The sequence below is a fragment of the Capnocytophaga felis genome (assembly GCF_009684755.1).
Lineage (GTDB): Bacteria > Bacteroidota > Bacteroidia > Flavobacteriales > Flavobacteriaceae > Capnocytophaga > Capnocytophaga felis.
The window spans coordinates 173015-218732 of the sequence record NZ_BLBC01000008.1 but is presented as its reverse complement, the minus strand read 5'-3'; the positions used below and the strand labels follow the sequence as shown (position 1 = coordinate 218732).

The 45718-nt window shown below is 35.7% G+C and carries 26 protein-coding genes and 1 tRNA gene (1 of these 27 only partly in view); 18 read left to right on the top strand and 9 right to left on the bottom strand.

The window, feature by feature from the left end:
- Positions 1-199: 199 nt before the first annotated feature.
- The 16 genes from GN105_RS07740 to GN105_RS07665 all read left to right on the top strand — a co-directional run bounded on the left by GN105_RS07740 (position 200) and on the right by GN105_RS07665 (position 18946).
- Positions 200-745, top strand: coding sequence for an EndoU domain-containing protein (locus GN105_RS07740; RefSeq protein ID WP_155284831.1), 546 nt, complete (start codon positions 200-202; stop codon positions 743-745).
- A 5-nt stretch (positions 746-750) separates the two neighbouring features.
- The gene (locus GN105_RS07735; protein WP_155284830.1) at positions 751-1113 is read left to right on the top strand and encodes a hypothetical protein; all 363 of its coding nucleotides are present in this window, start codon (positions 751-753) and stop codon (positions 1111-1113) included.
- A 60-nt stretch (positions 1114-1173) separates the two neighbouring features.
- Positions 1174-2316 (top strand): hypothetical protein, encoded by a 1143-nt coding sequence (locus GN105_RS07730; RefSeq protein WP_155284829.1) that lies wholly within the window; start codon positions 1174-1176, stop codon positions 2314-2316.
- The gene (locus tag GN105_RS07725) at positions 2273-2779 is read left to right on the top strand and encodes a hypothetical protein (RefSeq protein ID WP_155284828.1); all 507 of its coding nucleotides are present in this window, start codon (positions 2273-2275) and stop codon (positions 2777-2779) included. The genes GN105_RS07730 and GN105_RS07725 overlap by 44 nt, the downstream gene beginning before the upstream one ends.
- Before the next feature lie 51 nt (positions 2780-2830).
- Entirely contained in the window at positions 2831-4024 is a 1194-nt protein-coding gene (locus tag GN105_RS07720; protein WP_155284827.1) for an endonuclease toxin domain-containing protein, read from the top strand.
- A 2-nt stretch (positions 4025-4026) separates the two neighbouring features.
- Positions 4027-4518, top strand: coding sequence for a contact-dependent growth inhibition system immunity protein (locus GN105_RS07715; RefSeq protein ID WP_155284826.1), 492 nt, complete (start codon positions 4027-4029; stop codon positions 4516-4518).
- A 309-nt stretch (positions 4519-4827) separates the two neighbouring features.
- Positions 4828-6069 (top strand): hypothetical protein, encoded by a 1242-nt coding sequence (locus tag GN105_RS07710; RefSeq protein WP_155284825.1) that lies wholly within the window; start codon positions 4828-4830, stop codon positions 6067-6069.
- Between the two features lie 7 nt (positions 6070-6076).
- Positions 6077-6841 (top strand): hypothetical protein, encoded by a 765-nt coding sequence (locus GN105_RS07705; RefSeq protein WP_155284824.1) that lies wholly within the window; start codon positions 6077-6079, stop codon positions 6839-6841.
- 173 nt (positions 6842-7014) lie between these two features.
- The gene (locus GN105_RS12975; RefSeq protein WP_227977387.1) at positions 7015-10164 is read left to right on the top strand and encodes a hypothetical protein; all 3150 of its coding nucleotides are present in this window, start codon (positions 7015-7017) and stop codon (positions 10162-10164) included.
- A 12-nt stretch (positions 10165-10176) separates the two neighbouring features.
- Positions 10177-11205 (top strand): hypothetical protein, encoded by a 1029-nt coding sequence (locus GN105_RS07695; RefSeq protein ID WP_155284823.1) that lies wholly within the window; start codon positions 10177-10179, stop codon positions 11203-11205.
- Positions 11144-11623, top strand: a complete 480-nt coding sequence (locus tag GN105_RS07690; protein WP_155284822.1) for a hypothetical protein — start codon at positions 11144-11146, stop codon at positions 11621-11623. The genes GN105_RS07695 and GN105_RS07690 overlap by 62 nt, the downstream gene beginning before the upstream one ends.
- Position 11624: 1 nt before the next feature.
- On the top strand, positions 11625-11978 hold the full coding sequence (locus GN105_RS07685) for a hypothetical protein (RefSeq protein ID WP_155284821.1): 354 nt from the start codon (positions 11625-11627) through the stop codon (positions 11976-11978).
- 187 nt (positions 11979-12165) lie between these two features.
- On the top strand, positions 12166-12648 hold the full coding sequence (locus GN105_RS07680; protein ID WP_155284820.1) for a hypothetical protein: 483 nt from the start codon (positions 12166-12168) through the stop codon (positions 12646-12648).
- Positions 12587-13126, top strand: a complete 540-nt coding sequence (locus GN105_RS07675; protein WP_227977386.1) for a hypothetical protein — start codon at positions 12587-12589, stop codon at positions 13124-13126. Before GN105_RS07680 ends, GN105_RS07675 begins: the two co-directional genes overlap by 62 nt.
- 158 nt (positions 13127-13284) lie before the next feature.
- Positions 13285-14118, top strand: a complete 834-nt coding sequence (locus GN105_RS07670; RefSeq protein ID WP_155284819.1) for a hypothetical protein — start codon at positions 13285-13287, stop codon at positions 14116-14118.
- Positions 14119-14410: 292 nt separating this feature from the next.
- On the top strand, positions 14411-18946 hold the full coding sequence (locus GN105_RS07665) for an Ig-like domain-containing domain (protein WP_155284818.1): 4536 nt from the start codon (positions 14411-14413) through the stop codon (positions 18944-18946).
- Positions 18947-19001: 55 nt separating this feature from the next.
- Here the strand turns inward: GN105_RS07665 and porV are convergent, their stop codons facing one another.
- The 3 genes from porV to GN105_RS07650 all read right to left on the bottom strand — a co-directional run bounded on the left by porV (position 19002) and on the right by GN105_RS07650 (position 21938).
- Positions 19002-20156, bottom strand: a complete 1155-nt coding sequence (gene porV / locus GN105_RS07660; RefSeq protein ID WP_155284817.1) for a type IX secretion system outer membrane channel protein PorV — start codon at positions 20154-20156, stop codon at positions 19002-19004.
- A gap of 328 nt (positions 20157-20484) precedes the next feature.
- Positions 20485-20558 (bottom strand) — tRNA-Asn (locus GN105_RS07655).
- 147 nt (positions 20559-20705) lie between these two features.
- Entirely contained in the window at positions 20706-21938 is a 1233-nt protein-coding gene (locus GN105_RS07650) for a 3-deoxy-D-manno-octulosonic acid transferase (protein ID WP_155284816.1), read from the bottom strand.
- A gap of 128 nt (positions 21939-22066) precedes the next feature.
- Here GN105_RS07650 and GN105_RS07645 point away from each other — a divergent pair, with 128 nt between their 5' ends.
- Together GN105_RS07645 and GN105_RS07640 are read left to right on the top strand one after the other, a co-directional pair.
- Complete coding sequence (locus GN105_RS07645) at positions 22067-23194, top strand: DegT/DnrJ/EryC1/StrS family aminotransferase (RefSeq protein ID WP_155284815.1); 1128 nt, start codon at positions 22067-22069, stop codon at positions 23192-23194.
- A 50-nt stretch (positions 23195-23244) separates the two neighbouring features.
- Complete coding sequence (locus GN105_RS07640; protein ID WP_155284814.1) at positions 23245-24216, top strand: glycoside hydrolase family 130 protein; 972 nt, start codon at positions 23245-23247, stop codon at positions 24214-24216.
- 49 nt (positions 24217-24265) lie between these two features.
- On the opposite strand, the gene GN105_RS07635 is transcribed toward GN105_RS07640, so the two are convergent.
- From GN105_RS07635 to GN105_RS07610, 6 genes are all read right to left on the bottom strand, one after another.
- Positions 24266-24988 carry an energy transducer TonB gene (locus GN105_RS07635; RefSeq protein WP_155284813.1) on the bottom strand — a complete coding sequence of 241 codons (723 nt, stop codon included), beginning with the start codon at positions 24986-24988 and terminating at the stop codon, positions 24266-24268.
- A 43-nt stretch (positions 24989-25031) separates the two neighbouring features.
- Positions 25032-25346, bottom strand: coding sequence for a VanZ family protein (locus tag GN105_RS07630; RefSeq protein WP_232748885.1), 315 nt, complete (start codon positions 25344-25346; stop codon positions 25032-25034).
- A 61-nt stretch (positions 25347-25407) separates the two neighbouring features.
- A complete protein-coding gene (gene gcvH, locus GN105_RS07625; RefSeq protein ID WP_155284812.1) occupies positions 25408-25788 on the bottom strand; it encodes a glycine cleavage system protein GcvH in 381 nt (126 codons plus the stop codon).
- 190 nt (positions 25789-25978) lie between these two features.
- A complete protein-coding gene (locus GN105_RS07620; RefSeq protein WP_155284811.1) occupies positions 25979-41257 on the bottom strand; it encodes a T9SS type B sorting domain-containing protein in 15279 nt (5092 codons plus the stop codon).
- A 72-nt stretch (positions 41258-41329) separates the two neighbouring features.
- Positions 41330-42769, bottom strand: coding sequence for a PorP/SprF family type IX secretion system membrane protein (locus GN105_RS07615; RefSeq protein WP_155284810.1), 1440 nt, complete (start codon positions 42767-42769; stop codon positions 41330-41332).
- Positions 42769-45718 carry the 3' portion of a T9SS type B sorting domain-containing protein gene (locus GN105_RS07610; protein ID WP_155284809.1) on the bottom strand. The gene runs 125 nt beyond the window's last position, so only the last 2950 of its 3075 coding nucleotides appear in the window; its start codon lies beyond the right edge, outside the window; the stop codon is at positions 42769-42771. The genes GN105_RS07615 and GN105_RS07610 overlap by 1 nt, the downstream gene beginning before the upstream one ends.

Below are 45718 nucleotides of genomic sequence, written 5' to 3'. Positions count from 1 at the left end.
TCAAAAAGTTTAAACAAGTTTGTTATTTCTGATGAAGAAAAGGAAAATATAGTTCTAAAATTTGTATCATTTTCTAAATGGTGGTAATAAAATAATTACTCTACAAAAAAGGGTAAGAATTGATACGCTATTAACGAGATTACCTAAGAGATTTTTATAAACAAAAGCAACCTGCCCGATGATTTTGTAAAAGAACAAGATTAGAATTTGGAAAGAGGCTGGGTTTGAGGCAAAATCAAATAAGGCAACACAATCTTTACTAAAACAACACGCTAATTGGATAAAAATAACCAATGTAAGAGAAAAAGTAACTGCTAAAATAAAACACGTTTTACGAATAGATATGAACTCTAACGGCAAAGGTTTTAAAGGGTGTCATAGTAAAATTGCGTTAGATGATTACACGAAAAACAACCCAACTGCTCGTTATGAATTAAAAAATAAAGTAATGGACAGCTCTGGCAATGGTGTATATGAAGCAGAACCTATTATAAAATTAGAAAATGGAACAGAACTTAGAAAAACCAACAACAGAGGAAAATCTACGTTTTTCCCTGATGATTGGGACGAAGCCAGAATATTAGAAGAAGTAGAACACGCAATTAACAATAATCACGGAAAATTTAATTTAAACAAGCCTAATAGTAATGAATATTTTGGTCTTTCAAGGGACGGAAAAATTGAAATACATTTTTTCTATAATCAAGATGGAACAATAGGCTCTTATTATCCAATAAAAAATTAAATAATATGAAATATAGTTTTAACATTCACAAATATTTAACTCCAACAGGGCTTAAAAAAGAAAGGCCAATTATTGATATTGATAATTCTTCCCAATATGGTTGGTATTTTTATGATGAAATAAATAACCTTTCATCAGATTTTGATTATGTTGAAGAAATCGTAGAAAAGATAGAAGATGTTTTATCAGGGAAAACCGATTTTTACGAAGGCTTTGGTTTTGAGCTTTATATGATAGAATGCGATAGAGAAAAAGCTGTTGTAAAAAATATTTTTGAAGATGACAAAGTAGAAGCAATTATCCCCATACAGGAAGTGTATGAGCTAATGCGTGATTGGCGAGATTATTTAAGGGATTTTTATAAATAAAAGCAACCTGCTTGATGATTTTGTAAAAGAACAAGATGCTACGTACAAGTGCCGTATTTGTTGGACACGAAAATCAAAGTCAAATTCGACGGCATCAAAATCAACACCGAACGGCAACTTTTTGAAGGAAAACTTGTTACTACCTATGATAAAACGGAGAGTAATGTAATAGCAATAAACGAAGAGTTAAAGAATATTAAAAATACAATTTTAAAAATAACAAATATCAGTGATGTTCAGTTTGATAAAAAAACAAAAGAAGTTGTTATAAAAAAAGGTAATGTAACCGAAACAATAAATCTTTCAAAACAAAAAAATGGCTCAATTGTTGTAAAAGATGAGAATAATAAAGAATATGAAATAACTTTAACAACAGACCAAAAAGAGATAGAAGTATATGCGTTGGACAGAGGAATTTTACCATCATCTAATGATACTATTAACAATGGAAAATTCACAGAAAAGGATATTGAATTTCAGCGAAAACTCATAGAAGAACTAAAAAAAGACATCAAGGAAAAGCTAAACCCTAATAATTTTACAAATGAAGAACGTCGTTATGTAGAGGGAGCCTTGAAATATCTGGATTTTTTAAAAGTTGACAATGTGGTATTTACAAAGAATATTGGAACACTTAGTACAGGACTTTATGATGGTAAATTAAATATTTCTTACCCAGAAAACTCACCAAAAGACGATATAAAAATAACTTTATTCCACGAGTATTTACATCACGTAAATTATATGGAGAAAATTTTTCCATATAGATATAAGGAAGAAAATAGGAGAATAATATTTAATGTGGTAGATGAATGCTATTTATTCAAAGAACCTGATATAGAAACCGTTTTTAATAATTATTTAACTATAAATCAAATAGATCCATTTGACGATAATTGGTTTAAACAAACTTTTAATGAATTGGATGAAGATAGAAAAAAAATAATTATGGAATATAGAGAAAAAAATAAAGATATATATCAGAAAAAATGTCACAAGGGGATACACAAACCTTCTAATTACTATAAAGATGAATTAACAGTATACTCCATTTGTATGAGTAATCACAACATTATATTTTATTTTTCTTCAGATAAAAGAAAAAATTATGATTATTGGATAAAAGAATATACTCAATTTTATAAAAATAGTTTGGATTATGAAAAAAGAGAAAATTATGATAGTAGGGGATTTAAAAAATAAAGTGTTATTAATATTATTTGTTTTGTTGGTTAAAATTTCTTTTGCACAAAAAGAAATAACGGTAAACAATGATTTTTTGAAGATAAAGTTAAAAAATGTAGGAAAAAATATTTCATTACAATTTAAAAATACAACTAATGATACCATATATTTCAGAAAGATATTTTTTTTAGAAGATGGAACTACAAATTCTCATATTTTAAGTTTTGAAAAAAAATATGATTCAATTATTAGAGACACTGTTTATGAACAAGGATTTTTTTTGTATTATAATGTAAATACAAAATATGTTTTGAATACTCCAGAGCCTATCGTAAAGATTCCTCCGAAAACGATACGAGAGTTTTTTTTAGTTCACCTTTTTAGAGAGGGAAAATATTTTTTAAAAATAAAAACTTTTTATATACATCGAAAAAAATATTATTATATTGATAATCAAACGAATGAAGTAAAAATAGAATAATTGAGATGTTCTTTGACATACTAATATAGAAGTAAAACCGAGAGTAATATATTGATTACCAGTGAAGAACTACGGAAAATTTCGGAAGATGTAAAAACGATTTTAGCACTGAGTGAGGAAGTTATTCAAACCATAGAAAAGGCAATAAAGCAAGGCTTCCTTTCAAAAGAGGAATACGAGACTCTGAAAGACAAAAATCGTAAAAACACCGAGCAAAGCAAGGCAATTTTAGCCGAAATGAAACTCCAAAACGTGCTTACAGAAGCCGAATATGCCGAAAAAATACAGGAATTAAATGAAAATCAATCGTGTTTGGAAAATAGCGATTGTATTAAACAGAGCAAATCAACTGCTTTTGTAAACAAAAGGCAGACAACTGGTTATGGAATGTCTTTTGAAAAACAGGCGCTTTTTGTTCTGGACGATGATTGCATTGAGAAGTTAAAAAAGTGTATGCACTCCATTGAGAAAAATGACAACGACATAGCGGTGCAATATCTTTCAAATGAAAAAGAATTAAAAGATAGCATTCCTGCTTATTATATGAATAACAGAGGTTTTTGGATAAATGGCAAAGAAAACTTTGGAGAGTATGTAGGAAACGTAACGCCCTCAACAGATAGATATTACGAATTGGTTGAAATAGAGGGAGTTTTATATCATAAAAATACAAACGCAATACATAAAAAGGCTATTAATACCGTTTTTGGGACAACTTGGATAGAGAAAAAAGAGTATGATACAAGCGAAGAAACCTTTAATGATGTTATAAAAATGGGAGCTGAGTTTGCCATTTTGGGAATGGTTATCAACAAACTCAGTGGAGTTGCTGCCGAATTGTTTAAAAATGCAGGTAATTCGTTATGGAAAGTAGCTCCCCTTGAAAGAGGTTTTGTTTATGAAAAAATGTTAAATTTAAAAGGAGCGTTTAATTTCCATAATTATCCTGTTATAGATGCTTTCTATCAAGGAGTTGCAACAAGTGTCAAAACATTAAATCTTAATGATAAATCTTATCAAGTAGGTAATGCTATTTTTAATACATTAAAAGGTTATATAAATAAATTGGCTAATTTTAAAGGTGTAAATCGTGGAGGAGTAAATACAATAAACCAAATAAATACAAAAGTATTAGAAGTTGGCATTCCAAGAGGTGCTACCGCTGAACAAATAAAACAAATAAATAAAGCCATACAATATGCTCAACAACAAGGTGTAAAAATGAATATTAGAGTAATAAAATAATTATGTGGAATATAATAAAAAAAACATTTAATTTTGAAAAAAAAATAAAATCTTGTGGAATTTACAAAACACAAGAATACTACAAAATAATAACAGAATCACAATCTGAAACAGGTTTGTTTTTATCTCAATCTCCGATTTTCATTTTGCCTATAAATTGTAGTATAAATGACTTTAAAAACAATATTTTTCAAGCTCTTAATAGTAGCAAAAATAATGTAAAAATGCCTTCTTCAAATGAAAAATTTAAATCAATGCAAAAAGAACTTTTAAAAGATTTGAAAGAAAAATCCTTTTTAAATTTATATAAAAATTCTACTCACTGTATTATAAGATTTGAAAAGAATTGTAAAATATTTCCAACAAAATTTTCAAATGAATATAAAGGAAATATAATAGTTGAAGAAGATATAATAGAAATGGAATATTCTCCTGAAAAAGAACTTGAAATAACTGAAAAAATAATTGAAGTTTTGGATAAGTCATATAAATAGAGCCATACAATATGGTAAAAATCAAGGAATACAAGTGAATATTAGAGTTGTAAAATTATCAAAAGCATTGAAAGTGCTATCAAAGCGATTGAAAAAATATTTAAAAATCAAAAAGATATTGCCCAAAAGCAGGAAAACCTTGACAAACAATTTGCTGATAATAAAATAGATAAAGAAAAATACGAGCAAGAAAATGAAAAAATAAAGGTAGAAATCGCTCAAAATGACAAAAGTTTAGATGCTGTAAGCCAGTATATTAAAGAAACCCCCACCCTGACCGAAGCCGACAAAGAAAACACTATAAATCAGGTGAATTTTTTTAAATCATCGGGGTCAAAACAATCGTTTGATGAGAGCAAAGCCGATAAACTTTTGGCTGTGTTTGAAGATTTTAAGAAGAAAGAAGCACAAGCCATTGCGGAGATTAAAAAAACGCTTCAAGATTTCATCTATAATGAAAATATTTGTGGAGACTGGAAAAAAGTAGACGGGAAGAATGATAAATTTGACGGCAAATTCGGAAGTTACAACTTGAATTATACTGAATATCAGGAGTGTACTAACGGGACGTTTTATAAAGTTAGCGAGGAATTTCGTTTTTATCATACCGCTTTCAATCTTTATGATGCCTACGACCAACCGGGTAGATTTTTTTACATTTACAACCCCGACACCCAAAAATGGGTTCGCTTTTTTCCTGATTTTAGGGAGTTTAAACGTGACCCAATGCCTGCCGAGATGCGTGAATTACTGCTCACCACGATGGACTATGTCATCCCTGTGGAGAGTGGTTATATTTTGGTAACAGGTAAAAATTTTGAAGGAGAAGAACGTAACAGACTCATAGCAGGCACATCCCTACTTGTTGAAGCAGGATTGAGTTTCACCGTTGTAGGGAAAGGGTTTTATAAGGCTGGAAAAGGGGCTTTAAAAACAGGGGTAAATGCAATTAAAAACTCAAAAGTAACTCAAAAAACTATTGAAGCAGCTTCTGAAATTTTTAAGAAAGAAAAAAATTTAATTAAGGGAGCTAAGATTAATAAGAAGTTGTTACAAAACTTAAATTCATTAAAAAACTCTGATACTGAAATTGCTGACTATGTAGCGGACAATATAGGAGAACTATCCCAAAATTACAACACTATTTGGGAGATGACCAGTGGCGTGACAAGAGGTAGAGTTTGGGAACACGTTAGAAAATTAACAGACTTAAAAAATTGGGAATTTATTGGCGGTCAAAATCAACGATTATTAGACTTTTTTTATAATAAAAGTGGAATAATAATGCAACAAAAAAGCGTTGGTTTATATGTTCAGGCAAGTACTTTAAAAACGTATAAAAATTCCTTTTCAAAAATCATAGACCAACTTGATAAAGTAGTACAAGCTAAAAAATATGTGGTACAAGGGGGTAAGGAGTTATCTGTAAAAAACGCAAGATTAGATATTGTTGTTCCAAAAGGATTGGATATTTCTGATTTAAAAAATCACCTTAGTGAACATATAATGGAAAATAATCTAAGAGTAGTATTAAATATTGTTGTTAAATAAGAGCTTTATGATAGAAAATAGTATTTATTATAGAGGGTATTACAAGGAGAAAAGTTTTAGTAGTAATACCATAAGCCTGATATTGTTGGAATTGTTAAAAAATGGTGTAACTTATCCAATGAATTATGACTTATCGAATCATAAAGAAATGAAAATTTATGATGGAAATAATTTATCAAATGAATGGTATGAATATATAAAGAACTTTGATATAGTTAACAAATCTTGTATGCTTAAAAATAAGAAAAAACAAGTTTTTGCTGTGGGAAGAAATCGATGGGGAAATGATCATATGAATTTTTATTTTACAAATATAGATGTTTTTCCAAACAATCAAATCATCATAAATGAAAATTTAAATATTTCATTTTTGATCAATTCTGAATATAATTTCTTGCAATCTACTGATAATCCGCAAACTTATGACTTTTACAAAATAAAGTATGATAAATCCAAGCTTTATTTTAATGAAAATATACAAATGGAGCTATTAGATATATCTAAAAATGTTGGTAGAGTTCGTCACTTGGAAAAGTTTGATTTTTATCCTGCCTATAAAATATGGTTTGGTAAGGAAGCTCAATACCTTTTTGGAAAAGAAAAAATATTGAATTTTACGGAAGCTATTTACGTTAAAGAACTTCCTAATGGAATTATTGAAATGCAACTTATGGATGATATTATGAAGCCTCATTTGCTTTATAATCAGGAGAAACAACGAAAAATAATTGAATATCTTGAAGTAGATAAATTGGAAATCAAAAGATATTAAATTCTTAAATATATTAAAAACGTTCTTTGACATAAAGTAAAAACGAGATTTTTGGCGATGCGGGAGTAAAAACCAACAAAATTGATTTTGAAATTGCCCAAGTCAAAAAAGACGAAAACGGACGTGTTGTTGTTATTGGTAAGCCTGACGAAAAAACAGGCGTCGCTCCGCAGGTGGTGTTGCCGGCAGGGTCGGACTACCAACTTTCCGATGCTTCGGGCAAAACGTGGACACTCGATGAAAAAGGCGAAGTAACTTCCGTAGGGGAAAAAGCAGATACCAAACTGGCTCAAAATCAAGGAAAAAATAATCTGCCAAAAGGACAACCCAAACCCGAAAATTTCGAAATACAATGGGATTTTTCGCAAAGTGAATTTGCTTTTGATGCTTCGGGCGAAATCCCTCACAAGGCATTGGTAAAAGGCAAAAACGATGTGTTTCAGGTAGTTATAAAACAGAAAGATGCCTTGCGATACAGCTTTCATTTTCAGACGGATAAAGGGCTAAAAATCGATTCGAAAAAAGAAAAAGACGGCGTTTTTGAAATCTCACGCAAAGGACTTTTTGATTTTGCCGATGAAGAACTCTGGGTGGTTGCCAAAAATACAAACACCGAAAAAGAAGAGGTTATCGGCAAGTATATTTTGGCACATCTTTCTGAAAAAGAGGTAAATGTAACCCTTATTCCCACTGCGGAAAACTTACCAATCGATACCGAAAAAATCAAAGCGATTTATGCCAAAGTAGGGATAAAACTCACGATTTCAACGGATAAGGTCTTTCCCGTTAAGAAAAAAATCGATACGGAAAATGCCTTTGGCGACCTTTCAACATACAGCCCTGAGCAACAAGCTATTATTGCTTGGTACAAATCGGAGCGAGAAGTAAAACCAGACACGTACTACGTTTTTGTAGGCAAACAGGAAAGCTCACAGGCGGGTTATATGCGGTTGGGTGGTCAGTTTGGCTTCGTGATGGACGCAAATGAGCGAACCATCGCTCACGAGCTGGGTCACGGTATTTTTAAGCTGGAACACCCCTTCAAAAAGGACGAAACCAAAAAGGGAACATTCAGAACCCTAATGGATTACGCCCAAGAAACTACTTTTGCTTATTCTGATTGGAAACAAATAAACGACCCAAAATTGAGGATAGGATTCTTTGAAGAGCAAAGTGATGGGGAGTATATCATTAAGAAATTAGAATATGTTGTTTGCATTCCTCGTGTTTTGATAGACAAAAATAGGGTTTATGAGGATTTGGACGGCAGAAAAATCTTATTTAAGAATGGTGCTTACCCTTTTGCCTTTGTGGCTCAAGATCCTAAGGAACATTCAGGGCAAGTGGCAGGAGTGTTCTATAAAGGAGAAATGTACCTACCTTATTATTATACACAAGATGAAAAACACGCTGAAAGTTACAGATTATATAAGGGTGGACTTAAACAAGATTCTTTACCAAAAGAAGCCTATGAAATCATTACAGAAGATGTTAAGCCACTTAAAATAGGTGTTGATAATAAGGAATATATCACCTTTAACGGCATATCTCAAAATATCAAAGGTAAACTTTGCTCAGGAATCCCTACTATCAGTAATGTATTAGCAATAGGAGAAGTAACTTCTGATGAAATAAGTCTGTACAACAGCCAAATAGCCAAAAGTAAAGAAAAAATAGGCGTTAATACATTTGTGTTAATGACTAAAGATGGCAAGAAGCAAAATGTCGTAGAAAAATTCTTATCCTCTCCTGAGGATGACGAAGTTTTTATTTGGGCTAATTATGAAGGTGGGCAATGGGTTGTAAAACGAATATCGTTTGCAGGTTGCGTTAATACACACCCTAATTTAGCGATTGTATGTAGTATGAAAGCTGCATTGAGCAAAGCTGGCTTTACCTCAAAAATGATGTTGGCAGATATCCTTGATGCCTTATCTGAAATGGTAGGATATTTAGAAATTCCTGAACATTACTATAATCCAGAATTGCCTAATTATAACCCAACTTTATATTACATCAGCCATATAGATGTTAATGCAATTGCCTTAAAAATAGCAGATTTTGCCCCTAACAAAAATATTCCTGAAACCTATTTTGCGATAAAATGCGGAATATGGAACGGACTTGTAGGTCAGGTAAAAGATCTTCCTGATTTTATGAGTGATTTATTGACAGGTGAAACAAGCTTTACTATGATAATGGAAGGCTTGAAGAAGATGGATTTTTTCTGTACGGAAAGTAAGGGCGATAACGTATGTCTCTGGTCGATGATAAAAGAGGCTCACCAAGGCAATCAATACCAAATAGCCCACCAAGTAGGAAAGGATATTTCGGAGGTGCTTACCATAGCACTTTCTTTTGCAAAGGTAGGAAAACTGGCTAAAATAGCAAAAGTAGCTGATGTTTTAGACCCTATTCATCATCTTGCCAAATACGCAGGAAAAGGAGTGACAGTCGTTTTTGATAAGTCAACCAAAGCGGTCAGATTTGTTTTTGACAACTTAAAGTTTATTGAGAAATACGAGTTAAAAATCAGGTTTGGCACAAACAAACTCTATGCAGGATTGCCCTTACCCGATATAAACCTCAAAAAGAAACTTGATGAGCTTTCGCAAAAGGATTTGGAAAACCTTATTTCTGACCAAAACGGAATAAAAATAATAGAAGTTGACGGAAATCTTATCCCTGTTGGCAATGAAGAGAATATAAATAAAATTATTGTTGCAACGGATAATTTTCTAAATTCTATTGATAAAAAAACATTAGAAAAACTTAAAAATGTACCTGGTTTTGACAAGGTGATAACCGATATGGCACAGCACTGGAAAAAATTTAAAGGTGGAAAATTTCAGTTAGAGTATGCCACCAAACTGCTTGAAGAGGGAGCCAGTATACGCTTTGAGGTAAGCAACCTCTCTGATGATATAAAACGAATTTATGATATTGAAATTAAAAAAAGAGTAAATGGCAGAACTGAAATTACAAATTTAGAGCTTAAAAACTGGAGTAATTTTTACCCAGAAACCATTAAAAACCAGTTTGTTAAAGACCTGCAAAAAATGGGAGAATTGGGTAATATACAATGGATTTTTAATAAAACGAATAATATTTCTGATATAAGTGTATTAAAAACCAATGTAATTAAAGCTCTCAAAAAAGCTGACGGCACTCCCATTGAGGAAATTAGTAAGTTGTTTAAAAATGACGGCTTCAAAGATAAAGTAATTTTATGGATGAACACAAATGAGGTATCTTCTAACTCCTTTTTAGATTGGTTAGATAAACCTGAGAATTTTAACAAGTTCTTTGAAATAGTGGAATAAATTAATAGTTATATGTATAGGTTAGCACAAAAAATTAGTGATTTATATGGTTATATGTGTATAGATAATCGTATATATGTTAATAGAAAAGGGATAGAATATTTACAAGAATTATCGTTAAATGGAGATATTCTCTGGCAATCTAAAGAGAAAGATATTGCTAATTATTATGTAAGTAAAGATGTTATTATATTTAATTTATATAATGATAGTGAAGACCAAATTTTTGATGATTTATTTATTTATGACAGAAATACAAAAGAGATTATTTCTAATAAAAAAATTTCACTAAACCTATATGCGAAAAGGTGTTATTATAAAAATATTTTCTATAATATTCGAGATAAAGAAATAATTATTTTTGATATTTCAAAAGGCAAAATTTTAGAAAAAAGAGCAACAGAAATAAAAGGCGTTACACTTTTTATAACCGAACATTTATTAATTTCTAAAAAAGATATATATATATATATATATATAAAAAATGACTTCTCCCTCCTCTGGCAAAAGAACATTCGTGATTTTTTTAACAAAGAAGACAGCAAAAACAACCAATTACGAATACAAGAAATTTATACTTATAAAGATAATTTTATTGTAGTATCTACTTTTGGTATTTTAAGTCTGAACCCACAAGATGGTTCACTTATCTGGAAAACAGAGTCTTACGCTCGTACTATGGAGGTCGTAGGTAACTTTGGCTATGTTTGTACAGGAGGTTCTCTTTACAGAGTCAATCTTGATAATGGCGAAATGTACGATTATGGCAGGGAATATGCTGATTTACCAGATTTTGAGTACGAGGGCAAAACTTATTGGGCAGCAGGGCATCGTGTGGTTTATAATGATGGTTTGCTGTGGTACTTGGTTTATGATGCAGGAGATTCCTTTGTTATTGCCATTGACCCAGAAACAGCTAATTATCAATGGATACACAAAATAGACACTTACGAAAAAGCCGATGAAATAGAATTTCACAATGACAAAATGTTTATTTTGGATACTGGTGGGGATTTGTTTATTTACCAGCGAGAAATTTGAATTAGATTTAGGCGATGGTATTACCAAGTTGCGTAAATACGATATTGAAATGCTAAGTGGCTCTAAATTAGAGTTTAAAGATTGGAGTACTTGGGCAAATTGGAGCAATAGCTCATTTAGAAAGCAATTTATACCCGACCTTGCCGATGTAAATTTTACAGAATTAGGACAGAAAAAATATATCTTTAAAGCCAATAAAAATATTGACGCAACAACTTTAAAAGAGAATGTAATTAAAGCTCTCAAAAAAGCCGACGGCACTCCCATTGAGGAAGTGGATAAATTGTTTGGTGAAGAAGATATATTTTCTAAAAAAGTATCAAAACTCTTTGGAGTAGATATAGATAACGCAAAAGATTTGATACAAGCATTGGATGATGAAAAAATATTTAATCAAATTTTTGAAATAGTTGAATAGTGTGTATAAACAAATAAAAAAAATAGAAAAGGTTTCTTTAAATAATAAAGGAAGTAAATTATATCTTTATTTAAAAGAAGAAAAGAAATTAGTAGAAATAGATAGTTTCGGAAATATCAAGAAAGAAATAACTTTTTTTGATATGGCACAAGTTTATCGTTTTAATATAACAAATACCAATTTTATTGTTTCTTTTAATGATGAAAAAACAATATTCTATTCTAATGAAGGGATAAAATTACTGACTTTTAAAAAGCAACTATATTTTTCATTTTTAGAAGAAAATGATATATATATATATATATATAAAATAAAGATTTTTTATATCGATTTAATAAAAAAAACTATAAATTAGACATTTTTCCTTTTTCAGAAAAAAAATTATTTAGCTATCTTTATAATGATTTTTTAATATTAGAAAAAGAAGGATATATATATATATAGATAAAAAAACGGAAATTATTCTTCTCTGGCAAAAAGATCTTAGTGATATTACCAGTTATGAGTATTGGGGTGAATTTCATCAAGGCAATGTAAAAAATGTGTATCTCTATGAAAATAAACTCATTGCAGTTGCAGGAAATTCTGTATTAGCTATGGATATTGAAAAAGGAGATATTATTTGGCAAATAAAATATAATGATTTTCAGCCATTTACTTTGCATATCAACAAAAACTTTGCTTACCTTTCCAGAGGGGCTTTTTATTCGGTAATAAATTTAGAAAAAGGCGAAAAAGTGTTAGAAACAATGCTTATTCGCCCTTTTGACCACGACCCAGAATATGAAAAAGCAAACTTAGCTATGGTGGGTAGTGATATGACTTTTTATGATAACTATTTGTATTTCAGCGATAAGCATAAAGGGAAATATTATTTGGCAAAGCTCAATCCGCATACAGCCCAAATCGAAGAACATCAGTTTTTAGAAGAAGTAAAATCAAATTTAGCACCCCCAAAATTTTATGATGACAAAATGTTTCTGTTGGATAGTAATAATAATTTATTCATTTACCAGCTGGAATAAGTTTCAGTTAGAGTATGCCACCAAACTGCTTGATGAGGGAGCCAGTATACGATTTGAAGTAAGCAACCTCTCTGATGATATAAAACGAATTTATGATATTGAAATTAAAAAAAGAGTAAATGGCAGAACTGAAATTACAAATTTAGAGCTTAAAAACTGGAGTAATTTTTACCCAGAAACCATTAAAAACCAGTTTGTTAAAGACCTGCAAAATATTGAAAAATTGGATGAGCTAAAATGGGTTTTTAATACTACCTCTGGGGTAAATAAAAGTAATTTAAAAGAAAAAATAATAAACACTCTCAAAAAAGCTGACGGCACTCCCAATGAGGAGTTGGAAATGATTAAATTAGAGCAAGTTAAAAAGTTATTTCCAAAAGAGGCAAGAATAATAACTAACAAAAATAGACTTGATTTTTTACTTAAAAAATTAGAAGAAGATAAGATTTTTAATCAAATATTTGAAATTGTAGAATGATGAATTTAATAAAAAAAGTAAAGGCATTTTACTTTAAAATCTGTAATAATTTTTTATTCATTTTAGAAAATAATAGTAGTCCCATATTTGTTTATGATTTATACTCCTTTAAATTGATAAAAAAGATAGGCGAAAATTATGAAGGGAGCTTATATAGTATGAAAAAATTTATTGTTGATGAATCATTTAAAGGAATTGAAGTCGATACATTTTTTGAAAAAAAAATTTTTGATGAGAACGAAAATATTTTTTATTATATAGTTGATAATGAATATGGTATTGTCAGAAAATTTGTTGGAAAATTTGAAGTAGATTTTTATTTATTGGAGATTGAAAAATCTCAACTTTTACAAAAAATAGATTTTGAAGGTGAGATTGTTTTATTTTTTGATTCTGGCGATATAATATCTAATACAGACAATACTTTATTTAGATATACCAACTTCTCCCTCCTTTGGCAAAAAGACTTTAGCGAGATTACCAATTACAAGGATTATGATGGTAGCTTAAAACAAGGTGAAATCCGAGAAATTTACTCATACAATAACACGCTTATTGTTCTTACTCAATTGTTTATTTTAAGAATAAATTTACAAACAGGCGAAATTATTTATTCATTACAATTACCCGCAGGGCTTATGACCTTATCCATTGAGGGCGATAAAGCCTATGGTTGTTATGGCTATCATTATATGGAAATCGATTTGGAAAAAGGCGAGTTAATCAATTTTGTTCGTATAGAAAATGCTTTGTTAAACGGACAAGAATACAACGCTATTATGAATAAAGCCTGTTATAAAGATGGTTTTGTTTTTCACGGATTGCGTTTGGAGGGAGGGCAATATGCCGTTGGTGCAATCAACACAAAAACAGGAAAACGAGAATGGATAAGCCCTTTGAGTGTCAGTATGGTAGAAAAAATAGAATTTCACAATGACAAAATGTTTATTTTGGATACTGGTGGGAATTTGTACATTTATGAGAAAAATTAAAGGAACTAAGTATACGATTATTAGGGAACGTGTTTGTAAATTGGATAACGCATCAAATGTGTTGTAAAAATAATTTTTAAATGCGGTAAATATCGGTTTTTATGAGGTTGTATTTTACACTTTGGTAAAATGCTCTATTCTTACTTTTGAGAAGGATTAAAAATGTTGTAAATGTACAAAACAGCATTTTGTATTCAATTTTTATATATCTTTGGCTTTTTGAGGAGGAAAAATAAAAACAGGAGTAAATCCTTTGATTTTTTACAGAATCACCAACTTTAATTGATTCACTATGGTACGCATTTTTCTTTTTTTTGTTTTGTTTTTGTCCTTTTTTGAGGTTATTTTTTCTCAAGAACATCCTTTGGGAGTGACTTTTGAGCAAACTCGCTGGGCAGAAACTTTAGAAGACATCACAGAGCTTCCGGTAGGCATACGGGAAACGAAGAATGGAATGGAATATGCCATTATCATCACTCAAGCTACTTTTTTACCTGAGCAGACGTTAGTCAATGCGTACGCTCGCCTTACGGTACCAGATAGTCAGAGTCCTACGGGTAAAAAACAGCTTTTTTTCGGAGCTACGGGGCTTTCGTTTTCGTATGAAGGACAAATTGTGGGCGATATGCGTCTTTCCCTTTTGGGAGATTTTACGGTAAGTTCCAACAAGAATTGGGAATTTTTGCTTCGTGGTGGGAGCATTGATACACGTACGGGCGATACGGTTGGTGATTTGACGTACATTACCTTTGATTGTGATGGTTTGCGTGAGATAGCCTTAAATGGCGTGATTCGCGTATCTCCGCAGTTGATAGTGCCTGTTGATGAGCAAACGTACCAGCCCATACCTAACGCAAGGGTAGAAACTTCAGTGGCTTTAAAGGCTGAAAGCTGGAACAATCTGCTGTTACGGGTTTCTTTGCCTGCGTTTGCCATTACCAAACAAATACAAAATAGTGAACGTGGAGCTTTTGTGTTTGAGGCAGAGGATATCATTCTGGATATGAGTGATACACATAATGCAGAGGGAATGTTTTTGCCCCGAGGTTATGAGGAGTATTTGGTAGCCGAAGCGGAGTCGTGGCGTGGTTTTTATATGGGTAAATTGAAAATCACTTTGCCAGAAGAGTTTAAAAAGTCCCAAGCGAGGGTAAGTATTTCAGCAGAGCGTTTTATTTTGGATTCGTACGGTGTTTCGGGTAGTTTTTCGGCAGAGCATTTAATCTCTCTTAATGAAGGTACTACGGCAGGAGGGGAAAATGCGTGGCGGTATTCATTGGATTTTATTCAGGCTGATTTTGTGGCTTCCAAAATCAAAGGCGGGGCTCTTTCGGGGCGTATATTGCTTCCTATTGAATCAGCTGACGATTCGCAAGAAACAAGTAATGCAACCGATGGTGAAAACAAACAGAAAACCAACGAAAAAGGCATTCTTTTTACGGGAATTTTTACCGATGATGATTATATGCTCAAAGCCTCTTCTTTGGAAAAACTCAATTTTGATTTATGGAAAGCCCAAGCCACTATTGAACCTTCGTCATACCTTGAACTAAGGGTAAAGAATAAAGAATTCGTCCCCAAAGTAGTTCTTGACGGACAAATGTCATTGCGAGAAAATAACACCGAAAAGAACAGTTATGAGTTTAACGGTATCACTTTTCGCAAATTTACGCTTCAAACCGAAGAACCTTATATTTCAGCAGAACATTTTGGAGTTAAGGGAGAGCAGCGTTTGGCTAATTTTCCTGTAAGCGTCAGAGATGTGAATGTTAATTTCAGGGGTGATAGAGCGATGTTGAATTTTGGCATTCGTGTAGGTTTACAGAAAGATAAATTTTCTGCCGAAGGAGGATTTAGCATTTATGCCAAAAGAGAAAAAGCGGCTTGGCGATATGACACTTTTGATGTCAACGATTTAGCCTTGAACAATGTAGATGTAACGGTGGCTACAGTATCAGGAAGGCTCAAACTAATGAAAGATGACCCATTTTATGGCAACGGTTTTAGGGCGATGTTGGCGGTAGAGATTGAAAATCCTGCCATTAAGGTAGATGCCAATGCCGTATTCGGAAATAAAGATTTTCGTTATTGGGGTTTTGATGCGGCTGTTGATGGGCTAAATATTCCAGCTTCGTTTGTGAATATCACGGGCTTTGTGGGTGGGGCTTACTATCATATGCGTCCGAAAGATGGCACAATGGCAAACAAGGATAAGGATGACAATATATCGGGAATAAAAAGAGCTTTTGAGCTTATTCCAGATGCGTCAGTGGAATTGGAGTTAAAAGCTGGTGTATTAGGAGCTTTTCAGAGTAAAAATGTAGCTTCTTTTATGGCTATTTTAAGTCTTCAAACCAATAAAAACGGGGGGCTTTCCCGTGTTGGTATTGATGGGGAGGCTACCATAATGTATGCTTTACAGGACAAATTGGACAATCCTTTTGAATCTCTGCAAGAAGGATTTTCTTCGCAGGTTAATCAGTTAGTAGATATGAAAAAACTCAAAGAAGGCGACAAACTAGAAAATTTCCTTTCGATGGATAACAGTAGTACTTCTTCACAAGTGGATATTTCTTTGGATAAAAATGGAAAAGCAAAGCAAGCTCCTATTTATGCTACAATGGCAATGAACTATGATTTTAGCCAAAAAGCGTTTCACGCCAATATGCAGGCGTATATAAACGTCGCGGGAGGGATTATCAAAGGCACGGGCGACAACGGACTGGCAGGAAGAGCTGTGATTCATATCGACCCCAAAGACTGGTACATTCACATAGGTACTTCGCGTGAGATGATAGGTTTGCAAGTAGGTTTCGGTAACTTAAGTGTAAATGCAAAAAGTTACTTTATGATAGGAACGAAAATTTATGAAACGCCTCAACCGCCAGCCAAAGTAGCTGAAATTTTAGGACTGAAAGCAAGCAACTTAGGATATATGCAAAGCCTCAATCAGGTTAAAGAAGGAAAAGGTTTTGCCTTTGGTTCGCACCTGAATTTTGACACAGGTAACATCAATGCAGGGTTTATCTATGCACAATTTGCTGCGGGTTTGGGTGCTGATATAATGCTGAAAAATTATGGCAACGCTCATTGTAAAAACCGCAGTGGAGAACTCGGAATCAATGGTTGGTATGCCAACGGGCAAACGTATGTATATCTTCAAGGAGAATTAGGCATACGGGTACGATTGTTTTTCGTTCGCAAAAATATTCCTATTCTTAAAGCAGGCGTTGCCGCTATTTTGCAAGGTTCAGGACCAAATCCTTTTTGGGCAAGGGGCTATCTTGGAGGCTATTACAACGTATTGGGCGGATTGGTAAAAGGGCGTTTCCGACTCAAAATGGAATTTGGTGAGCAATGCGAATTGGCACAAGAACAAGTATTGGGCGGAATGAAAATCATTTCCGACGTGTCTCCTTCAGATAAAAGTACCAATGTAGATGTGTTCATTGCTCCTCAGGTAAGTTTTAATCTTGAAGTAGAAAAACCCATTGTTATTCCCGAAGATGATGGCGACCATACGTATGTTGTAAAGTTAGAAAAATTAGAAATGACCGATGAAAAAGGCGGTACAATTAAAGGCAAATTGGAATTTGGAAAATCTTCTGATGTAGTGAATTTTATTCCTACAGAAACGCTTTCTTCTAATACGAAATACAAAATTACCGCTCAGGTGAGTTTTCAGGAATTAAAGGGCAATTCCTATCAAACTGTGATGGTAGATGGCAAGAAGGCTTTGGAGGCGGAAGAGCGAACTTTTGTTACAGGAGTAGCTCCTGAGTACATTCCTAACAAAAATATTCAATATGCGTACCCAGTGCTTGACCAAAAAAATTATTTTGTAGATGAAACCAAAAAAGCTTTCATCCAGCTCAAACAAGGTCAGGCGTATTTATTTGAGTCCGATAACTGGGAAACACAGTTGCATTTGATTTCAGAAAACGGAAATAAACTAACAGCCCAACCGAGTTACGATGCTGCTAAAAATGCTATTACCTATACAATGCCAAAGCTCGATATAGGAGCAAAATACACCCTTTCCATAGTAAGTTATAGCAAAAATAGTACGAAAAAAGGCAAAATAACCACATCTGAGAAAGAAACAAAACAAGTTGAGGGAGGTTACGACACCATAGAAAAAGAGACTTCCGCTACAATTAAAAGTAACAAAGCACAAGCTACGATTAAGGAAGGTAGTTTCGAACGATTAACGTATAGTTTTAAAGCTAGTAAATATAAATCGCTCAAACAGAAGATGAATGCTTTTAAGACAGAGCGAAAACTTTGGGATAAAATTTCTTCGAGTGTGGTAACTTTGTTTAACAATATGAACACTGATGAGCCTTTTGAAATTGTAGAACTTTTAGGAACGGCATACACCGACGGAAAACCTTTGCTCTATACGGAAGCAGTACTGGAAGATGCTTATGATGCTGTATTTAAAAAATATTTATATACAAATCCACAAGTTATCAGTATCTTAAGAAGAGGTTCATCGAATGAAAAAATAGGTTTTCCTCCTAAAGAGGCAATCTCTGTGGTGAGTTCGTATGCGGAAAATTTGCAAAATAATTCACAGGGTTCCGTACTTAAACGTCTTTTTCCATACCGCTATGACGTGTTGGTATATTACAGAAACGACTGGACTGAATTGAGCAGGCATATTTCGGATAAATTGACAAGAGGGATGTTAAATCCTGCTTGGGAGACTGAATTTATGGAGCGGACTTTCCCCGCACCTGCTGAGAAAAAATATAAGGCAATTTTAAGATATCGCCTACCTAATGGAGAAGTTACATCAGAAGTGCCATACTACTACCAATTTTAATGTATAAAGAAGCAAAGTCCATTACTTGATTAATATGTGATGGACTCTTTGTATTTTAAAGTTTACATTGTAGTGTAACTCTTAAAGAAGAACTCATCGGATTATTTGTTCTTGCCGTTGAAAAAAGGTATGAAAAATCAATTTGCCACGATTGTATGCGAAACCCTGTACCTAAGGTCAGATACTTTCTGTCTCCTTTGTTTTTGTGCTGATTGAAATAACCTGTTCGTACAAATAAGGTTTCATTATAGGCATATTCAAAACCTAACGACCAAGAAATTTCCTGTAATTCCTCCGAAAAACCATTAGGGGCATCGCCAAATGATTGGAAAATACCTTGTAAAAAATCAACATTTGGGCTTTTTCCCGCTACAATTTCAGTAGGTTCAGTAGGCTCTTGAATACCATTGCCATTAGTGTCATTAAAACCATACTTGGCTGGTGAAGGAACGAGTAATTTATTGATTTCTAAAAGAAACTGAAAATGGTTGTAACTATTAGTTTGTAAGTTGTACCCCGCACCTAATTTAAGATTGGTAGGCAAGAAAAAAGTCTGTCCTAATTTTTCATATTGCACTTTACTACCAATGTTTGAAATTTGGAATCCCCAAGTATATTTTCCGAAATAATTCCCTATTAGATGCTCCTTGGAAGAATAAAATCCGCAGATGTCAAAAGCAATCCCTCTGGCTACATTGCTTTCTTCTATAGGGAGCCTTAAATTTGAGTTCAAATAACGAGTAGTAATACCCATTGCGTAGCGAGCACTTAACTGCAAACTATAGGAAATGTCAAAAGCAAATTCAGAGGGACGAAAATCTCCCAGAATGTAAATGTCTTTATCAAAACCGCGAGTAAGTGTTACATTTCCTATATTGAAATAATTGAAGCTTCCAGCCCAAGCTCCTCGCTTTGTTTTTTTGTAGTATACAAGATTTCCTATGAAAATATCTTGTACTGCCCGATTTAGATAGGGAGCATACGCCATTGCAAAAGCAGATTTTTCCTTTGCAAAAATATATTTGGAAGCATTCCAATGTTGAGAAAAAACGTCTGGTGTTGAGGCTACTCCCAAGTCTCCCTTGCCGCAAGCTATGGCATCAGTACCTAGTAATAAGAAAGGAAATGCAGTTGAAATAGGGCGTTTCTCTTGTGGAAAAACATAACAAACACCAATCATAAACACAAGTACTGAAAGGAAAGACTTCATAACTATCTTATTTTTGGGAGTGTAATATTAATGATGTCCTCATATCTCTAGGAAAGCATTCTGAAAAAACTTTCTGCAAATATAGTTTTTTTTGCAAAAAAGTTAATTATAATATAAATAATTAAACTTGCTATTTATAAATAAAATAATACGTTGCTCTCGTTGTAGGTTGCTACTTCTTCAAAAAAGGCTATTGGTTTTTGGCTGGTGCTTTGAATCATAATGTGTGTAGTTTAGAGTTTCCAAAGTTACAAAAAAATATTCCAGCTATGTTTCAGTCGATAAACAAAAAAGGCTTCACATTTCTGTAAAGCCTTGATTTCCTTTGCTCCCCCTACTGGACTTGAACCAGTGACCCTCTGATTAACAGTCAGATGCTCTAACCAACTGAGCTAAGGAGGAATATTATCTTCTGTTTTGCGATTGCAAAGGTACTATATTTTTTTATTCTGACAATAGTTTTTCAGAAAATTTTATCGTTAAAAAAAGTTAAAATAAATAATCTACTGATTATCAATCACAAAAACAAAATCTTTTTGTGTCCAATATTTAATTTGGAAATACAATTTCTAAAAATTTATTGGTCGCTCCACTGTTTTTTCGGACAAAGTCAGCGTTGATTTTACCAATTTCTACCCGTTTATCGGAATTTTGAATAAGCAAATTCAATTCCTTTTCCAGCTCGTTTTCGGTTGAAACAGCAATCACTCCTCCCCTTTCCACCAATTCTTTGGCTTCGGCAAACTTGTCATAATTCTTGCCAATCACCACAGGAATTCCAAAAACAGCCGGTTCCAACACGTTGTGTAACCCACTGTTGCCCATTCCACCGCCCACATAAGCAACGTCGGCATAACTGTACACTTTGGTTAAAATCCCGATTGTATCCAGAATCAGAACATCGTATTCCGATAGGTTTTCCCCTTCTTTTTCAGAAAAAAACACAGTTTTCAAAGCGATTTTTCGTCGGAAACTGTCAATTTTATCAGATTTTATATCGTGCGGAGCAATCACATATTTTACATTTTTGTTATTAGAATAATTAATCGTTTTCAAGTAAATTTCCTCGTCGCTTTCCCACGAGCTCCCAAAAACCACACAAAGCGAATTCCCTTTGAATGCCTCCATAAAATCCAAAGAATTATCTCGTTTCAAAATTTCGGAAACTCGGTCAAAACGTGTATCGCCACTCACCGTTACATTCTCAAAACCAACAGATTTAAGCAAGTCCTTAGATTTTTCATTCTGAACAAAAAAATGATGGAAAGCACGTAAGCAATCCCGCATCATTGCTCCGTACGACTTAAAAAAAATCTGATTTTCACGAAAAATTCCAGACAGCAAGTAGGTTTTTATTCCTCTATTTTTCAACTCGTTAAGATAATGATACCAAAATTCATACTTCACAAAAATTGCCATTTCGGGCTGAACGATTTCCAAAAATTCGCGGGCATTTTTTGGAGTATCCAAAGGCAGATAAACAACCAAATCGGCATCGAGGCTATTCTTTCGAATCTCGTATCCCGAAGGCGAGAAAAACGTAACAAGAATCTTTTTCCCTCTGTTTTTCAAAGATTTAATCACAGGAAGACCTTGTTCAAACTCACCCAATGAAGCCGTGTGTACCCAAATATATTGCTCTCCTTTCTGAATATTTTCTTTCAAATAAGGGAATACGTTTTTGCGTCCGTCAACAAAAAGTTTGATTTTTTTATTGAATAAAGCCACGATTTTAAGCACAAAACCAACCACATAAATCGATAGCGTATATAAGGTTTTCATCCGAAAATTATTTTTTGCGAAAATACACTATTTATTCAAATTACTTCCTTATTTTTGTGGGATATTTTTATGAGAGATTAAAAAAACCGTAAAAACAAAAATCTGCGGTTTAAAATAATAATTTAAGTATGAAAAAAATACAAATGGTTGACTTAAATGGTCAATATCAACAAATTAAAGAGCAAATACACACTTCTTTCAATGAAATTTTGGATAGCACCGCTTTCATTAACGGACCGCAAGTTCACGCCCTTCAAAAGGAATTGGAAGATTATTTGGGCGTGAAGCACGTCATTCCGTGTGCAAATGGAACTGATGCTTTGCAAATCGCAATGATGGGGCTTGGTTTAAAGCCTGGTGATGAGGTTATTACTGCTGATTTTACTTTTGCTGCCACTGTGGAAGTCATTGCTCTTCTGAATCTTACACCTGTTTTGGTTGATGTTTACGACGATAGTTTTAATATCAATATTGAAGCCATAAAAAAAGCTATTACTCCCAAAACAAAAGCTATTGTTCCTGTGCACCTGTTCGGACAACCTGCTGATATGGAATCTATTATGGAAATAGCCAAAGAACACAATCTGTTTGTAATTGAAGACAATGCACAAGCCATCGGGGCAGATTTCACGTGGTCAGATGGACGGAAACAAAAGGCAGGAACTATCGGGCACGTGGGAGCAACTTCTTTCTTTCCTTCTAAAAATTTAGGTTGTTATGGCGATGGAGGGGCAATTTTTACCAACGATGATGCTCTTGCTCACACTATCCGAGGAATCGTAAACCACGGAATGTATGTGCGTTATCATCACGATGTGGTTGGCGTAAATTCTCGATTAGATTCCTTACAAGCGGCTGTTTTGAGAGCTAAACTTCCACATTTGAACACTTACAATAAAAAACGTCAGGAAGCAGCTAAAAAATATACAGATGCTCTGAAAAACAATCCGAATATCATAACTCCCTTTACAGGAAAAGGTTACGACCACGTTTATCATCAATACACTTTGCGAATCACTAACGGAAAACGCGATGAATTGGCAAAAGTTTTGTCGGAAAACGAGATACCTTTTGGAATTTATTATCCAATTCCGTTGCATTTGCAAAAAGCGTATGCTGACAAACGCTACAATGAAGCGGATTTTACCGTTACCAATCAATTAGTAAAAGAAGTAATTTCTTTACCGATGCATACCGAATTGGATGATGAGCAAATCAACTTCATTACAGGAGTAATCAATTCTTGTTTAAACTAATTCGATAAAAAACAAAATTTCTATATATTTAATTTTTTAAGATTAAGTTTATGAGTAAAACACAAATGCCTTGGCAAGAGCGTCCTGAGGGATGCAAAGATGTTATGTGGCGATACAGTGAAAATCCGATTATCAATCGTTACGACATTCCCACTTCAAATAGTATTTTTAACAGTGCCGTAGTTCCTTTTGGCGATGGATTTGCAGGAGTCTTCCGCTGTGATAACAAAGCCGTGCAAATGAATATTTTTGCAGGTTTCAGTAAAGACGGAATCAACTGGAAAATTAACCACGAACCCATCGTAATGAAAGCAGGAAACACTCAAATGATTGATTCCGATTATAAATACGACCCCCGCGTTACGTGGATTGAAGACCGCTATTGGGTAACTTGGTGCAACGGCTACCACGGACCAACCATCGGGATTGCTTACACCTATGATTTCAAGGAGTTTTTCCAATGTGAAAATGCCTTTTTGCCTTTCAACCGAAACGGAGTTCTTTTCCCTGAAAAAATCAACGGAAAATACGCAATGCTTTCACGCCCAAGCGATAACGGACATACGCCTTTTGGAGACATCTACATCAGTTACAGCCCTGATATGAAATACTGGGGTGAGCATCGTTGTGTGATGAAAGTAGCTCCGTTTATGGATAGTGCTTGGCAATGCACCAAAATCGGGGCGGGAGCTGTGCCTATCAAAACCGATGAAGGTTGGCTAATGTTCTATCACGGGGTAATTAACACCTGCAACGGATTTCGTTACTCAATGGGAGCTGCGATTCTGGATTTGAATGACCCAAGCCAAGTAAAATATCGTACGCAACCTTATTTGTTGGCTCCTGCGGAAATTTACGAACTCACAGGCGACGTTCCTAATGTGGTTTTCCCTTGTGCGGCATTACATTCTATTGAAGACGATAAAGTAGCGGTTTATTACGGAGCTGCCGATACGGTAGTAGGGGTTGCTTTTGGGCATATCTCAGAAATTATTAAATTTACGAAAGAAAACAGTTTGTAATACTTAAGCATAACAAATAAAAAAGCCAACTTAAAAGTTGGCTTTTTTATTATGTGTTTAACTTGAAATTAATTGGATAAGAGAATGTTACTGATGTTGGTTTTCCACGTTGTTTACCTGGAATAAGTTTAGGTAACTTCTCTATAATTCTGCGTGCTTCCGCTTCTAACATCTTGTCTGGTCCACGAACACCTATGATTGTTATACTTCCATCTTTATTAATACGGAAGTGAACATTCACCCTTCCTTGGATTCCCATCTCTGCGGCTGCTTGCGGATAACTGAAGTTCTTTTGTACGTGTTTGTCCAAATTCTGTTTGAAACAGTCAAACTGTTTGTCTTTTGGTACGTCTTTACAACTTTCGAACATAGGCTTATCCTCGATAATTGTAAAAGGAACGTCAACCTCTTCTGGTTCTTCAACAACTTCTTGAATTTGAGACACTTCAATAACCTCATCTTTCTTAACCTCAGTATCTTGGATGATAGTTTCTTCTATTTCTTTCTCATTTTCAACAATTTCTACCTCTTGAACTACTGCCGGCGGAGGTGGCGGAGGTGGCGGAGGAGTAACATTTTCCAATACAATCTCCTCTTGTTCTTCATCAAGTAACTTATCGACGTCTGTTTTTCGGTCGTCGAAAACTTGCCTATCGTACGATTTCAACTCAAATCCTGCATAAGACAAAGCTGAAATTAAGGCAAATCCGATAGCAAAAAATAACCCACTATTTCTGGTTAAATCTGCTTTTGGGCTCTTTTTAGGTTGCATAACTTAAATCTTTTTTAAAAGGTTATTAAACATTTCTTTAACATTAATTAAAAGCTTTTTTATTAATGATTGTCACAAACAATAAAGCAACAATTGTGCCAAAAGAGTTGAAAAAAACATCATAGATTTCTCCACTTCTTGTAGTTGTTATTGTTTTTTGCAACAATTCTATACAAATTCCTAATAAAAAAGCAAACAAAGCTGAAATAATATAAATATAAGTCAATTTTTTAACACACTTACATTCATATTTTAATGTTAAAAAAAACAAAACCGTAAATACAAAATAGAAAGTAAAATGTGCTATTTTATCTATATATGGAATACGGGGCAAATCAGGGGTGCTATCTCCCGGCATCAGGCTCAATGTTACCACAATAATGAACCATATTACCAGTAAAATTGTAAATTTACGCTTCTTAAGCACCTATCAACTCTATATATTCTTCGGCAGAAAGCAATGCATCTATCTCAGAAGCATCATTGAATTTGACTTTAATCATCCAGCCTTCACCGTACGGGTCAGAATTCACTTTCTCAGGCTCTTGCTCTAATGCATCGTTAAATGAAACGATTTCTCCGCTCAAAGGTAAAAACAAATCTGAAACTGTTTTTACAGCCTCAACAGTTCCAAAAACTTCCTCTCTGTCAAGAACTTCCCCTTCTGTTTCAACTTCAACATAAACAATATCACCCAACTCTTTTTGAGCGAAATCAGTAATCCCTACTACCGCAAGATCACCCTCAATACGAACCCATTCGTGGTCCTTCGTGTACTTTAATTCCGATGGTATATTCATAACTTTTTTGATTTTTTAAATAGATTCCAAAAGTATGATTTTTTTTTGAAAGAACAAAATTATTATTCTTCTAAATTTTTAAGAATTAAATTTTAGAAAAACTTTGGAAAGAACCGTTTTAAACAAAAAACTCAAGGCTCAGAATCAAATCCTAAGCCTTGAGTTTTTCTTTTGATAAATATTATCCTAACTATCTGAATAGTGTGAAGTTTCCTATAAATTCACGTTCATCACCATCTCCGTTTAGTTTCACTAAGTACCAATAATCTCCCGTAGGTAAATCACGTGTATTGTATTTACCGTCCCAAGATTCACCTTGACGTAAAGTAGCTATCAACCTACCATATCTGTCATAAATTATAACTTCAATGTTCGGATAACTTTTTGTGTTTTCAGGTGCCCAACGGTCATTATTTCCATCGTTATTTGGTGTGAAATAATTTGGTATGTGAATATCAACAAATTCTTTTTCGATAGTAATGGTTTGTGAACAACCTAAGTCATCAATTACCATCACAGTAACTTGCTTAATTATACGTCCGTTAGCATCAACACGTCCTGGGTCAGTTGATAAAATGTAGTACTCATCGCTACTACTCATTTTTCCGTTGAAATAATACGTGTATGGTGCTTTTCCTCCGCCTGCCTGTACTTTGATTTGATTCAATTTCCTTGGATCGGATTTGTCTTGCAATGTCAATGGATCAAAATCTTGTACATCAAAGTATTCACTTAGCGGAATTGTGTAGCTACAAGTATTATAGAAAATAGTTATAAACTGGTCGCTTCCTGCCGGCAAGTTTCGGATAATTGCAGTACTTCCGTTAAACTCTGTAAATCGTCTTGCATCTGCAATATTTGTGCTATTTAACGCATAGAATGTGTTGGTTTGGTTCAAAATTGCATTATCAAAAATAACTTGGAGATAATTTGAAGGTATGCTTGTTGTACACTCATACTTAACTTCAAGTTGATTTACAGGTTTAAGATTTGGTGCAGCTCCTACGGTTATGGTTTCAGTTTTTGTACAAACTCCTCCTAAATCTACGTAAGTCAGCACATAATCACCAGGTGCCAAGCCTGTTTTAGTAATAATTTGTCCTGCGGCTATTCCGTTTGCTACATCAACTTGTTGTCCTTGCGGATTTGTCAATACGTAACTATACGTTGGTTTTCCTCCTTTGATTTCAAAACGGATTTGACCATCGTTATCTCCGTAGCAAGTTTCTGAAACAGTGCTTGCTTCTAAGAACAGAGGATCCGGATTAACAAATCTGAATCTTTCTGTAACAATACATCCAAGAACGTTATCTCTTACAACCACCGTGTAGCTTCCCGCCGGTAAAGATGAGAATTTTTGAGTTGCTACATCAAAGTTTCCTTCCTGAGGTGTAATCGTATAAGTATAGCTTGATGAACCTCCGGTAACTTGCAGAGTTATGGTTGCATCGTTTGCTCCACTACAAGTTATTTCCGTAGTGCTTGTTACCACTGATAATGGTGTATAGTTAGGCATTTCTACCCCAACCTCTGCGTTACATCCATTTGGATGAGAAACCGTGATTGTATGTGCCCCCGCCGGAACATTATCAAAGATATTGCTTCGTTGTGGTGTTCCGCCATCCAAAGCATAAGTAACTTGTGTAGCATACGTAGGATTCACCGAAACAACTATGCGATTATTAAGCACATTATCGTTTGAACATTGTGGTGTTGCTTCTGCTTTTAATTGCAAATCAATTCCTGGTTCAATTTTCGGTATTACAACATAAGCTTTACATCCGTTGGCATCTTTCACAAATATTGAGTGATTTTCTCCCGCTGGTAAATTATCATAGAACAACTTGCCTTCTACCCAATTTGCCGTATCGGAATTACTATTAAATGCCGTATAGTACGGAGGCGTTCCTCCAGCAATGGATATGGTTGCAGTTGCGTCATTGCTACCTAAGCACGTTTCGTGTGTTACCGAAACTAAAGTTACTTCTATCTTACTTGCCGGAGCAATTACAAACTCGTGTTCAAGTGTACAACCATTTTCATCTTGGGCAATTACAACATATGTTCCCGGTTCATACTTCTGACTTCTGATGTACTCAGCCGTTACAACTCGGTCTAAACGTGGTGAAATTGCATATGTTATTGCTCCCGTACCACCTGTAGCCTCAACGTTGATAGTTCCGTCTTTCTCATTGAAACAAGTTTCGTTAGTACTTGTTACGGTTGTGAATACCAGAGCAGGAGCCTCATTGATAACTATAGGAGTTGGTGTCGTATACTTACAATCTAAACTTGTTACTTTTATGTTATATGTTCCTGTAGCCAAGCCTCCGAACACTCCATCTGTGTTTGTAACCGGTGGTGCGAACGATGCTCCTGCAGCATCTAACAATTCATACTGATAGTTACCTAAACCTCCGTAAGCTTCTGCTTTAATGGTTGCCGAACTATCTCCGTTACATTTCACATAAGCCAATGTCTTATCAACATTCAAGCCCAAAGCTTCTATCGGAAGAATTTCAATAGTGTTTGAAAGTCCTGATTTACAACCATTGCCATCTACGGCTGTGAAAACATAAGTTCCCGGATCAGCCAAGTAAACTCCTGATGTGCCAGATGGTGTAATGTTTCCTGTTGATGATGAAACAGTAAACACATAACCTGTACCTGAACCTCCTGTTGCGATTAATGTAATTTCTGCTTTTTGTTCACAAGTTATATTTTTAGAAATAATTGCCTCTACACGAACCGGAGCCGGTGCATCTATTGTAATGAAATCAGAATCTTTATCACAATTCCAACCGTCAACTACTCTTACAGCATATTCTCCTGCTCCCAAACCTGTAAATGTAGGGCTATCTTGAGCTCCTGATTCAATAATTCCGGAAGCAAGACGTGTCAATAAAATATATCTGTAATTTCCACTTCCCGCACCTGCTGGTGTAACTGTTGCTGTAATGCTCGCTGATTTATCTTCGAAGCAAGTCAATCTTGTTACACTTGGAGTTACAGTTACATTTATCGGAGTAGGTGCTGCGATGTTGATATCTGCTGACTTCTCACAACCTCCTTTGTCTTTTACCCAAACTTTGTAATTACCTGCATCTAAATTAACAAATGTTGATGTAGTAGAATACGTTCCGTAAGCTGGGTGAGCCGCTCCATTTTTATCCAAACGATATTGATAATCACCCCAGCCTCCTTGAGCTTCAGCAATCAATACTGCATCATTGCCTTTACAAGTAAGCGGATTGGTAAGTGTTGGCGTTACCACAAATGCCTGCGGATTTGCTATCTGTACGATTGGCGAAATAATTTCACAGAATGGTGTATCATTTTGTTTAATTTTCACCACATAATCACCTGCCGGCAAGCCTGTAATAGTAGTTACCACTGGCGTACCAAATACTGCTGCATTGGCAGTACCTGTTTTAGCAGGGGACAATGCTGCAGATGTAGCCGCATCAAGCACTTCCCAAGTAAAGCTTCCTACATAATTAACAGTTTCAAGCTTAATTTCTGCATCTGCACTTCCAGAACAAGAGATTTCTTTTCCAATTGTTGCAGAAACCTTCATTTGTTCATACGGATTCACAACGTGAGTTACCACAGTGTAACAACCTGTTTGTACATCAATTACCTTGAATTCATATTGCCCTGGTTTTGACAAGCCGAATGTAATTTCAGATGTACCTGCCGGCAACGTTTGACTTGTTGCAGGTGTGATTACCGCACCGGCAACCGTTGTTTTTGCTTCAACTTGGTATCCTGTAGCTCCTGCTCCTGTTATTTTGATTTTAACTTCTTCAGGATTTGCACAAGTAAGTGCTTTTCTGTCAATAGTTACATTAGTTATTTTTGGCAACGGATTTAGAACTACGTTTGCTGTTGTACTACAACCATTGGCATCTTTTACTGTAACGGTAATATTTTGTACTGCTCCGGTATCTGCAATACTAAACTCTCCTGTAGTATTATCAAAATTATTTCCATCAATACTATAACGGAATGGTGCAGTTCCTCCAGTAACAGTAGCTTTTATAATTGCTTGTTGAGGCACATTTGATGTAGCATCACAAGCAAACTCGGTTCTTACGTTTGCCGTTACAGTTAATTGATCTGGTTCAACAATGGTAATTGTTTCTTGGTGTTCACAACCACGAGCCGAAGTTACTACTACCTGATAAGTACCCTCTCTCAAGTTATTGAAAGTATGTGTCGCTGGTACATTCGTAACTGTTCGTTCTTGTGTTGTGAATCCTACAACTGCACTTGTTACCACAATTTTGTAATTCAACTGTGTTTGCGTGTTATCCAAGTTTATTACAAATGAACCATCATTTCCTCCGTTACAGCTTACATTGGTTTGTGTATGTGTAAACGCCACTGCAACTGTTCCCGTTAGGTCAAATGTAGTAGTTACCTGCGGACAATTCGTTACATTATCAGTAATGGTAACATTGTAAGTTCCTACTTCATTTAGGTTTGTAAATACAGGATTATTATTTTGTGGTATCGGCGTACCTGATGGTGGCGTTACCACGTAAGTAATATTTCCTGAATCTCCTCCCTGATGCGTTATTGTTACAGTTGCTCCTGTAGGTTGTGTACAAGTAATTTCCTTAGCGATTCCAACACTTACGTTTGTAATTGGCTCATAAAGCTTAACTGAAGTGCTGGTTGGTGTTTCACAACCCCAAGTATCTGTAACTCTTACAGTATAGTCACCTGCTGACAAATTGTTAAATGTAGCCGAATTTGTAGCATCTCCCGAAACAGGAGTTCCAAAATTCACTCCATTTTTTATCAGTTGGAAAGTGTAATTTGTACCCTCTCCTCCTGAAGCTGTTGCCTTAATCACTCCAGAACCTGCAACGCAATTTTGTGTTTCAACTATTAAAACGGCTGTTATAGGTGCAGGATTAGCCAATACGATATTAGATAACTCAAACGGACAACCTTCCCTGTCTGTAACGGTTACAACATATGTATTTGGTGGCAAATTCTCAAACTTAGGATTCGTTGTTTCACCCACACCATTCGGATCAGGAGTAATTCTGTATTTGTAATCACCCCAACCTCCTGCTACATTTGTTACTTCAATAACTCCATCATTGCCTTTACAAGTGATGTGTTGCACTGTATGTGTTGCTGTTAAAGCTACATTAGGTTCGTCAATGGTGAACTCATAATCATTATGACATTTTGGATTTGCAATTTGCGTAACACGTAAGATATGCTTTCCTGCTCTGATGTTCACGGTAATAGTTCCTGAACCCGTTCTGTTTCCTGATACAGCAGGTGTGCCAACTATCTCCCATTTGTAATCACCAGTATATGTAGCATCTTGAATATCAAATACAGCACTTCCGTTATCACCTTTACATTTTGCTTTTGTAATGCTCTGTAATTGAACCGTAAACGTGTTTGGTTCTTTTACAGTATGGGTTACCGAAAGCATACAACCCGTATCTTTATGTCTTACCCAGAAAGTATATGTTCCTACAGAAAGATTTGTAAATGTTCTTGAGGGTTGCCAAACAGTTGATGCATCAGGGGTGGTTGCACTTTGTGCATACTCCAACTTCAACTGATTATTTTCTTCTGAAGTTACCACTACATTTATATTTTCATTAACATTAATCTCACAAGAAATATTCTGAGTTATGTCTACGGAAATACCCGTTAATGCGTCAAACTTATCAATTTTTCTGGTTATCGGTGTAGCTGTTGTACAGCCATTTGTATCACGAATCTCAATAGTTACCGTACCACCGCTGTAATCATTGGTAATCAACTTGGTTCCGTTAACAGTTTGTCCATTGTAGGTAATGGTAAAGCTATACGGAGGCGTTCCGCCTGTTACTTTGGTTGGGTCAAGGGTAACCTCAGCACTTATAGGGGTGTTGCCCGAAGTACAAGCAAATTGTTTTACAGTTGCAAAGTCGGCAGCAACATTCACGGCAGCAGGTTGACCTACTGTTACTGTAGTTTCCGTATGACAACCATTTACAGATTCTGCCCGGACAGTATATGGTCGTCCTCCTGCTAAGTTTTCAAATCCTTTTATGGTAGAATTATAAACCGGAGCAGGTGTCACGTTTAGTATGGTATAAGTAACCGTTGGAGCTCCTGTAGCGATTTCATTGATTAGAATTTTTCCGTCAGAAACACCGTTACAAGTTGCCGAAACCGTACTTGCCGTAAAGGCTGGATACACAGGATCAGCCACCGTTACCGTAAAGGTAAGTGGGGGACAAGTAGCTGCTTTTGCATCTTTATCCCACAATTTGATAATATATGTTCCTGCAACGGAAACCGTATAGTTATGTGTTGTTGCCGGCAAATCTTGTCGTGAAACATTACCCGCACCAGTGACTTCATACTGATAAGTCCCTGAACCTTCACTAACTTTGATTTCAATTTCAGCGTTTTGTCCACAACCTAATAATTTAGTTTGTTTTACTTCACCTCTAATTTTAGTAAGCAATGTAACCTCAGGACTTTCAGACTCACAGCCCGTAACCCTATCAATAAGTTTTACTTTATACTGCTGACCTCCTTCAAGATTGGTAAACTTAGGATCTTTCTGCCAAGCACTCCAAGCACCTGTTCCTTTTTGGATAGCAAATTCGTAATTTCTACCTGCCACAGAAGTATATTTTGCCGTAATTGATAGCGGTTCTTCACAACTGTCAGGCTCTGCCGTAACTGCAGGAGCAGATTTTTCAATACCTAAAGTTACTGTTCCCAACACTTTTCTACAGCCGTGCTGATCCTCTATCCTCACTTCCACGGAAATAGAATTTGCTGTTGTGTTGATTTTTGCAACAGGCACATCAACAACCGTATTATTTGAACGAATAATGTTACCCGTCGTATTAAACGCCGTACTATAAAGCTCAAAGGTATAAGTACCTCCACCACCGTGTGGATTTTTGATTTCTATAAGTCCAGGTAAAGCACAGGTAACGTCTCGTTTTTTCTCCGGAGTTCCTTGCAATTCTGTTTGTTTGTACATTTCCACATCACGGCTTGCCCATTTACAATCGGTATCAGGATTTCTCTCAATAATTTCCATAAAGTATGTACCAACTGGTAAATTATTAACCGAAACAGTAACAGAACTTCCGGCCAGTGGCATCGTTTCTGTACCTGAAAATCCTACTCCTGAAACTGCATTTCCTGTTGCTTTATCAAACACTTTCCAATCAAATTGATGTGCATTTGTGGTTGATGTTGCCGTTCTGCTGATGACAAAATCAATAGAACCTGTATTGGCATCAAAACAGATAGGTTTCACATTACCTTCCACTTTTACTGGTGGGATATAATTTTCATAAATGTCCCTACTGTTTTTCTCTATACAGCCAGCAACATCCCTTACATAGAAAGTATAGGTTCTTCCTGGTATAAGCCCTCTAAATATATATTCATTAGAATTCGCTGTGTTAGATGGTTGCCAATTTGGAGATGGTCCTGTGGGGTCATCCATCGTAAAATTATATGTACCGACACCTCCTGAGGCTGTTACTTTAACTGTGAATCCTCCCGAAGTACACGTTCCAGAGAAGCCTGTTAACAAGTCTGTTGCCACAGCCAACTCACTCAATGGGAATGGAACGGTGTATTTTGGTAATACTTGTAAACAAATGATATTATTCGTTGTGTTCACAACACGTAATGAAGGTGTAAATGTCTCGCCCACTCTCTTACCTGTAATTTGGGTAGCTGGGTTGGTAATTTGTGTCCAATTAGTCCCGTCAGTGCTATACTCAATTTTATATCCTAATGTCGTATAAGCATTAATTAGAGCTTGTGTTACTGATAGTTGTAACTCAACAATGTCATTCAACTTCACACAACCTGTTGTTGTGAGCGTTATGGTTGCCGTCAGTTCAGGTTTATCGGTAAGTTTTAACGTGTTAGTATGGATACAAGCATATCTATCCGTTACTGTAACAATATAATCGCCCACTGCCAAATCTGAAAACTCGTACGAATTATTAATATAGTCGGGTACAGATACTATTGAAGCTGCAGGGTTTGCCGCATTGTATAAATTCAATGTGTAAGGTGCATCTCCGACAATATTTGTAAGTGCAATACTTCCTTTGTAGCCGTGACAATTCGGGTCTTTTGCAGTTGCTGTAAAGCCTACCGCCGGTGCCTGTTTAATAGTTACTGTTTTGGAATACGTACATTCTGCTGATTTTACATAAACATCGTAATCTCCTGCTGCTGTTACGTTATATGTATTTGTAGTTCCATAAGTAGGAGTACCACCTTTTTGAACAAAACCATACTCATATGTTCCATTTCCTCCTGTGGCTGTAACTTCTACTTTTCCGTTCTTACAATTTAACGATGTTTCTTTCGTTGTTACTACCAATGGCGGATGAATAACTATAGGTTTATCTTTAGAACAACCGAAAGCATCTTCCACACGGATAATATGACCCGTTCCTGTAGATGAAGGCAAGCCCGTAAAGGTATATGTTAACGGAGTTGTCGCCGAAGGCGTTTGCCAAGCTCCGTTGTTGATACTGAAGCGATAATCTCCGTTACCATTAGTTACTGTTACCACAATTTCGGCATCGTTATTTCCAGAATAACAAGCCGTTGGAACAGCCGTAAATTCAATGTTTTTCGGAGCTTCTATATCAATTTTTACTTCTTGCTCACAATTGTTTTTATCTTTTACTTTAAATACCTGTTGCTGACCTACAGATACTTGAGTAAAGACATTTGTAGGTTGTTCTAAAGTGCCATATATGTATGTATAAGGAGGTGTTCCACCTTCTACTTGCAATGTAACAGTTGCTTTTTGGTCGTTGCTACATTTCGCTGGAACAGTAACTGCACCTGTAAGTGTAAGTGCATCAGGCTGAGTTACATTTATAGGAACTTGCAAAGTACAAGTTGCGTATGTTAATGTAACGGTATGTTGTCCTGCCGATAAATTCGAAATAGTAAGTGTTGCTAAGTTTCCATTTTGTGGAGTACCTCCATCAACAATATACGTATAGCCAGCACCAAAGTTTTCAACATTTATAGTTGCCTGTGCATCATTCTTTCCATTACAACTTACGTTAGTAACACTTGCAAGATTTGCTTTAAATTCTTTATTAGGTTCTACAGTCACTGTTATAGTTACTGTGTAACCACAATCTTCAGCACCTTGAGTTGGGTTTTTCTCTTTGTATAGAATTCCAACTTGGTGTGTTCCTACAGCGATATTATTAAATTCTCCCGTTTTATTGGTTTCCGTTCTAAGTGTATAGGTATAATCATACGTATTTGGCGTGGCGGTTATGGTAAAGTTTCCTGTCCCGTCACAATTATATGTAATTACCGGAGTAGCATTTACCGTTGGTGGCGTTGGTCTTTGTGGTACTACTACCTGAGTTTGTACTTGACATCCGTTAGCATCGGTTACCACGATGTTATGTGTTCCTACTCCTAATTTTATGGTGCGAGGAACATTACTTTGATAATTTGTTCCGCCTTGGTTATCGTTATAAGCAGGCGTTCCACCCGTTACAGTATATTCTACTTCTGCCATATCACTTGCAGGGTCACAACTTATCAACTTTTTGATGGTGTGCGTAATCGTTAATGCGGTAGTAGGTTGTTCGATTTGAACGTCTTCCGTAACTTCACAATTTTTAGCATCACGAACAATAATTTTGTAAGTTCCTGCTTTCAGATTATGATATTCGTTTTGTGTTCCTCTGTCTACCGAATTCACAAAATATCTGTAAGGAGGTGTTCCGCCCGTAGTGGTAATCACGATAGAACCGGTACTTTCTCCGTGGCATTTCACATCAACTTTTTGAGGTGTTATGCTTGGTTTTTGAGGGGTTGTCAGTTCTTTTGAAACAAGAACTTCACATCCCTTGCTATCTATAACCTGAATTGCGTAAACTCCTGCTTCTGTCGTTTCAAACACTATTTCAGTGCCAGTAACTGCCGTTTCCTGAACTATAATATCAGCTCCTTTTTTGATATTGTATTTATAAGGAGCATATCCACCCGTAACCGAAACTTTTATTTTTCCTTTATCAGCAGGAGCGGCATCACAAGTGATGTCTTTTTCAATTATGGCGTTATCTATTCTAAGTTCGGGCTTGATGATTTCCGTCAATGTTCCTTCACAACCATACTTATCTACTACTTTAATATCGTACGTTCCCGGCTGTAAATTACTGAAAGAGAACGAAGCATCATTGGTAGTTGCCTGAACATTTCCATTTATTGAATACGTAAACGGAGGCGTTCCGTTTGTTACCGTTACATCAATTTTTGGTGATTTGTTTACACAGTATTCTGAGGTCGCAGCAACTGACACGGTAGGATCAGGTGCCTGAACCACATTGAACTTAGCTACCGTTGAACAGTTATTTGCATCTGTTACCGTAAGTTCGTGTTCTCCCACTTTTGTAAGTACAAAATTAGGTGTGTTTTGATTAAGAACAGTTCCGTCAGGTTGTTTAATGGCATATTGCAAAGCTCCCACACCGCCTGAAGCTGTAATAACTAAATCTACCGAAGCAGGGTTACAGCCCAACGTCAAATCAGATATTGGTTGAATGGTTATCTGCGATGGATTTTTAACCTCAAAAGTACGAGATACCTCACATTCAGGAGTTGTGTTTTCTCCATAACGGAAAATAACATTGTGAGTTCCTCCGGAAATATTATTCCAAACAAACGGATTGGCAGTTTCTTTTACAAAAGCACCTCCGTCTTTGGATACCCAATATCCTGCAGGGTTTGTATTTTTGAGAGCAATTTGATATGTACCATTATTCGCATCATTACAAAGAATATCCGTTACTCTCTCAGTATTTTCTATTACCCCAAACTCTTTACCTGATTCAATAGTTACGGTCAATGTTTCTTCAAAAGAACAAATCCTTGGCAATTGATAAAGGTAGATGTCATCAATAGCCACGTCATTTCCGTTAGTCACCAAACTTCCTGAACGAATTACGGCATAAAGCTTGGTGTTGTTACCAGGGTTGAGCGAATATTGATATGTTTTCCAATCGGTTGGAAGTGTACTTTTAGGTGGTGACCCTATGTGCTGTGAAATAATAGGCGTTCCTGCCAAAATGGCTGCCTCACTATCATAAAGCTCAATTGTCAAATTAGGGTCAGCTGCCGTAGGATTTGAGCCTCTCGTATTGATTAGATTGAAAACTGCTATTGAAAACTGAATCGGCTGATTTGGCATCACATCAATCATCTCACGTTGATACAGAATTCCTCCTTCTTTACCTAGAACATCACCAACATTTACAAACAACATTCTTCCGTTAGTATGCCCTGTGTGATCTACCGGTATTGTCCAAGCACCATTATTCGGTGTCAGCCTATCTGTTACGATGTATTCCCCATCGTTCATATTCAGGTTACTGTGATACTCTGTGAATTTGGCATCTGTTTGCGGATTACCTAATCCATTTTTGATATACCATACCCCATTAACTTCTGCAAGGTCAGAGGCATACGCTCCTGTATGGTCACGTGTTTGAGGTTCAAAGAAATAATTGGCATTGATATATTGTGTTTTAAACTTGCCTTGACCGACACCAAAATCTTCAATAAACAACTCGTGACGGATTGGCGTGGTTGGGTCAGCATATTTAATTTTGATAGTATGCTGTCCTGGTTGCAAATTCGGGAAAGTTGATGTGGTTGTTTCCACCCCGTCTTTCTCATAGGTGTAGGTATAAGCACTTTGATTGCTGGTTATAGACACGTTTCCTGTACCATCACAATTGTAAGTTATGGTGTGGTTAAATACAGGATTCACAGGACGAGGCTCTACCACTACCTGAGTTCTGAATTCACAATCTACCTGATCACGTACCACAATGGTATATGTACCCGGCAACAACCACTTTTCACGTTCTGTTCCCCAAGTTGCTCCACCATCAAAACTGTACTGATAAGGTTCTTGTCCACCTCGTACATTGGTAATACGCACTCGAGCTTTATCGGCATTATTTCCTTCACCACAACCAATCAACTCTGAAACTCCTGCTGAAGCAATTACCCTTCCGGTAGCTGCAGGAGGCAATTTTACAGTTTTTGAAACGGTACACTCAACCGAACCATTTCCATAGATAACCGTTGGTGTATATGTCTCCTCCGGAGTTAATCCTATAAATTTGGTTCCTAATTGGCTTGTGGTCCCTCCATCGATACTGTATTTAATTTGATATCCGTCCGGATTAACAACATTTGTAAATTCGATGGTTCCTTTCGCTCCACAATCTGTTAATTTCTCTACTATATTAAAGGTAGGAGGTGTGGCTGCTCTGACAGCTTCAGAAGTAACTTCTACTTCACAATTGTTAGCATCTACTACCTTGATAGTATAAGACTTAGCCTCAGAAACTTCAAATTCATAGAAAGTATCTGTATAGTTGTAAACATAGGTATTTCCTCCGTCAATACTATAAGCATAACTATTCCCACGAGTACCATCCCAAGCATCTACACGAACAATTCCTTTACCGTTACACAACAAGTGGCTTTTGATAGTAACTCTTGCTTGCAGTGGAGGTATTTTCCCAATTCGCTTAGTTTCTTCAAGTTTACAATCAGGAGTTTTTACCTCAATGTGATATTCTCCATCATCTAAACCTTCAAATGTAACATCTGAATCGTTTGTTGCTGATAGTGTTTTCACAACAGCCCCAGAAGCATTGCCTTTTCTGATTGTATATGTATACTGAGGATATGCATCTAATACCTGAACTCGAAGTGTTCCTTTAGCCCCCTCACACGCCATCGGAGTTGTATCAACACTAAGCCTAGATTCTTTCTGTACAATTGATGCAGGAGCCTCAAACACACAGGGTTGATATGTAGCTCCTGATACTAATTTCTGACGTATCAAAACTGTGTATGAATCTGGATTAGTAACATTGAATACATTACTGTTTTGGTAATTTTGTACAATATTACCCGTGCTACTTTGCAAAGCATATTCATAACCACTTGCAGGGTGTGTTACTGTAATTTTTCCTTGCGTATTGCAGATGATATCTCTCACATCCACCGTTGGAGTAAGCAATGTTTTAGTAACTTTAAAATAGAAAATTGCAACACAACCTCCATCATAAGTAATTTCTACGCGATAATCTCCTGGTTCTGAGACGTTGTAATCTCTTCCTGTATGCACCTGTGACCACGTACACCCATAATTGTCACGAACGGGACATTCTTTAGGATGCGTAGCAGGCACAGTACAGTTTTCATTTCTTTTCTCCCATTTGTAACTTAATGCCTCGGTGACGTTCAAATTTATAAGTTTTGAAGCCGAGGTTCCGCAAAGATATATTTGAGGATAATCCGTATTGTCATTTCCACATTTGAAAACCTCAGAAGCAAACGGATTTATCGGATTTGTTTTCAAGGCATTATCGTGCAGCTCTACCGTGATTTCTTCTGTCATATCTGCACAACCTTCCTTTTTCTTAAGGACACGGTATGTTCCTGATGATGTAGCAGTTAATGTTTGTTGATTCCCTCCGGGGACGGCTACTCCATCTTTAGTCCAACTATAAGAATCAAAATTAGCTCCTGCTACCAAATCAAGCGTTTTCTCACAAAGTGTTCTTTTTGTTTTACTTACACAATTTCCTAAATTTGCAATGAAAGTAGAAGGACCTGTTAAGTTACCCTCACAATCCTTGTGTGAAATGACACTTTCTGCCGTAAATCCATCAACAGATTTATTTTGCACACCAAAATACTTGGCGTGGACAATATTGGCTATGACGTTGGAGCAAGCATCACGCAAATCATCACAATGATCAGGAACTTTCATTTCAAAGGTTATTCTGTGCCAATCTTTTTGTCCTTTTTTTACTTTATCATTCGGAATTTTGAATTTTATCTCGTGTGTTGTTGCATTATATTCATAATCGGTGCCCCGCATCGGTCTTCGGTTCCAAGACAATTTTACTGATGCTATATTTTCAAACAACAAGTTTTTCGGTAACTTATCGCTAATTACCAAATTACGTGCATCATCATTTCCTGAATTTTGAAAACGTATTTCATAACGCAACTTATCTCCTAACTCTACGCTTCCTCCTGTTACATCTGTGTTTGAATTTACTTTAAAAACTTTTTTCTCCAAATTAATCACAGGAGCAATAACCTCAACGTTAAATGCAAACATAAAAGGATAATAAGAATCCTGAGTAGTTGAAGGTGCGATTATTGCAGACGTGGAGCCATTTTGTATTAGGGAATTTCTCGGATTGGGAATTTCAAAAATACCCGCATCAAATCCCAATAAGTTTCTACTGGCAGGAGTACGATTTAAATTTTCTCCTCCAATATCTGTTATTTTACTATTGAAAAAGTTACCATAGTAAACAATATAATTTCCCCATCTATCTATACGAGGTCGTCCTCTCTCATCAAATTGATAATAAGGTTGAGAGCTATCTCTACCATTAACATCTATCAAAACTCCAGCAGATCTTGAAGGGCTTTTTATTGACAAAGCATCTCCTTGTATCCCCAATTCTCCTTCTAAAGAAGCAAAAGCAAGTTTAGCTTTTACTTCGCCCGAAGGTATTGTCTGGAACCCCCGAACGGGAATATCAACATTTTTATTACCTTTATTTAAAACAGAAAATCCATCGAACAGAGTAATATGACGACTTGGTTTAGTTTGATCTTCATAAATCACAACAAGTGTCCAACCTGCCGCATATCCAACTCCAGTATTTTCTTTCCCTTTGGGAGCCATTATATTGGCGACCGTATAGTTTCCACCAAAGGCTCCGTTATTTCGTGTACTTTCAGCTTCCAATAAGGAAGTAACATCAGCAACATAAACATAAGCACGTTGGGCAGAAACACCATCCGTACTACTATTGGAACTTACAATATCGTTTCCATCGTACACCATCTCTCCGGTTAAATCACGATAAGCAGCAGTACTCGGTGTTTTAAATTTTACTTGTGCAAACTTACTTCGTTCAAATCTTGGACCTGGTTCACCATTACGCCCCTGATTATTAATTCTTTCTTGTGTATATGCTGCTGACCAATACAAGTAAGCTTTGTTGATTTTCAAGCACGAAGTACGAGGATTCGGGTTTTGAATTCGTGCAGAACTTGAATTGAAGGTATTATTTCCACGTCCATCAATATCAATATAATCCAAATTTATACTAGAATTATATCCGTGATTTCCTGTGTAAGGTAAATCGGGATTAGTGTGCCCGTATTTCTCATCACTTACATTCAGGATTGAGTTCCCTATTAGCAACATATCCCCTTTTACCGTTGTCTGATAACGGATTTTGAAGGATTTATAATTTTGTGCCGATAGCTTTCCTATGTTAAACACTGCTAATAGTGCAACGTACAAAATAAAAATCGCCTTTTTCATAAACGTTGATTTATTTTTAGTTTTTGTATCTACTTCCATTTTTAAATACTTTGGTATGGTAATATTTTCTTATTTATTCCTGAAAAATCAGAAATTTAATCATTAACACCACTATTTGGTGACTCTTAATATCCAAATACTGATATCCGAAAATTCTTTGCGTTTTAACATTTGAGTCATTATCAAACCTGCATCTTCTTTTGAGTCATATGGCTGATTAAAATACACATAGGTCATATTATTTTGAGGATGCAAGAAGGCACTAGCCGTAAGCCCCATTGACCTAACTTCTTTTAAGCGTTGGTACGCCCCTTTCGGATTTCTAAATACACCAACAATAACATAGTAACCATCAACAATTTTTCCTCCAGCAATTTTATGTTCTTGTACATTGATTCTGTCCTGTAATGATTTCACAGGGTCTTTAGGTTTTTCAACTACCGGCTTTTCTGTTTCTTTTGGTTTTTCAGTAACAGCTTCTTTTGGAGTTTCCGGCTTAGCACTCTCTATCACTTTTTTTCTGTCCAATTCAGCTTCTTTGGCTTTTCTGGCTTCTTCTAATTTTCTGGCTTTCTCGTGTCTTTTTCCTCCGTATTGATAAACCAAACTGATTTCATACGTTCCCCCCAAATTGCTCACGTAAGAACCTATCCCTTGCTCATACCCAAAACCTGCACTAAAGTGAGAGGTTACATTAAATCCCAATCCTCCGAATACTCCATATTTTTGGTCATAACCTCCGTAAACCCAGCCAATCAAAGGCATATCCAACATTACGTTACCTCCCAACTGGAAATTTTCGGAACTTCTTCTGGCTCTTGCCATCATTGAAAAAGTGGCTTCTTCTAATATACCAGAACCACTCATCATTGTATTGCGGTACATTAAATGCCCTACAAAAGATTTTGCGTTGAACGGCACAGCCATTTCTTCGGCTGAGATGGCGTAATCCACTAAATTTTCAGCTACAACCCCGAAATGTATTTTCCCGAAATTAATATCGAATCCCGGTTGAATATTAAAAATTCCGGTGTTTGAAACATTCTCAAAAATTGGGTCTCCGGGATTGTTTATTATTACTTCACCTTTGGAAATTCCTGTCATCCCGAACATTGCATTGATTCCCAATCGAAGGTAGTTTTCATCAGAAATTTCAATTTGATGTATGTAATTCCCTAAAATACCGTAATTTGTAAATACTCCCGCCTTTTTCTGAAAAATCATACCGTGAAACATCTCTTGGTCAGACCATTTTTTGCCGTAAGTTCCCATATAGGTTTTAAAATTATTTCTGAAATTCATCCACTGATTTCTGTGATACAACGCAATATGAGATTCCTTCTCTCCAAAAATCGGAAATGCCGGATTCATTAAAAAAGAATTGAATTTCACGGCTGTATGCCCGGGCATTTCATACGGCAAATAGTGATATACCTTTTGAGCCACAGCAAATTGCAGAAAAAAAGTAAAAATAATTAATATGATGGTACTTCTTTTTGTCATAATTCCTCCTTTATTATCTAAATAAAGTAATAAGTTATTTGTGTTCATTATTTAATTACGGTAATAACTCCTTGTTTCTCAACTTTCCCGTTGACTTCAATTACGTACATATAAAGGAGTGCCCTTTTACCTATATCCTTGGATACATTCATATTAGGCCACCTATTATCATAATTTGTTCCGTCGAAAGCCACTTTTCCTTCTTGAGAATATATCCTTACCCTTACATAACTTTTATTTAGATACTCATTTGGAATTTCCCAAAAATCATTAAATCCATCTCCATTTGGTGTTACAACATTCGGTATTTCATTAATTTCGTACAAATCTTTTATTTCAAACGAAACTACTACCGGCGAGCAAGTTCCTCCAATTGTAGTTGTTAAAGTATAAACCCCAACTTCTGTAATTACAACTTTTTCACCAAAGGTTTGCTTATCAGGAGTACTCCAATAATACTGATAATCACTACTACTATCTAAAACTCCTACCTCAAGTCCTTTTGTTGCAGAAAAAGAAGACTTATCAGGAACTTCCATATTGTTGTCCAAACGAATAAGCTTTATATTTTCTGCTTTGAAATAATTTACAGAAATTGTTGCGGATTTCTTGGTACATACTCCGTTTGATATTTCCATATAATAATTTCCTGCCTCAGTAACGTTATAATTAGCTTCTATTGCACCTTCAATTTTGCTACCTTCTTTGTACCATTGATAGGAATACGCTGCTGAAGAAACGGAAGAAGATAAGGTTGTGTTACCTCCCGGACATATTATAGGTGTATTATTAGGGCTTTCGGTTTGTATTGTAACGTCAGGGACAGAGGCAAACGAAACTCTCAGTTTGTTAGACTCCGTGATTGAAGACTTGTATGTGGCTTGTAATGAATACTCCCCTATTGACCCATCATTCATTACCAATAAATTTCTGTAATCGGTTTGTCCTTGAATTGGAACACCATCTTTCAACCATTGGTAAGTAAAGCTGTCAAAATCGGTGCTATTGAAAGGTAGTGGTTCTTCTCCTACTAAAACACCTTCCAATTTCTGTAATTCCAACGTAGTTTGGGTAGCCGTACCGTCACAGTTTTCCGATTGATTTTGCGTTTTAAACCCTATTGTTGGTTTTAAACTTTTTACCTCTATATAATATTGTGTAGGTGTTACTCTTTTCTCATTGGCACAAGTAGTTCCGCCGTTTACTAACTCAGCATAATAACTACCCGGTTGTGTAATATTTAGTGAAAGACCCGTTTCTCCGGATATTTCCTGTCCATTTCGGAACCATTTTATTGTAGGACTTGTCATTGTGTGAGAAATAGTCAATGTATAGGATTTCCCATCAACATAAATTTCTTTCGGTCTCATATCTCTTGACCAACCTGCCGTAACATCATCTTTAATCGCTACGATGGAGTTAGAAACTGCGGCACAGCCAGCTTCACCTTGTTTCATCATAGAAACGTGATAAGTTCCCGTTTGTGAAATTTCATATTCATATTTACCAACTTCCTGTAGTACCTCAACCCCGTCCTTATACCAAGTATAGGTAGCTGAAGCATCAGCAGGCTGAGCGGTAAGTTTCACGGAGCCGGTACAAAATTCAATACTTCTACGCCCCTCATTTAACTTAACTGCACTTGCGTCAATAAGTTGAATTGACAATTCATTAGAACGAGGAATTGAATTATACCCTGAAGCAGAAACTTGCAGAGAATAAGTTCCGTTTTTTGAAGTGTTATCCAAGAAGATTTCATTACTGTTAGCTCCATCTACTATTTCTGCTCCTTTATACCACTGATATGTGAATACATTATATGTAGAAGGCTCCATAACTACTTCACCGGAATCCGTTACAGCTACAATTTTTTCAATTGCTAATGATGTTTTGTCATACAAACAAGCCTGATAAGAAGCTGATTTGTACTTAATTTCCACTTTAAAACTTGTTGGGCTTTTCAGAGTAACTTTTTCAGACAATACCGAACCTGCACAAGTTCCGTTTTGTGTTACTTTAACCTGATATTCTCCCGGCTCAGAAGCTGTGTAATCCCGTGAAGTTGCTCCATTTATCTCAGCACCGTTCAACAGCCATTGGTAGGAAGGATTCTCGGCTGTGGTCTCTGCTCTAAGTTGCTTTGTCGCTCCAGGTAACATCAAATCACCATCTGTTACGGTAGCTGAAACTTTAAAATCTTCTTTAAGTTTTATTTCAATAACATTGGTGCGTTCTTCACAATCTTGTCCTGGAACTGCAACTCCCAAGTAGTATCTTCCTGCAACATCTCCTGTTGTTGGTATAGTATAGGTGTCAAGCCCTTCCCCTTGTGATACCACAACATCATTACGATACCATTTGTAAGTATATGAAGTGTTTTTAGTACTTGCAGTAAGTTTCACATTCTGTCCTTTGCAAATATTTGTATCTGAAGGATTTGAAGATATGCTCATTCCCATATTACCAGCTACCGTTACCTCAACATTATTAGAGCGAGAGTTTGATGACCCGGAACAAAAATTACCATAATCTACAGTAACGTAATAAGTTCCTGCTTCTGAAACGGTATATGAAGGACCTGTAACCCCAGATATCAAAGTATTATCTTTGTACCATTTATAAGCTTTTTCCGTTTTCTTATCCACGGATATTTCTTTAGAATGTCCCGGACAAAGAGCTAACTTTGATTGCCCATTATTGAGTTTCAAGGAGGTAGTAACATTCAAATAATACGCTGAGAAAGAAGTACTCTCAAAAGAACTTGAAGGAGCAGTACTACTTACTCTGATTTTATATCCGTTGCCGTGAACTGTGGTTGGCAGCTGTACATTTGTAGAAAGCTCAAAAAGCGTATTCTGATTTGTAATTGTTTTCAATATGGTAGGCTTAGAAAAATCACCATTAGCATCAGATAGCTCAATTATGTATTGATTATTTGCTGTAGGAAGTGGAGGTGCCCATTTAAACGATAAACTAAAATTGTTGTGAGTAGTAGAA

Excerpts from the sequence above, each read along its gene's own strand:
- GN105_RS07735 (WP_155284830.1), top strand. The coding sequence starts at position 751 with ATGAAATATAGTTTTAACATTCACAAATATTTAACTCCAACAGGGCTT.
- GN105_RS07725 (WP_155284828.1), top strand. The coding sequence starts at position 2,273 with ATGAAAAAAGAGAAAATTATGATAGTAGGGGATTTAAAAAATAAAGTG.
- GN105_RS07715 (WP_155284826.1), top strand. The coding sequence starts at position 4,027 with ATGTGGAATATAATAAAAAAAACATTTAATTTTGAAAAAAAAATAAAA.
- GN105_RS07705 (WP_155284824.1), top strand. The coding sequence starts at position 6,077 with ATGATAGAAAATAGTATTTATTATAGAGGGTATTACAAGGAGAAAAGT.
- GN105_RS07695 (WP_155284823.1), top strand. The coding sequence starts at position 10,177 with ATGTATAGGTTAGCACAAAAAATTAGTGATTTATATGGTTATATGTGT.
- GN105_RS07690 (WP_155284822.1), top strand. The coding sequence starts at position 11,144 with ATGACAAAATGTTTATTTTGGATACTGGTGGGGATTTGTTTATTTACC.
- GN105_RS07675 (WP_227977386.1), top strand. The coding sequence starts at position 12,587 with ATGATGACAAAATGTTTCTGTTGGATAGTAATAATAATTTATTCATTT.
- GN105_RS07670 (WP_155284819.1), top strand. The coding sequence starts at position 13,285 with ATGAAAAAATTTATTGTTGATGAATCATTTAAAGGAATTGAAGTCGAT.
- GN105_RS07665 (WP_155284818.1), top strand. The coding sequence starts at position 14,411 with ATGGTACGCATTTTTCTTTTTTTTGTTTTGTTTTTGTCCTTTTTTGAG.
- porV (WP_155284817.1), bottom strand. The coding sequence starts at position 20,156 with ATGAAGTCTTTCCTTTCAGTACTTGTGTTTATGATTGGTGTTTGTTAT.
- GN105_RS07650 (WP_155284816.1), bottom strand. The coding sequence starts at position 21,938 with ATGAAAACCTTATATACGCTATCGATTTATGTGGTTGGTTTTGTGCTT.
- GN105_RS07645 (WP_155284815.1), top strand. The coding sequence starts at position 22,067 with ATGAAAAAAATACAAATGGTTGACTTAAATGGTCAATATCAACAAATT.
- GN105_RS07640 (WP_155284814.1), top strand. The coding sequence starts at position 23,245 with ATGAGTAAAACACAAATGCCTTGGCAAGAGCGTCCTGAGGGATGCAAA.
- GN105_RS07635 (WP_155284813.1), bottom strand. The coding sequence starts at position 24,988 with ATGCAACCTAAAAAGAGCCCAAAAGCAGATTTAACCAGAAATAGTGGG.
- GN105_RS07630 (WP_232748885.1), bottom strand. The coding sequence starts at position 25,346 with ATGCCGGGAGATAGCACCCCTGATTTGCCCCGTATTCCATATATAGAT.
- gcvH (WP_155284812.1), bottom strand. The coding sequence starts at position 25,788 with ATGAATATACCATCGGAATTAAAGTACACGAAGGACCACGAATGGGTT.
- GN105_RS07620 (WP_155284811.1), bottom strand. The coding sequence starts at position 41,257 with ATGGAAGTAGATACAAAAACTAAAAATAAATCAACGTTTATGAAAAAG.
- GN105_RS07615 (WP_155284810.1), bottom strand. The coding sequence starts at position 42,769 with ATGAACACAAATAACTTATTACTTTATTTAGATAATAAAGGAGGAATT.